Annotated in this window: 49 protein-coding genes and 2 pseudogenes; 31 read left to right on the top strand and 20 right to left on the bottom strand. The window is 71.7% G+C overall.

Going from position 1 to position 51,405, the window contains the following annotated elements; all coding sequences use genetic code 11:
- Nucleotides 1–93: 93 nt before the first annotated feature.
- Both ABD329_RS27675 and ABD329_RS27670 read right to left on the bottom strand, forming a co-directional pair.
- Entirely contained in the window at nucleotides 94–726 is a 633-nt protein-coding gene (locus ABD329_RS27675; RefSeq protein ID WP_198278700.1) for an NAD(P)-dependent oxidoreductase, read from the bottom strand.
- Nucleotides 723–1,742 (bottom strand): EamA family transporter, encoded by a 1,020-nt coding sequence (locus tag ABD329_RS27670; RefSeq protein ID WP_198278701.1) that lies wholly within the window; start codon nucleotides 1,740–1,742, stop codon nucleotides 723–725. The genes ABD329_RS27675 and ABD329_RS27670 overlap by 4 nt, the downstream gene beginning before the upstream one ends.
- An 80-nt stretch (nucleotides 1,743–1,822) precedes the next feature.
- Here ABD329_RS27670 and ABD329_RS27665 point away from each other — a divergent pair, with 80 nt between their 5' ends.
- Both ABD329_RS27665 and ABD329_RS27660 read left to right on the top strand, forming a co-directional pair.
- Nucleotides 1,823–2,704, top strand: a complete 882-nt coding sequence (locus tag ABD329_RS27665) for a LysR family transcriptional regulator (protein WP_198278702.1) — start codon at nucleotides 1,823–1,825, stop codon at nucleotides 2,702–2,704.
- Between the two features lie 248 nt (nucleotides 2,705–2,952).
- On the top strand, nucleotides 2,953–3,513 hold the full coding sequence (locus ABD329_RS27660; protein WP_198278703.1) for an NADPH-dependent FMN reductase: 561 nt from the start codon (nucleotides 2,953–2,955) through the stop codon (nucleotides 3,511–3,513).
- Nucleotides 3,514–3,647: 134 nt separating this feature from the next.
- On the opposite strand, the gene ABD329_RS27655 is transcribed toward ABD329_RS27660, so the two are convergent.
- Nucleotides 3,648–5,120: a sensor histidine kinase gene (locus tag ABD329_RS27655; protein WP_198278704.1), complete on the bottom strand. Its 1,473-nt coding sequence runs from the start codon at nucleotides 5,118–5,120 to the stop codon at nucleotides 3,648–3,650.
- 176 nt (nucleotides 5,121–5,296) lie between these two features.
- Nucleotides 5,297–6,157 (bottom strand): SDR family oxidoreductase, encoded by an 861-nt coding sequence (locus tag ABD329_RS27650; protein ID WP_198278705.1) that lies wholly within the window; start codon nucleotides 6,155–6,157, stop codon nucleotides 5,297–5,299.
- Between the two features lie 196 nt (nucleotides 6,158–6,353).
- Between ABD329_RS27650 and ABD329_RS27645 the strand changes: the two genes are divergently transcribed.
- Entirely contained in the window at nucleotides 6,354–6,749 is a 396-nt protein-coding gene (locus tag ABD329_RS27645; protein WP_198278706.1) for a winged helix-turn-helix transcriptional regulator, read from the top strand.
- Between the two features lie 18 nt (nucleotides 6,750–6,767).
- On the opposite strand, the gene ABD329_RS27640 is transcribed toward ABD329_RS27645, so the two are convergent.
- A complete protein-coding gene (locus tag ABD329_RS27640) occupies nucleotides 6,768–7,442 on the bottom strand; it encodes an HAD family hydrolase (protein ID WP_198278707.1) in 675 nt (224 codons plus the stop codon).
- A 138-nt stretch (nucleotides 7,443–7,580) separates the two neighbouring features.
- On the opposite strand from ABD329_RS27640, the gene ABD329_RS27635 reads away from it, so the two are divergent.
- Genes ABD329_RS27635 through zwf form a run of 4 tightly spaced genes read left to right on the top strand, consistent with a single transcriptional unit; the run spans nucleotide 7,581 to nucleotide 13,590 of the window.
- Nucleotides 7,581–8,978, top strand: coding sequence for an FAD-dependent oxidoreductase (locus ABD329_RS27635; protein WP_198278708.1), 1,398 nt, complete (start codon nucleotides 7,581–7,583; stop codon nucleotides 8,976–8,978).
- Between the two features lie 46 nt (nucleotides 8,979–9,024).
- A complete protein-coding gene (gene tkt, locus ABD329_RS27630) occupies nucleotides 9,025–11,073 on the top strand; it encodes a transketolase (protein ID WP_198278709.1) in 2,049 nt (682 codons plus the stop codon).
- Between the two features lie 25 nt (nucleotides 11,074–11,098).
- Nucleotides 11,099–12,133 (top strand): phosphogluconate dehydrogenase (NAD(+)-dependent, decarboxylating), encoded by a 1,035-nt coding sequence (gnd, locus tag ABD329_RS27625; RefSeq protein WP_246618667.1) that lies wholly within the window; start codon nucleotides 11,099–11,101, stop codon nucleotides 12,131–12,133.
- Nucleotides 12,130–13,590, top strand: coding sequence for a glucose-6-phosphate dehydrogenase (gene zwf, locus ABD329_RS27620; RefSeq protein ID WP_344317066.1), 1,461 nt, complete (start codon nucleotides 12,130–12,132; stop codon nucleotides 13,588–13,590). Before gnd ends, zwf begins: the two co-directional genes overlap by 4 nt.
- A gap of 129 nt (nucleotides 13,591–13,719) precedes the next feature.
- Here the strand turns inward: zwf and ABD329_RS27615 are convergent, their stop codons facing one another.
- Nucleotides 13,720–14,322 (bottom strand): TetR/AcrR family transcriptional regulator, encoded by a 603-nt coding sequence (locus tag ABD329_RS27615; protein ID WP_198278372.1) that lies wholly within the window; start codon nucleotides 14,320–14,322, stop codon nucleotides 13,720–13,722.
- 53 nt (nucleotides 14,323–14,375) lie between these two features.
- Between ABD329_RS27615 and ABD329_RS48300 the strand changes: the two are divergent.
- From ABD329_RS48300 to ABD329_RS27600, 3 genes and pseudogenes are all read left to right on the top strand, one after another.
- Nucleotides 14,376–14,747 (top strand): annotated as a pseudogene (locus tag ABD329_RS48300) (thiamine pyrophosphate-binding protein); the annotation flags it as partial.
- A 167-nt stretch (nucleotides 14,748–14,914) separates the two neighbouring features.
- The gene (locus ABD329_RS27605; protein ID WP_344317062.1) at nucleotides 14,915–15,079 is read left to right on the top strand and encodes a hypothetical protein; all 165 of its coding nucleotides are present in this window, start codon (nucleotides 14,915–14,917) and stop codon (nucleotides 15,077–15,079) included.
- A 40-nt stretch (nucleotides 15,080–15,119) separates the two neighbouring features.
- Nucleotides 15,120–16,079: a hypothetical protein gene (locus tag ABD329_RS27600; protein WP_198278370.1), complete on the top strand. Its 960-nt coding sequence runs from the start codon at nucleotides 15,120–15,122 to the stop codon at nucleotides 16,077–16,079.
- A gap of 71 nt (nucleotides 16,080–16,150) precedes the next feature.
- Here the strand turns inward: ABD329_RS27600 and ABD329_RS27595 are convergent, their stop codons facing one another.
- On the bottom strand, nucleotides 16,151–17,068 hold the full coding sequence (locus ABD329_RS27595) for a LysR family transcriptional regulator (protein WP_198278369.1): 918 nt from the start codon (nucleotides 17,066–17,068) through the stop codon (nucleotides 16,151–16,153).
- Between the two features lie 128 nt (nucleotides 17,069–17,196).
- Here ABD329_RS27595 and ABD329_RS27590 point away from each other — a divergent pair, with 128 nt between their 5' ends.
- From ABD329_RS27590 to ABD329_RS27550, 9 genes are all read left to right on the top strand, one after another.
- Nucleotides 17,197–17,604: a tautomerase family protein gene (locus tag ABD329_RS27590; protein ID WP_198278368.1), complete on the top strand. Its 408-nt coding sequence runs from the start codon at nucleotides 17,197–17,199 to the stop codon at nucleotides 17,602–17,604.
- Between the two features lie 82 nt (nucleotides 17,605–17,686).
- Nucleotides 17,687–18,010 (top strand): gas vesicle protein GvpO, encoded by a 324-nt coding sequence (locus tag ABD329_RS27585; RefSeq protein WP_198278367.1) that lies wholly within the window; start codon nucleotides 17,687–17,689, stop codon nucleotides 18,008–18,010.
- A gap of 206 nt (nucleotides 18,011–18,216) precedes the next feature.
- Nucleotides 18,217–18,597, top strand: a complete 381-nt coding sequence (gvpJ, locus tag ABD329_RS27580; RefSeq protein ID WP_164432880.1) for a gas vesicle protein GvpJ — start codon at nucleotides 18,217–18,219, stop codon at nucleotides 18,595–18,597.
- A 2-nt stretch (nucleotides 18,598–18,599) separates the two neighbouring features.
- Nucleotides 18,600–19,337, top strand: a complete 738-nt coding sequence (locus ABD329_RS27575) for a GvpL/GvpF family gas vesicle protein (RefSeq protein WP_198278366.1) — start codon at nucleotides 18,600–18,602, stop codon at nucleotides 19,335–19,337.
- A gap of 13 nt (nucleotides 19,338–19,350) precedes the next feature.
- A complete protein-coding gene (locus ABD329_RS27570; RefSeq protein ID WP_198278365.1) occupies nucleotides 19,351–19,614 on the top strand; it encodes a gas vesicle protein GvpG in 264 nt (87 codons plus the stop codon).
- 14 nt (nucleotides 19,615–19,628) lie between these two features.
- On the top strand, nucleotides 19,629–20,003 hold the full coding sequence (locus ABD329_RS27565; protein ID WP_198278373.1) for a gas vesicle protein: 375 nt from the start codon (nucleotides 19,629–19,631) through the stop codon (nucleotides 20,001–20,003).
- The gene (locus tag ABD329_RS27560) at nucleotides 20,000–20,899 is read left to right on the top strand and encodes a GvpL/GvpF family gas vesicle protein (protein WP_246618619.1); all 900 of its coding nucleotides are present in this window, start codon (nucleotides 20,000–20,002) and stop codon (nucleotides 20,897–20,899) included. Before ABD329_RS27565 ends, ABD329_RS27560 begins: the two co-directional genes overlap by 4 nt.
- Before the next feature lie 292 nt (nucleotides 20,900–21,191).
- On the top strand, nucleotides 21,192–21,401 hold the full coding sequence (locus tag ABD329_RS27555) for a gas vesicle protein (RefSeq protein ID WP_037955600.1): 210 nt from the start codon (nucleotides 21,192–21,194) through the stop codon (nucleotides 21,399–21,401).
- Between the two features lie 17 nt (nucleotides 21,402–21,418).
- On the top strand, nucleotides 21,419–21,778 hold the full coding sequence (locus ABD329_RS27550) for a gas vesicle protein K (protein ID WP_198278364.1): 360 nt from the start codon (nucleotides 21,419–21,421) through the stop codon (nucleotides 21,776–21,778).
- Between the two features lie 34 nt (nucleotides 21,779–21,812).
- Here the strand turns inward: ABD329_RS27550 and ABD329_RS27545 are convergent, their stop codons facing one another.
- Nucleotides 21,813–22,715: a MurR/RpiR family transcriptional regulator gene (locus ABD329_RS27545; RefSeq protein ID WP_198278363.1), complete on the bottom strand. Its 903-nt coding sequence runs from the start codon at nucleotides 22,713–22,715 to the stop codon at nucleotides 21,813–21,815.
- Between the two features lie 122 nt (nucleotides 22,716–22,837).
- On the opposite strand from ABD329_RS27545, the gene ABD329_RS27540 reads away from it, so the two are divergent.
- From ABD329_RS27540 to ABD329_RS27510, 7 genes are all read left to right on the top strand, one after another.
- On the top strand, nucleotides 22,838–24,010 hold the full coding sequence (locus tag ABD329_RS27540; protein WP_198278362.1) for a C45 family autoproteolytic acyltransferase/hydrolase: 1,173 nt from the start codon (nucleotides 22,838–22,840) through the stop codon (nucleotides 24,008–24,010).
- Nucleotides 24,011–24,067: 57 nt separating this feature from the next.
- Nucleotides 24,068–25,717 carry an ABC transporter substrate-binding protein gene (locus ABD329_RS27535; RefSeq protein ID WP_198278361.1) on the top strand — a complete coding sequence of 550 codons (1,650 nt, stop codon included), beginning with the start codon at nucleotides 24,068–24,070 and terminating at the stop codon, nucleotides 25,715–25,717.
- Between the two features lie 4 nt (nucleotides 25,718–25,721).
- Complete coding sequence (locus tag ABD329_RS27530; RefSeq protein WP_198278360.1) at nucleotides 25,722–26,699, top strand: ABC transporter permease; 978 nt, start codon at nucleotides 25,722–25,724, stop codon at nucleotides 26,697–26,699.
- A complete protein-coding gene (locus ABD329_RS27525; RefSeq protein WP_198278359.1) occupies nucleotides 26,696–27,547 on the top strand; it encodes an ABC transporter permease in 852 nt (283 codons plus the stop codon). Before ABD329_RS27530 ends, ABD329_RS27525 begins: the two co-directional genes overlap by 4 nt.
- Nucleotides 27,548–27,553: 6 nt before the next feature.
- Entirely contained in the window at nucleotides 27,554–28,555 is a 1,002-nt protein-coding gene (locus tag ABD329_RS27520; RefSeq protein WP_344317061.1) for an ABC transporter ATP-binding protein, read from the top strand.
- Nucleotides 28,552–29,409: an ABC transporter ATP-binding protein gene (locus ABD329_RS27515; RefSeq protein WP_198277045.1), complete on the top strand. Its 858-nt coding sequence runs from the start codon at nucleotides 28,552–28,554 to the stop codon at nucleotides 29,407–29,409. Before ABD329_RS27520 ends, ABD329_RS27515 begins: the two co-directional genes overlap by 4 nt.
- A gap of 189 nt (nucleotides 29,410–29,598) precedes the next feature.
- Nucleotides 29,599–31,923 (top strand): glycosyl hydrolase family 95 catalytic domain-containing protein, encoded by a 2,325-nt coding sequence (locus tag ABD329_RS27510; protein WP_344317060.1) that lies wholly within the window; start codon nucleotides 29,599–29,601, stop codon nucleotides 31,921–31,923.
- Between the two features lie 75 nt (nucleotides 31,924–31,998).
- Here the strand turns inward: ABD329_RS27510 and ABD329_RS27505 are convergent, their stop codons facing one another.
- Nucleotides 31,999–32,439, bottom strand: a complete 441-nt coding sequence (locus ABD329_RS27505) for an ATP-binding protein (RefSeq protein ID WP_198277047.1) — start codon at nucleotides 32,437–32,439, stop codon at nucleotides 31,999–32,001.
- Nucleotides 32,440–32,601: 162 nt separating this feature from the next.
- Between ABD329_RS27505 and ABD329_RS27500 the strand changes: the two genes are divergently transcribed.
- Nucleotides 32,602–33,459, top strand: a complete 858-nt coding sequence (locus ABD329_RS27500) for a helix-turn-helix domain-containing protein (protein ID WP_198277048.1) — start codon at nucleotides 32,602–32,604, stop codon at nucleotides 33,457–33,459.
- Entirely contained in the window at nucleotides 33,456–33,641 is a 186-nt protein-coding gene (locus tag ABD329_RS27495; RefSeq protein ID WP_198277049.1) for a DUF397 domain-containing protein, read from the top strand. Before ABD329_RS27500 ends, ABD329_RS27495 begins: the two co-directional genes overlap by 4 nt.
- Nucleotides 33,642–33,698: 57 nt before the next feature.
- On the opposite strand, the gene ABD329_RS27490 is transcribed toward ABD329_RS27495, so the two are convergent.
- From ABD329_RS27490 to ABD329_RS48295, 6 genes are all read right to left on the bottom strand, one after another.
- Entirely contained in the window at nucleotides 33,699–34,859 is a 1,161-nt protein-coding gene (locus tag ABD329_RS27490) for an LLM class flavin-dependent oxidoreductase (protein WP_198277050.1), read from the bottom strand.
- Nucleotides 34,860–34,894: 35 nt separating this feature from the next.
- Nucleotides 34,895–36,094 (bottom strand): SfnB family sulfur acquisition oxidoreductase, encoded by a 1,200-nt coding sequence (locus ABD329_RS27485; RefSeq protein WP_198277051.1) that lies wholly within the window; start codon nucleotides 36,092–36,094, stop codon nucleotides 34,895–34,897.
- 2 nt (nucleotides 36,095–36,096) lie between these two features.
- Nucleotides 36,097–36,651, bottom strand: a complete 555-nt coding sequence (gene ssuE, locus ABD329_RS27480) for an NADPH-dependent FMN reductase (RefSeq protein WP_198277052.1) — start codon at nucleotides 36,649–36,651, stop codon at nucleotides 36,097–36,099.
- Nucleotides 36,652–36,693: 42 nt separating this feature from the next.
- Complete coding sequence (locus ABD329_RS27475; RefSeq protein WP_198277053.1) at nucleotides 36,694–37,911, bottom strand: acyl-CoA dehydrogenase family protein; 1,218 nt, start codon at nucleotides 37,909–37,911, stop codon at nucleotides 36,694–36,696.
- Between the two features lie 104 nt (nucleotides 37,912–38,015).
- Nucleotides 38,016–39,125 carry a dimethylsulfone monooxygenase SfnG gene (sfnG, locus tag ABD329_RS27470; RefSeq protein WP_198277054.1) on the bottom strand — a complete coding sequence of 370 codons (1,110 nt, stop codon included), beginning with the start codon at nucleotides 39,123–39,125 and terminating at the stop codon, nucleotides 38,016–38,018.
- A 232-nt stretch (nucleotides 39,126–39,357) separates the two neighbouring features.
- Nucleotides 39,358–39,438, bottom strand: coding sequence for a putative leader peptide (locus ABD329_RS48295; protein ID WP_350338121.1), 81 nt, complete (start codon nucleotides 39,436–39,438; stop codon nucleotides 39,358–39,360).
- Nucleotides 39,439–39,645: 207 nt separating this feature from the next.
- Between ABD329_RS48295 and ABD329_RS27465 the strand changes: the two genes are divergently transcribed.
- Nucleotides 39,646–40,575 (top strand): LysR family transcriptional regulator, encoded by a 930-nt coding sequence (locus ABD329_RS27465; RefSeq protein ID WP_198277055.1) that lies wholly within the window; start codon nucleotides 39,646–39,648, stop codon nucleotides 40,573–40,575.
- Here ABD329_RS27465 and ABD329_RS27460 read toward each other — a convergent pair.
- Complete coding sequence (locus ABD329_RS27460; RefSeq protein WP_198277056.1) at nucleotides 40,562–41,527, bottom strand: LLM class F420-dependent oxidoreductase; 966 nt, start codon at nucleotides 41,525–41,527, stop codon at nucleotides 40,562–40,564. The two genes, ABD329_RS27465 and ABD329_RS27460, sit on opposite strands and share 14 nt — an antisense overlap.
- 49 nt (nucleotides 41,528–41,576) lie before the next feature.
- Nucleotides 41,577–43,586, bottom strand: coding sequence for a GDSL-type esterase/lipase family protein (locus ABD329_RS27455; protein WP_246618436.1), 2,010 nt, complete (start codon nucleotides 43,584–43,586; stop codon nucleotides 41,577–41,579).
- A gap of 177 nt (nucleotides 43,587–43,763) precedes the next feature.
- Between ABD329_RS27455 and ABD329_RS27450 the strand changes: the two genes are divergently transcribed.
- A complete protein-coding gene (locus tag ABD329_RS27450; RefSeq protein WP_198277058.1) occupies nucleotides 43,764–44,558 on the top strand; it encodes an IclR family transcriptional regulator in 795 nt (264 codons plus the stop codon).
- 236 nt (nucleotides 44,559–44,794) lie between these two features.
- Here the strand turns inward: ABD329_RS27450 and ABD329_RS27445 are convergent, their stop codons facing one another.
- The 3 genes from ABD329_RS27445 to ABD329_RS27435 are packed head-to-tail and all read right to left on the bottom strand — an operon-like array spanning nucleotide 44,795 to nucleotide 49,410.
- Nucleotides 44,795–46,351 (bottom strand): GMC family oxidoreductase, encoded by a 1,557-nt coding sequence (locus ABD329_RS27445; RefSeq protein ID WP_198277059.1) that lies wholly within the window; start codon nucleotides 46,349–46,351, stop codon nucleotides 44,795–44,797.
- 45 nt (nucleotides 46,352–46,396) lie between these two features.
- Entirely contained in the window at nucleotides 46,397–47,944 is a 1,548-nt protein-coding gene (locus tag ABD329_RS27440; RefSeq protein ID WP_198277060.1) for an APC family permease, read from the bottom strand.
- Nucleotides 47,941–49,410 carry an aldehyde dehydrogenase family protein gene (locus tag ABD329_RS27435; RefSeq protein ID WP_198277061.1) on the bottom strand — a complete coding sequence of 490 codons (1,470 nt, stop codon included), beginning with the start codon at nucleotides 49,408–49,410 and terminating at the stop codon, nucleotides 47,941–47,943. The genes ABD329_RS27440 and ABD329_RS27435 overlap by 4 nt, the downstream gene beginning before the upstream one ends.
- Nucleotides 49,411–49,875: 465 nt before the next feature.
- Between ABD329_RS27435 and ABD329_RS27430 the strand changes: the two are divergent.
- Nucleotides 49,876–51,405 (top strand): annotated as a pseudogene (locus ABD329_RS27430) (hypothetical protein); the annotation flags it as partial.

Here is a 51,405-nt window from a genome sequence, read left to right as displayed (position 1 = left end):
ATGTTCAGACGAAGGCCGCTTCGATGTATGCCGGATACCGAACCGAGTGATCAAGTTCGACGCACCATTCGACGCCAGACGTTAAAGATCAAGCTAGTAGCCGACGGTGAAGTGTGTGTCCTCGCTCGGGTTCTCCAGTTCGTCGAGGACCGCCACGGCGAGGTCCTCGGCCGAGACCCGGGACGCGCCGTCGGCCGTGGTGATGAGGGTCGTGGTGCCGCGCCGGTACTTTCCGGTGCGATCCCCGGGTTCGAGGAGGGCGGGTGGGCTGAGATAGATCCAGTCCGCCGAGTGGGTCCGGCAGACGTCCAGTTGCGCGGCGCTGGCGGCGGCGATGGCGCGGAAGGGCTCCGGGACGTACTCCGGGCTGTCCAGGACGAGCCGGTCGGAGTGGCCCGGGTTCCGCAGGGGCGCGGCGCCGCCCACGACGAGGATGCGTGTCCCGACCGTCTCGGCCGCGGTGAGCAGCGCCTTCGTGGTCCTGACGGCGGTGTCCTCGTGCCCGGGGGCGGGGCGGGTCGCGGCCACGATCGCGTCGGTGCCGGCGAACAGCCGGCTCATGTGGTCGGAGTCGTTCGCGTCGCCCCGCACGGCGATCACCCCGGGTCGCGGGGCGACCGCCGGCTCCTTGCGGAACACCGCGACGAGGTCATGGCCCCGGCTCACGGCTTCGTCGACGACACGTGAGCCGACCATGCCGGCGGCTCCGACAACGGCGATCTTCATCTGGGTGTCCCTTCCGGGGTGGGGGTGGAGACGGAGTCGTCCGCGGGTATCTGGGTGCTGGTGCTGGTGCTGGTGCTGGTGCCGGTGCCGGTGCCGGTCCGGGTCCGGGGCCGGGTACGCGGCGGGAGCTGTCCCGCGACGATCGCGGCGAGCGAGAGCGCGAATCCCACGAGCTGGATCGGGCCGAGCGTCTGGTCGAGCACGATGGCGCCGAGAACGGCGGCCACCAGCGGGGAGAGCAGGGCGAGAACCGCGACCGAGGCCACGGGCAGGCTGGTGATGCCCTGGAACCACAGGGCGTAGGTGAGCAGACCGCCGACGAGCCCCAGCCAGAGGTACCCGAGGACGGCGGGCAGGTCGATCGCGGGAGGCGCCCCCTCGACGAGGAAGGTGAGGGGCAGCAGGAAGAGCCCGCCCGCGGTGAGTTGCCACCCGGCGAAGGCGGTGGCCCCGACCCCGGCGGGGCGCCCCCAGCGCTTGGTGAGCGTCACACCGAGCGCCATCGTGACCGCGCCCGCGAGGCCCGCCACGACCCCGACGGTGTCGAGCGCCGCGTTCGGCCCGATCACCACAAGGCCGACGCCGACGACGCCCGTCACACCCCACAGGAGGCGCCACGGCGAAAGGCGCTCATGGAGCACGGTGACGGCCAGGACGGCCACGACCAGCGGCTGGGCCGCCGCCAGGGTGGCGGCCACGCCACCCGGCAGGCGTTCCGCCGCGATGAACAGCAGCGGCAGGAACAGCCCGATGTTCAGCACGCCGAGCGCCGCGGCCTTCCCCCACCAGGCGCCGCGCGGCAGCGTCCGGGTGAGGGCCAGCGCGATCAGCCCGGCGGGCAACGCGCGCAGGAACCCCGCGAAGAGCGGATGTCCCTCGGGGAGAAGTTCGGTGGTGACGACATATGTCGTGCCCCACACCGAGGGAGCGAGCGCCGTCAGGGCGGTGCGTGGCAGGTTTCCGTGGCGGACACCGCCGGCCCCGCCGGAAGCCACGTGTGTGGTGTGCCGTGTCATGGCTCGAAGTCTCACCTCGGGGCCATTGATGAGTCCAACACATGTTTGTCACCTCATCGATCTGGATCCACGATGGATCCATGGAGCTTCAGCAGATGCGGTACGTCGTCGCCGTCGCCGAGACGAACAGCTTCACCCGCGCCGCGGAACGGTGTCTGGTCGTCCAGTCCGCCCTCAGCCACCAAATAGCCCGGCTGGAGAAGGAGTTGGGTGCGAGACTCTTCGAGCGCACCAGCCGCCGGGTGCGGCTGACACCGGCCGGTGCGGCCTTCCTCCCGGCCGCCCGCCAGTGCCTGGACGCCGCCGAGCGCGCGGCCGTCGAGGTCGCGGCGGCCGTCGGGGAGGTACGCGGACGGCTCGCCGTGGGCCTGATCCCCACCGTCACCGCGGTCGACATCCCGGGCGCGCTGCGCGACTTCCGCGAGCGGTATCCGCGTGTGCGCATCAGCTTGCGGGTGGGCGCCAGCGACGAGCTCGTCGAGCAGGTCAGGGAAGGCGCCCTCGACGTGGCGTTCCTCGGCCTGCCGACCACCGCCCGCCCGCGGGGTGTCGCCGCCCATGAACTGGCGCGGGACCGGCTCGTCGCCGTGGTCGCACCGGACCATCCCCTCGCCGAGGAGTCACAGGTCGATCTGCGCAGGCTCTCCTCCGAGGTGTTCGTGGACCTCCCGGCCGGGACCGCCGGACGCGCCCAGTCCGACCTGGCCTTCGAGGCCGCCGGGCTTACCCGTGACGTGGCTTTCGAAGTGACCAGCGCGGACTTCATCGCCCGGCTCGTCGGCCCGGGCCTCGGCGTGGCGATGCTTCCCACCGCCTACGCGCCTCATCTCGCGGGCGTCGTCACCATCGAGGTCGCCGACGCACCGGCCCGCGTCGAGTACGTCATCTGGAGCCGCTTCAGCCGCACACCGGCGGCGACCGCCTTCCTCACGGCGCTGGACATCACGCCCGCCGAAGACTGACGGACCCGGGCCACCCCGCCCTCATGACGCCTGCCGCCGCGATCGCCGCATCGAGGACGGCCGAACCACCAGACGAGTCCCGATCACCACGGGCGGCGGGGTGTGCGGCGGGCGGGAGAATACGCTCCCGCCCCCGCGTCGCCCGCCGATGTGGATGCGTGGGGGCGGGCGATGCGGGACAGCGGTCCGTCCGGACGAGTTACGGGCCCGACTCTGGGAACGCGCCACGGAACGGAAAGGACTACGCAATGCTCAAGATCGCCATCATTCTCGGCAGCACCCGCCCCGGCCGCAACGGCGCGGCCGTCGCCCAGTGGGTCTTCGACATCGCCCGGCGGCGCACCGACGCGGAGTACGAACTCGTCGACATCGACGACTACCGGCTCCCCCTCCTGGACGAGGCGGTCCCGCCGTCGCTGGGCCAGTACTCACAGCCGCACACCAGGGCCTGGGCGGAGAAGATCGCCTCCTTCGACGGCTATGTGTTCATCACCCCCGAGTACAACCACTCCACCTCCGGCGCCCTGAAGAACGCCATCGACTTCCTGTACGCCGAGTGGAACAACAAGGCCGCCGGCTTCGTCGGCTACGGCAGCGCGGGTGGCACCCGCGCGGTCGAGCATCTGCGCCTGGTCATGGCCGAGCTCCAGGTGGCCGATGTGCGCGCACAGGTCGCGCTGTCCCTGTTCACCGACTTCGAGAACTTCAGCACGTTCACTCCCGCCGAACACCAGGCCGAGGCCGTGAACACCCTGCTCGACCAGGTCGTCAGCTGGAGCACCGCCATGGCCACCGTCCGCGCCGCCTGAGCGCTCCGCGGGAAGCGCCGCGAGGTGCGGTCGTTCGGCCGCGGCTGCGCCGTGGCCGGTCGCGCCCGCGCGGCGGAGCCGCACATCGACACGGCCCCGCGCCCCTTCGGGGCGCACCCGAACCGCACTGGACGTCAGCGGGGCAGCGCGTGGCGGCCGGTGAGCCAGTCCCGGCGCATCAGCGGCAGGGTGCTCTCCACGTCCCGTACGCCGGTGACCGGCAGCCGCACCTCGAAGCGGGTGCCGGGGCGCCCGTCGGGCCGGTCCAGTACGGTGATCCGGCCCCGGTGCAGGGTGATCTGCTGGGCGACCAGGGTCAGGCCGAGACCGGAGCCGGGGCTGTCCGGGCCGCGCCGGAAGCGCTGGAAGACCTCCTCGCGGCGCTCGGGTGGAATGCCGGGGCCGTGGTCGTCCACGGTGAGTACCGCGAGCGGCTGCCGTGGGTCACCGGAGTGGCGCAGGGTCACCTCGACATGGGCCGTGCCGTCGGTGGCGCGGCCATGGGTCCAGGCGTTGGTCAGCAGGTTGTCCACCGCCGAGCGCAGCCCCTCCTCCCAGCCGTGCACCAGCAGCCCCGGGGTGGTGCGCACCGACACCTCGGCGTCCGGATGGGTGCGCCGCAGGTCGGAGACGGACGCGTCCAGCACCTCAGTGAGGTCCAGCGACGTGAACGCGTCCGCCTCGACCAGGTCGCCCTGCGCGAGCGCCCTGAGCATCACCAGCAGCCCCAGCAGCCGGGTGTGTTCGCGGCCCAGGTCGTCGAGCACTTCCGCGCGGTCCACGGGGTCCAGGTCGGGGTGGTCGGCGAGGATGTCGATGTTGGTGCGCATGCTCATCAGCGGGGTGCGCAGCTCGTGGGACGCGGTCGCGGCGAACGCACGGGCGGTGGCCAGCGCCTCCCCGGTGCGTTGGACCTGCTCGTCGTAGCGGTCGAGCACGGTTTGCAGCGTGTACGCCAGGTCGTCGACCTCACCGATCCGGGTCGGTGTGTGCTCCAGGCGCACGGTGCTGGTCCGGGGGTCCAGGCCGCTGGTGCGCCGCTGCAACCGCCGCAGCGGCCGGACCGCCCGGGCCGCGATGGCCCAGGTGGTGGCCCCGGACAGGGGCGCGGCCACCAGCGCCCCGAACACGACCCGCTGGCGCACCAGCGCCAGCTCCTCCTCGGCGGTGTCCGGCGAGAACAGCCACAGATTCGGTGAGCTGCCCTCCTTCGCGGCACCGACGCGCAGCGACAGGACCAGCCAGTCCGTGCCATCGGAGGTCACGGTGACCGGCTTCGGGGCGTTGCGGGGCAGCGCGGGGAGCGGATCGGGCTGCGGTCCGGCGGAGATCGTGTCCCCGGGCGCGGTCAGCCGGATGCCCACGTCCCGCGCGGAGTTGACCAGCCGCCGCTTCCGGGTCTGCTCCATGACCGGGCGGTCGGCCCCGGCGACATCGAGGAACGCCTTGGCGTTCTTGGCGACGACCGTGGCGCGAGCGCGCAACTGGGAGTTCTGGTGTGTGCGCAGGTCGTCGCCGACCAGGTGCAGCAGCAGCCAGCCGGAGGCCAGTACCAGCAGCGGCACGCTCACGCCGACCGCGAGCGCGATGCGGGTGGACAGCCTCATGACGCCTCCCCGGACGGTGTTCCCCCGGACAGTCCGTCGTTGCCTGCCATGCGCACCTCTGTTCCGCGGCGGTCGAACGCGTCCGTTCGAGGAACAGATCAAAGCATCGACACGGCCCGTGTCTCCACACCGAACCGACAGCGGCACCGGCGACCGCCGCCGCTGCGGCCCCGCCGTCAGGAGCCGAGAGCCCCGGTGAGCGCGTCGGTGAGGGTGGTCGTGGGCCGGCCGATCAGACGGCTCAGATCCGAGGAGTCGGTGAAGAGCTCACCGCGCTCGAGCCCGAGGTCCGCGTCGGCGAGCACCTCGGCCAGTTCGGCGGGCAGCCCGGCGTCGAGCAGCGCACCGCGGAACCGCTCGGCGGGGAGATCGCCGTAGACCACCTGCTGGCCGGTGGCGGCGGACAGCGCGGTGGCCAGCTCCGCGAGGGAGAAGGCGGTGTCCCCGCCCAGCTCGTACACGGAGCCCGCATGCCCCTCGGTGGTGAGGACGGCGGCCGCGGCCTCCGCGTAGTCGCGTCGCGCCGCCGCGCTGACCCGCCCGGCACCGGCACTGCCGGGCACGACTCCGGATCGCAGATAGAGCGGGATCTGGGAGGTGTAGTTCTCCAGGTACCAGCCGTTGCGCAGGACGACCCCGGGCACCCCGCTGTCGCGCAGATACCGCTCGGTCCTCGCATGGGCGTCGGCGAGGATCATGCTCGCGGTGTGCGCGTTGAGCGTGCTGGTGTAGGCGATCAGCTCGGCACCGGCCCGCGCGGCCGCGTCGATGGCGCGGGTGTGGTTGTCGAACCGCTCGCCGACGGTGGTCGTCGACACGAGCAGGACCTTCCGCGCCCCCTTGAACGCCTCGGTGAGGCCGGTGGCGTCGCTGAAGTCGGCCTGCCGCACCTGGACGCCGCGCTCGGCCAGATCGGCCAGCCGGTCGGTGCTCCGCCCGGTGGCGATGATGCCGGGTGCCGCCACTCCGCGGCGCAGCAGGTCCTCCACGACGAGGCGGCCGAGCTGGCCGGTGGCTCCGGTAACGGCGATGGACATGTCTGTACTCCTGCTTCTGGTACGTGGTTCATATGGTTCGCAGGGGGCTCGAACGCCCCGTCAGAAGTACACCGGAGTGGCTCCCCATTGGGAAGTGACCACTTTCCGGTTGGGTTGCTCTCCAATGGAGAGTTTCCAGCGCTTCGGTATGCTGACGGGTCCGGGGAAGGCGGACGAGGCGGAGGAGAACACGGTCATGGCGAGAGCACCGCGCACCGACTGGGACCCGTACGCCGACGGCTGTCCGTCCCGTGAGGTCCTGGACCGCATCGGCGACAAGTGGACCGTGCTCGTCCTCGGTGAACTGGCCGAATCCGGTACCAGGCGCTACACGGCGCTGCGCCGGAAGCTGGACGGGGTGAGCGAGAAGATGCTCACGCAGACGCTGCGCGCGCTGGAGCGGGACGGGCTGGTCCGGCGTACCGTTCATCCGGAGGTCCCGCCCCGGGTCGAGTACGAGATCACCGAGTTGGGCGCCACGCTGCGCGAGCCGTTGGTGGCGCTGAAGAACTGGTCGATGCGTCACATGGACGAGGTGCTGGAGGCGCGGGCCGCCTACGACCGGGAGCGGGACACCGCCGCACAGGGCTGACTCGGCCCCCGGCCGTTCTCACGTGTGCGGGAACGGCTCGGTCAGCGACGCAAGCACATGGTCGGCCTCGGCGGCGCGCAGCTCCTCCGCGGAGTAGTGGCCACTCGCGACCCCCACCGCGGTCGCGTTCGCCGCGCGCGCGGCCTCGATGTCGCGAGGGGTGTCCCCGACCACGTAGACATCGTGGCGGCCCAGATCGTGCCCGTGCAGCCGGGCGGCCTTCGCCATCGCCAGGCGGGTGATCTCCGCCCGGTCCGGGGAGTCCGAGCCGTAGGCGCCGAACACGAAATAGCGGCCCAGCCTGCCCGGTTCCATCTTGATCCGGGCCGCGCCCTCCATCGCGCCGGAGATGAGCCCGAGGATGATCCCCGCGTCCGTGATCCGCCGCAGGGTGTCTTCGACGCCGTCCATGACGCGGTACCCCTCCGAGGTCCGGATGTCCTCCGAGAGATGCCACAGATACGCCGCGTACAGGCGGGCCATCTCATCGTGACTGGGCTCGCGGCCGAGCACGGCCCGGAACGTCTCCCGGCCGACCTGCGGATCGGTCTCCCCGGCCGAGGTGTGTTCTCCGATGTCGGCGGCCACGCCGTGCAACCGGTCGAAGGCCCAGGCCCAACTCCGGGCCCCGGAGCCACCGGTGTGGATCAGGGTTTCGTCGATGTCGAAGAGCGCCGCTATCGGTCCGGCCATCACACGTTCTCCTCCGCTTCGGCCTGCTTCCAGGGTGCGCGGTGGTACCGGGGGCGGCCAGTTGCGGGGCCGCGGTGTTGGTGGTGCCGTTGAAATGACGGAGGCAGCACCCCCGGAGGGCCGAGAAGGGGAGCGACCATGGGCACCACCCACCGCGGTCTGCGAGCCGACCTGCTCGTGATCGGTTTCGGCAAGGGCGGCAAGACGGTGGCCGCCACGATGGGCGGGCTCGGCAAGCGCGTGGTGCTGGTCGAGCGGTCGGCGCGGATGTACGGCGGCACCTGCCCGAACGTCGGCTGTGTGCCGACCAAGGCACTGGTCCACCACTCCCGCAAGCGCCGGCCGGAGGATGTGCCCCAGGAGTGGTACGAGCGCTCCGTGGGCGAGGTGCAGGCGCTGACGAAGCAGTTCCGCGGTGACAACTACGACGGGCTGAACGGCATGGACACCGTCTCGGTGATCACCGGGACCGCCGCGTTCACCGATCCGCACACCGTGCGCGTCGAGACCGCCGACGGCCCCCTGACGATCACCGCGGAGACGATCCTCATCAACACCGGATCGGAGCCGATCGTCCTCGACATCCCCGGCCTGCGCACCAGCCAGTACACCGTCACCAGCACCGAACTGATCGACTCCACCATTCTCCCGGAACGGCTGGTGATCATCGGCGGCGGCTACCTCGGCCTTGAATTCGCCTCCATCTACGGGCAGTTCGGCTCCGAGGTCACCGTGCTCGAGGCGGCCCCGAAGGTGTTCGGCCTGGTGGACGACGACGTTGCCGCCGTCGCCGAGAGCATCCTGGTGGAGGAGGGAATCGGGATCGTCACGGGGGCCGCCGTCACGGAGATCCGTGACGGCGAGACCTCCGCGACCGTCGTCTACGAGACGGACGGCCGGCGGCACACCCTGGAGGCCGACGCCGTCCTCGCCGCCACCGGCCGCGCCCCGGCCACCCGCGATCTGGCGCTGGATGCCGCCGGTGTGCGCACCAACGAGCGCGGCGCGGTCGAGGTCGATGAGCATCTGCGCACCAGCCGACCGCACATCTTCGCCCTCGGAGACGTCAACGGCGGGCCGCAGTTCACCTATATCTCGCTCGACGACAGCCGTATCGTCCTCGACCAGCTGCTCGGCGAGGGCAAGCGCTCCACCGACGACCGGGTCGCCATCCCGCACACCGTCTTCATCACCCCGCCGCTGGCCACCGTCGGGCTCACCGAGAGGCAGGCCCGGGCGGCCGGACACCGGGTGCGGATCGCCAGTCAGCCGGTGGCCGAGATCGTCGCCATGCCGCGCGCGTACATCGTCGAGGACACCCGCGGGGTGATGAAGTTCGTGCTCGACGCAGAGACCGACGAGATCCTGGGCGCCGCCCTGCTCAGCGTGGACGCGCAGGAAATCGTCAACACCGTCGCGCTCGCCATGCGCCACGGCATCCGGGCGGCCGAGCTCCGCAACGCCGTCTACACCCACCCCACCTCCACCGAGGCCTTCAACGACGTCCTCGCGACGATCGTCCGGTCCGACACCTAGCGAGGCTCCACAGACAACCATCGAGCGCACGGAGGGCGGCGTCGCCATGACCGACCTGGACACGCTGTCGGTGAACACGATCCGCGGACTGTGCATGGACGCGGTCCAGAAGGCGAATTCGGGGCACCCCGGGACGCCCATGGGGATGGCGCCCGTCGCGTACACACTGTGGCAGCGGTTTCTGCGCTTCGACCCCGCCGATCCCATCTGGCCGAACCGCGACCGCTTCGTGCTCTCCGAGGGCCATGCCTCCGCCCTGCTCTGGTCGCTGCTGCATCTGACCGGTGTGCGCACGGTCGACCCCGAGTACGAGGTGCTGGGGCGTCCGGCGGTGACCCTCGACGATCTGAAGTCCTTCCGGCAGCTCGACTCGCGCTGCCCCGGCCACCCCGAGTACCGCTGGACGAGCGGCGTCGAGACGACCACCGGCCCGCTCGGCCAGGGCGTCGCCACCTCCGTCGGCATGGCGATCGCCGGTCAGTGGCTGGCGGCCAGGTACAACCGCGACGACTTCACGCTCTTCGACTTCGATGTGTACGCGCTCGCCGGGGACGGCTGCATGATGGAGGGCGTCTCCTCCGAGGCGGCCTCGCTCGCCGGACATCTGCGGCTGTCCAACCTGTGCTGGATCTACGACTCCAACCGGGTCACCATCGAGGGCCATACCGACATCACCTTCACCGAGGACGTGGCCGCGCGTTTCCTGGCCTACGGCTGGAACGTGACCACCGTGGCCGACGCAGGCGACCTCGGCCGGATCGGCCGCGCCTTCCACTCCTTCCGGGCCGAGGCCACGCGTCCGACCCTGATCCTCGTCCACAGCCACATCGGGTACGGCTCGCCGGTCGAGGACTCGCCGAAAGCACACGGGGCGCCGTTCGGACCGGAGGGGGTCAGGGCCACCAAGCGCGCCCTCGGCCTGCCACCCGACGCCGACTTCCACATCCCCGACGGTGTGCCCGACTGGTTCGCGCGGGGCATCGGGGCGCGCGGCGGCCAGTTGCGCAGCCACTGGGAGAAGACGTTCGACGCCTACCGCGGCGCGTACCCCGAGCTCGCCGACGAGCTGGAGCGGATCCAGCGCCGTGAGCTGCCGGACGGCTGGGAGACCGCGCTGCCCACCTTCCCGGCCGATCCGAGGGGCCTGGCGGGCCGCGACTCCTCGGGCCAGGTGCTGAACGCGGTGGCCAAGGCGGTGCCCTGGGTGCTCGGCGGATCCGCCGACCTGGCGCCGTCCACCAAGACCCGCCTCACCTTCGGCGGCGCGGGCGACTTCCAGCCGTATGACCGCGCCGGGCGCAATCTGCACTTCGGCGTACGGGAGCACGCGGCCGCCGCGGTGGCCAATGGGATGGCGCTGACGAAGCTCCGTCCGTTCTGGTCCGGGTTCCTGATCTTCTCCGACTACGCCAAGGCGGCCATTCGCCTCTCCGCGCTGATGGAGATCCCCACCGTGCACATCTTCACCCACGACTCCATCGGGGTCGGCGAGGACGGACCCACCCACCAGCCCGTCGAGCAGCTCGCGGGGCTGCGCGCCACGCCCGGGCTGCTGGTGTTCCGCCCCGCCGACGCGAACGAGGTCGCCGAGACCTGGCGGGTGGTCGCCGGTCTCCGCCGGGCGCCGGCCGCGCTGGTCCTCTCCCGCCAGCCCCTGCCCACCCTCGACCGCACTCGGCTCGGCGCGGCCACCGGTGTCGCGTGGGGCGCCTACGTCCTGGCGGACGCGGACCGGGGCGAGCCCGAGGTGATCCTGCTCGCCACCGGTTCCGAGGTGGCGCTGGCCCTGGCCGCGCACGAGGAGCTCACCGCCGAGGGCATCGCGTCCCGGGTGGTGAGCATGCCGTGCTGGGAGCTGTTCGACCGTCAGCCGCGCGAGTACCGCGACCAGGTGCTGCCGCCCGCGGTCACGCGCAGGGTCGCGGTGGAGGAGGGCTCCACGCTCGGCTGGGACCGCTATGTCGGCGCGGACGGGGCCGTCGTCGGCATGCACACCTTCGGCGCCTCCGCACCCCTCAAACAGCTGCTCACGAAGTTCGGATTCACCCCCGAGCGCGTCGCGCGGGTGGCGCGCGACCTGGTGGCCCCGGGCTGAGCGCGATGACGCGACAGGAGAGCACATGGCTACCGACACCCCCATGCAGCTCGGCATGGTCGGGCTCGGCCGGATGGGCGCGAACCTCGTGCGCCGGCTGATGCGCGACGGCCACCGTTGTGTGGTCTACGACGTCAACGAAAGCGCCGTACAGGAAATGGCGGGCGAGGGCGCCGTCGCCGCCCGCTCGCTCGGCGACCTGGTGGCGAAGCTGGAGCCGCCACGGGCCGTCTGGCTCATGCTGCCCGCCGCCGTCGTACAGCCCACCCTCGACCAGCTCACCGAGCTCCTCGACCCGGACGACGCCGTCATCGACGGTGGCAACTCCTACTACCGCGACGACATCACCCGCGCGGCACAGCTCGCCCCGCACCGCATCCACTACCTGGACTGCGGAACCTCCGGCGGAGTCTGGGGACTTGAGCGCGGCTACTGCCTGATGATCGGCGGTGAGGACGGGCCCGTCGCCCGGCTCGACCCCATCTTCCGCACCATCGCGCCCGGTAGCGGCTCCGCCGAGCCCACACCGAGCAGACACACCGACGGAACGGCTCCGGAGGGCTATCTCCACTGCGGCCCCAGCGGAGCCGGCCACTTCGTGAAGATGGTCCACAACGGGGTCGAGTACGGCATGATGGCCGCGATCGCCGAGGGGCTCAGCATCATCGACCACGCGGACGCCGGGCTGCGCAAGCGCGCCGCCGACGCGGAGACCACCCCGCTGCGCGAGCCGGAGGCGTACCAGTACGAGATCGACGTCGGCGAGGTGGCCGAGGTGTGGCGCCGCGGCTCGGTCGTGGGCTCCTGGCTCGTCGACCTCACCGCCGACGCGCTCGCCCGGTCGCCGAAGCTGGACGAGTTCACCGGACGTGTCTCGGACTCCGGCGAAGGGCGCTGGACGGTACGGGCCGCGATCGACGAAGGCGTACCCGCCGCCGTGATCAGCACGGCGCTCACCGACCGCTTCCAGTCCCGGGGCCTGGGCGAGTTCGCCGACCGGGTGCTGTCCGCCATGCGCAGCGAGTTCGGCGGACACGCCGAGAAGAGGAGCGGGCGATGACGGCGCCGGACGACCATGTGATCGTGCTCTTCGGCGCCACCGGCGACCTCGCCAAGCGCAAGCTCCTGCCCGGGCTGTTCCATCTCGCCGCCGCGGGCCTCCTCCCCGACGGCTACCGCGTCGTGGGCTCGGCCCCGACCCGCTCCGCGATGAGCGACGACGCGTTCCGCACCCATGCCCATGACGCGGTCGCCGCCTTCGGACGGTCCAAGCCGACCGGGCCGGTGTGGAAGTCCTTCGAGGAGTCGCTGTCCTTCGGCGCGGCCGACCCCCAGGACCCCGACGCGCTGCTCGCGGCCGTACGGGCGGCGGAGGACTCCCTCGGCGGGTCGGCCCGCAGACTGTTCCACCTGGCCATTCCGCCCTCGGCGTTCGCGTCCACCATCGGCATGCTCGGCGACACGGGCCTGGCCGAGAACGCGAAGGTGATCGTAGAGAAACCCTTCGGCACCGACCTGGCGTCGGCGCGGGCGCTCAACGAGACGATCAACGCCGTCTTCGACGAGTCCCGGGTCTTCCGCATCGACCACTTCCTCGGCAAGGAGTCGGTGGACAACATCCTCGCCCTCCGCTTCGCCAACGGCATGTTCGAGCCCAACTGGAACCGGGACCACATCAGATATGTGCAGATCGACGTTCCCGAGACGCTCGGCCTCGAGGGCCGTGCCCACTTCTACGAGGGCACCGGAGCCTTCCGGGACATGATCGTCACCCATCTGATCCAGGTGCTCGGCATCGTGGCGATGGAACCACCGGTCTCGCTCGCCGCCGAGCCGTTGCGCGACGAGAAGGACAAGGTCTTCGAGGCACTGCGCCCCATCGAGCCCGGGGATGTCGTGCGCGGCCAGTACGAGGGCTACCGAGACGAGCCGGGCGTGGCCCCCGATTCGACGACCGAGACGTTCGCCGCGCTGCGGCTGGAGGTGGACAACTGGCGGTGGGCCGGGGTCCCGTTCCATCTGCGCTCCGGCAAGGGCCTCGCACAGGGCCGCCAGGTGATCACCCTCGGACTGCGCGAGCCGCCCCTGCGGATGTTCCCCACCGACCTCCCCGGTCAGGAGAAGAACCGGGGCAACGAGATCGTGATCGACTTCGGGGACCCCGGGTGGATCGCGGCCCACTTCCTCGCCAAGGAGCCCGGCCCCGCGATGCGGCTCGAACCGGCCACGATGGCCTTCGGCTACGCCGGGTCGTTCTGCGAGGAGAACGGGCTCGAGGGCTATGAACGCCTGATCCTGGACGCCATGCTGGGCGATCAGTCGCTGTTCACCCGGGCAGGCGGCATCGAACACATCTGGGCCGCGTCGACCCTCCTCCTGGAGAACCCACCCCCGGTCCAGCCCTACGCCCCCGGCTCCTGGGGCCCCGAACCGGCCATCAGCGAACTGATCGCGCCCTACTCATGGCATCTGCCGGACGCCGCCGAGGTCCGGCCCGGCACGTTCGGCACCGGCTGAAGATCGCGGTGGCCGCCGCCGGGGGCGCCGCGAACCGCCAGGGCTCCGCACGGGTTGCGGGTGGCCTGCCCCTTCGCCGTCAGCTCCTTGCGCATGGCGCGCGCCATCGACTGGACTGGCTGGTCCAGTTTATTGCGCCTCGGGTGCCGGCCAGAGCGCCCTGGCGGCGTCGGGCAGGCCGTCGACCGCGTCCGGGCCGAGCGTGGCGAGCTGGAGGATGTAGCCGGGCACCGTGGAGGTGATCAGTTGGGCGAGTGAGTCCGCCGCGGCGTCCGCGGGCAGCTGGCGGACCTCCTGATGCTCCCGCACGATGGCGGCGAGGTCGGCCGTCGCCTCGGTGAGCGCGGTCTTGAGCCGGTCGGCGAGCGTCGGGTTGCGCAGGGATTCGGACCAGGTCAGCAGCGCGATGGCGGCGAAGCCGCTCTCCGTGTGCTTCGCCCTGATGACCTCGAAGAGATCGGCGATCGCCTCGCCGACCCCGGCGGCGGGCCTGCGCTCGGCCTGGCGGCGGGCCTGTCGCACCACCTCGGCCAGGTTCTCCTCGGCGATCGCGATGATCATGTCCTGCTTGCTGGAGAAATACCGGTAGAGCGCCCCCGAGGACACCCCGGCCTCGGCGAGCAGATCCTGCATCGACGTCTCATGGAAGCCGTCCCGGACGAAGCAGCGCCGCGCCGCGGTCAGGATCTCCGCTCTGCGGGCGTCGAGGTACTCCTGGCTCACCTTGGGCATGGCGCCAGACTACATCAAAAGCGATCGATCGTTCGCCTTCTCCTTGACAGCGAATGGTGAGCGAGGCAGTGTGGCAAATAAGAGAACGGTCATTCATTTTTTTAGACAGGAGAACGCTTGTGGCGACAGCCAGTGGAGTCGTGCCCCGGGTCGCGCATGACGTCGCTCGCGCGCTGAAGGACAGCGGCGTCGACCGGGTCTTCCTGATCACCGGCGGCGATCTGTGGCTCTGGCGCGCCCTGCGCGATCACGGCATCGAGATGTGCCTGGCCCGCAGCGGGGCCGCGTCCGTGGTGATGGCCGACGCCTACGCCCGGGTCACCGGCAGGCCCGCCGTCGTATACGGGCAGTGGGGGCCGGGAGCGGCGAACGTCGCCGCCGCGCTCGCGGACGCCCGGTGGGCCCACAGCCCGCTCGTGGCGCTCACCAGCACCGTCTCGACGCGGGTCGAGTACAAATACGAGTACCAGGAGCTCGACCAGCCGCCCATGTTCCAGTCGGTGACGAAATGGCAGGCACGGGTCACGCGGGCGGACCGTGCCGGGGAACTCGTCGCCCAGGCGTTGCGCGTCGCGGGCTCGCGTCATCGCTGGTGGGGCGGCGTGTCATTCCCGTCGGGCTGTACCGCCGGGCCAAGGAGACGATCGGCGACCCGGGCATCGTCGACGTCACCGTGCTGATGGGCTGGTTCACCGGTGTGTCGCTGACCCTCGCCGCCTTCGACGTGCCGTCGAACGCGGTCGGCCTGGACCAGTGAGAACCGGAGGAAGGATCAACCCACGGAGAAAGGTAGGACCATGGAATCCGCAACCCTGCGCACCGTCGCCGAGTTCCCCGAGCACTCCTTCCTGGAGAACCTCGCGGTGCGAAGCGACAACTCGATCGTCGTGACGTCGCTCAACCACAAGCAGCTGTGGCTGATCCCGGCCTCCGGTACGGCGGACACCCCGGTCGAGCCGATCCTCCTGCACACCTACGACCACCTCGTCTCGGCGGTCGTGGAGACCGAGCCGGATGTGTTCCACGTGGCCCTCAGCGACGGGTACACCACACACGCGTCGTATCTGAGCCGGGTCGATCTGCGTGGCCGGGCACCCGGCGCCGCCCCCGCGATCGAGACGGTCCTCACCTTCGACTCCCGGGTGCGGGCCCTGAACGGGGGCTGCCGGATCGCCCCGGGCGTCCTGCTGCTGGCCGACTGCTTCGGCGGCTTCGTCTGGCGGGTCGATCTCTCCGCCACCGGTGGCCCGGCGACCTCCGACGTCTGGCTCGCCCACCCGAGCATGGAGCACGACCCGCGCAGCACCATGAGGCCGCCGCAGCCGGGCGTCAACGGGGTGCGCTACGCGGAGCGGACCCATCACCTGTACTACACCTCCACGGCGCAGCGGTTGTTCATGCGGGTGCCGGTCGACCCCGACACCCTCGATCCGGCCGGGGCGCCGGAGCAAGTCGGCGGTGGCACGATGGCCGACGACTTCTGCCTCGACGAGGACGCGGGCGTCGCCTACGTCACGACACACCGTCAGAACACCCTCGACCGCGTGCGGCTGGACGGGCCGCCGGACCAGCCCCGGGACATCGTCCTCGGCGACCCCCTGGACCTGCGGCTCCTGGGGCCGTCGAGCATCGCCTGGGGCCGCGGCCCGGGTGAGTACGGACGCGTGGCCTACCTCATCACCGACGGCGGGACCACCGCCCCTCCGGACGGCGGTGCGCGCCGCTCGAAGGTCCTGCGCATGGAGCTCGCGCGGTAAAGGCCGTCGTAAGGTTGAGCCGCCGTAAGCCTGGGCCGCGGTAAGCCTGGGCTGCCGTAAGCCGTGCGCCGTCAGCCGGGGTCGTCGGCCAGTTCGGCGGCCTCCTGCCGCAGAACGTGCGCCACCGCGTTCGCCGACGCCGTGGCGGGGTTCGGCGCGTGCACGAGGCTGACGCGTCGCCACTCCTCCGCCACGCCCTCGACGGCGACCAGACGCACACCGGGCGGGACGGCGGGAAGCAGCGCCGGTGGGGCCGTGGTGATGCCCGCCCCGGCCGCCACCAGGTGAAGCTTCGTCAGCCAGTCGCGGACGGTGTGGCGCACCCGGGGCCGCCCCGGCAGCCCTGGCCAGACGCCGAGCAGTGGCTCCTCCGCGGCGGCCGGGCTGGCGATCCACGGCTCGCCCGCGAGCTCCTCGGCCGTGACGCTGTCGCGTCCGGCGAACCGGCCGCCCGCCGCCACCGCCACGGTCAGCCGGGTCTCGAACAGCGGCTCCGCACGCAGCGGCGGGGCGTCGGTGTCGGGGGAGCGGTGGGGTGGTCTGGAGGACACCAGGGCGATGTCGAGCGTGCCGGTCCGCAGCGCCCGTACCAGCGACGGGGTGGTGCCCTCGCGTGTGCTCACCCGGATCCGGGGGTGCTCCCGCCGCAGGGTCGCCAGGGCGCGGGCCACGATCACCGCTCCGGCGGTGGGGAAGAAGCCGAGCCGGACCGGGCCGTCCGCCGCGTCACCCCCGCGCAACTCCCGGTCGGCCGCGTCGAGCGCGTCCAGCGCGACCACGGCGTGCCGCAGCAGGGCGCGCCCCTCGGTGGTCAGCCGCACACCGCCGGGGTGGCGGTCGAAGAGCCGGGCACCGGCGGCCTGTTCCAGCGCGGCCACCTGCCGGGAGACGGCGGACTGGGTGTATCCGAGCGTCTCCGCCGCGGCGGTGATCGTGCCCCGCTCCGCCACCTCGCGCAGCACCCGCAATCCGACCAGGGTCATGTCCATGAGCGCACGTCCATGCGCGTGTCTTCCATGCGTGCACAGCATACCGGCCATGCCAGACATTCGTTGGCGGAATGTCATCGGGTTTCCTGGCGTGGTGCGCACACCACAGCAGAACGGAACGACACACCATGCCTCTGGTCAACATCTATCTGCGCGAGGGCACCACTCCGGAGTACCGCCGGAATGTCTCGCTGGGCATCCACCGGTCGATGGTGGACGTCCTGAAGGTGCCGCAGGACGACCAGTTCCACCTCATCCACGAGCTCAAGCCCGAGAACGTCCAGACGCAGCCGGTGTTCTTCGGCATCCGCCGCGGCGACCACACGATGTTCATCCAGCTCTTCTTCAACAACCGCGACCCCCAGCAGAAGGAGGAGCTGTTCGCGGCCATCCGCGGGAACCTCCGGCTGTACGCGGACGTCCCCGAGGAGGACATCCTCCTGTGCGTGGTCGAGACGAACAGCGAGAACTGGTGGGCGGCCGGGCGGACCGTCAACCCCCGGACGGGCTTCGACGAACGCATGAGCATCGATTGACTATGAATTCAGCCCGTCCGGCGAGGGCGCCGCTTTGGGGATCCGCGCACCACGCACCCACAGGACTTGGCACCGTAGGACCATGACGAGCATTGACCCGGACACACCATCCACGGACACCTCCGAGACCACCGAGCAGCCGCGCCGCGTACCCGTGGCGCAGGCCATGCGGGGCGCCGCCCGGCAGTTGGGGGAGTTGTTGGGCACCGCGCCGGAGGCGGTTTCCGCGATGCAGCCCACGCCGGACGGCTGGGTGGCCGATGTGGAGGTCGTGGAGCTGGAGCGGGTGCCCGAGACCATGACCATCATGGCCACCTACCGTGTGACCCTCGACTCACAGGGGCAGCTCCTCGGCTATGAGCGGCAACACCGCTACGCCCGCGGTCAGCTCGACCGCGGACGTTAGACACCGGAGCCGGACCAGGCACGGCCGTTTTTTTGCCGGGTTTCCTCCCACGGCCCCGCGCCATGGCTATCGCCGGCGCGGGGCCGTTCCACGTCCGCGCGCCATCTGTTGCCCGCGCCCACATCGGTGAACGCCCCCGCCACCGCGCCCGTATCAGACGCGGACAGGCGACCGAGCGCGACCGAGAGGAAGCACACGTGACCGTGATGACGCAGACCGGCGGGCTGCCTGCCACCGCATCGACCGGTTCGGGGACCGGAAGCCTCTTCGACATCCTCGAACTCATCCTGGACCGTGGCCTCGTCATCGACGTGTTCATCCGGGTCTCCCTCGTCGGCATCGAGATCTTGAAGATAGACATCCGGATCGTGATCGCCAGCGTGGACACATATCTGCGCTTCGCCGAGGCGTGCAACCGCCTCGACCTGGAATCTGGCCGCAAGGCCCCGGACAAGCTGAGCGACATCGTCGGCAACATCGTCGAGGGCGGCGCCCGGGGCAAGACCGAGGGGGCGATCAGCGGCGCCCTCGGGGCCATCGGCGATGTCTTCGACCGCGATCGCGACCGCGACGACGAGGACAGGTGATCATGTCGAACACGTCCCCGTCCCCGTCCCTCTACATCTACGCGATCACCGGGTCCGATCATCCACTGCGACTGGCGGGGCTCCGGGCCGTGGGCGGCGTGTCCGGCGCCCTGCGCGCGGTCACCGGCGGGCCGTTGGCCTGCGTGGTGAGCGCGGCGCCGCCGGACCTGCGCCCCAAGCGCCGTGATCTCGCCGCCCACCAGGAGGTCCAGGAGCGGCTGATGGCGGACGGCGCGGTGCTTCCGATGCGGTTCGGCATGCTCGCGCCCGACGACGCCGCGGTGACGGCGGCGCTGGACGGCAAGCGCGCCGAATACGTCCGCAGGCTCGAGGAGTTGCACGCCACCGCCGAGTTCAACCTGAAGGCGGCCCGCTCGCAGGACGATCTGCTGCGGGAGGTGCTCACCGAGTCCGACGACGCCCGGCGCCTCAACGAACGCACCCGCGACGGCGGCGGCACCTACGCGGACCGGGTGGCCCTCGGCGAGCTGGTGGCACATCAACTGAACGCGCGACAGCGGCTGTTGGCCGAGCAGGTCGTCGGGCGGCTGTCCGAGATGGCCCGCGGCAACGTGGTGGCGTCCCCGGCCGGGGAGGACTTCCTCAACGCCTCGTTCCTGGTGGAGCGGGGGCGCGCCGAGGAGTTCTCCCGGGCCGCGCGACAGCTCGCGCAGGGCTACGGAGAGGGCTACGACTTCCGGCTGCGCGGCCCCCTGCCGCCGTACAGCTTCGTGGCCTGAGGACGGGAGCGCCATGGGACTGCTGACCGGGCTGCTCACCTTTCCGCTGGCGCCGGTGCGCGCCACCGTCTGGGCCGCCGAGCAGATCGCCGCGGTCGCCGAGCGCGAGTACTACGACCCGGCGCCGGTCCGGCGCGCCCTCGCCGAACTGGAACAGGACCTGCTGGCCGGGCGGATCGACGAGGACACCTACGACCGCCGCGAGGACGAGTTGCTCGACCGGCTGGCACAGCTGGAACGCAGGGAACGGCCGGACGAGCGGAGACGAGCCCCGTGACGACGACAGAACCGATGGCGGGCAGGCTGGGCCCGCCACGCCTGCCCGCCACCCCGTACGGCCAGGGCGCCGAGGCCGCCCCGTCGCTCGCCGACATCCTGGAGCGGGTGCTGGACAAGGGCGTGGTGATCGCGGGTGACATCCGCATCAACCTGCTGGACATCGAGCTGCTCACCATCAAGCTCCGGCTGCTCGTCGCCTCCGTCGACAAGGCGAAGGAGATGGGCATCGACTGGTGGGAGCACGATCCGTCGCTGTCCTCCCGCGCCCGCACCCGGGCCGTACAGGACGACGACGTGGAGCGGTCCCTCACCGAGGAGAACGCCCGGCTGCGCGCCGAGATCGCGGCGCTGCGGGCACGGGCCGAGGACAGGAGCGTGGACGGTTGACCGAGAGCGCACGGCGACAGCACATGGTGTACGCCTACGCGGTGCTGCGCCCCACCCCGGAGGCCGCGCGGGCGGTGGCCACGCTGCGCGGGGTGGCGGACGAGCAGGTGGGGCTCGTGGAGACGGGGGACCTGGCCGCGGCCGTGGGCCCGGTCCCGGCCGAGGAGTTCGAGGAGCGCGCGCTGCGGGCGGGCCTGGAGGAGCTGCCCCGGCTGGAGGCGCTGGCCCGCGGCCACCACGGGGTGGTGGCGGGGCTGGCCCCGCTGGGCGCCGTACTGCCGCTGCGGCTGGCCACCGTCTACCGGGACGAGGACCGGGTGCGGCGGGTCCTCCAGGAGCGCCGCGACCAGTTCCTGCCGCTGCTGGAACGGCTCGCCGGACATGTCGAATGGGGCGTCAAGGTCTACACCGACCCCACGGACTCCCTGGCGGGGGACGCGGCGGTGGCCGCCGACGCCATGGGCGGTGACGCCATGGGCGGGGTGGCCACGGGCAGGGAGGAGTCCCTCAGCCCGGGACGGGCCTATCTCGCCGCCCGCCGTCGGCGCCGACGCGGCGCCGAGGAAGTCTGGCAGACAGCGGCGCGTACGGCCGCGCGCATCGCCGAGGAGGCCGGGGGCCTGGCGGTGGGCAGGGTCGCCCATCGGCCGCAGCGCGGCGAACTCGCCCAGGTGGCCGGAGGCGAGACGGCCGGTGGCGGGAAGCCCGGTGGCGAGAACATCGCCAACGACGCGTATCTGGTGGCCGCCGACCGCGCCGAGGAGTTCCGCGCCCGCGTCCTGGCCGCCGCCGAGGGGCGGCCCGGGGTGCGCGTCGAGGTGACCGGGCCCTGGGCGCCGTACTCCTTCGCCCTTCCACCCGAGCCCGAGCCGGTCGCCCGGCCGGAGCCGGTATGAGCGGGTGCTGGGCGAGGCCGGTGTGAGTGGCGCACTGGGCGAGGCCCGTATGAGTGGCGCACCGGGTGAGGCGCGTATGAGTGGCGCACCGGGCGAGGCCGGTGTGAGCGATGCACCGGGCGAGGCGCGTATGAGTGGCGCACCGGGCGAGGCGCGTATGAGTGGCGCACCGGGCGAGATCCGTATGAGTGGCGCACCGGGTGAGGCCCGTATGAGCGGCGCACCGGGCGAGGCCCGTATGAGCGGCGCACCGGGCGAGATCCGTATGAGTGGCGCACCGGGTGAGGCCCGTATGAGTGGCGCGTTGGACGAGGAGGACGCACGGGCGCTCGCGGGCCGCGAGGTCGCCCTGATCGACCTGCTGGACCGGCTGCTCCAGGGCGGGGTCGTGCTCGCCGGGGACCTCGTCCTGTCCATCGCCGACGTCGATCTCGTACGGATCGACCTGCGCGCGGTCATCGCTCCGGTCGATGCCGAACACCCCGCCCCCCTGCTGCCCTGACGAGAGGAGACCCGCGCATGTCAGCCCCCTCCGGTGCCGCCGCCCAACGGCTGCGCACCGACCCGGACACCGTCGAGCGCGATCTGGCCAAGCTGGTGCTGACCGTGGTCGAGCTGCTGCGCCAGCTGATGGAGCGCCAGGCGCTCCACCGCGTCGACAAGGGCGATCTGACGGAGGAGCAGGAGGAGCGCGTCGGCATGACGCTGATGATCCTCCAGCGGCGCATGGAGGAGATGTGCGACCGTCACGGCCTGCGGATGGCGGACCTCAACCTCGACCTCGGCCCGCTCGGCACCCTGCTCTCCCCGGCGAGCGCCCCGGCGGGCTCCCCGGCGGGCTCCCCGGCGGGCTCCCCGGCGGGTCCACCCTCCCGGTGAGCAGCCCCATGCGCCGTCGCGGTCGCACCCCCGCTCAGCTCTTGCGCGACCGCGGCTCCGGCCGGTCGAGCAACTGCCCCCGCAACACGGTGAGTTGGTGAGACGCCTCGACCGCCCGGGCCTCGTCCAGGGAGGCGAGCGCCAGCACGAGGGTGTCCATGACGACGATCCCCGCCAGGGATTCCGCGGTGATGCCGGTGGGCGTGTGGGGGGCGCTGATCACCACATCGGCATGGGTGGCCAACGGCCCCGTGGGGACGTCGGTGACCAGCACCACGCCCGCGCCGACCGCCCGCGCCCGATCCGTGAGCACGGTGAACTCCCGCAGCCGTCGGCCGGGATGGAGGATCACCACCGCGTCCCCCCGGCCGAGGCTCAGCAGTTCGTCGGCCATGGTGAAGCCCGTGGCGCCGACGAACCGCGCCCGGCGACCGGCCCGGCGCAGCTTCAGCACCAGATGCCGGGCGGCGAGCTCCGATGCGCCGACGCCGTAGGCGACCACCTCACGCGCGTCCGCCAGCGTTTGCACCGCTTGCTTCAGCACATCCGTCTCCAGTAGCCGGCGGCACTGGTCGAGGCGCTCGGCGGCCTCGTCGAAGACCCGGTCCTTGATCTCGTCCAGATCGTGGCCGACGCGGGCGATGCGCTGCTTGAGCCGCTCCTCGGGGGCGGTCTCGGAGGTGAAGCCGGCGGCCAGCTCCCTCTTGAGCGCGGGCAGCCCGGCGTAGCCGAGGCGCTGGAGGGCGCGGACGACGGTGGCGTTGCTCGTGCCACTGGCCGCGCCCAGCTCCTGTGCGCTCGCGAAGAGAAGATTCTCCGGCGGGGTGCTCACCAGATACTGGGCCACCACTCGCTCGGAAGCGGACAGCTCACCCCACATGTCCCGGACCGCGGCGGCCAGCCGTGTCGTCCCGGTAACGCTCTTCGGTTCGCTCATTACAGCTATTGACTTCCCTGTGGTGGACATTACTATCTGGGCTCATCGTTCCAGGAACGCTGATTTCTGAAACAAACATTACAGCCCCTCGTGGGCTCCGGGCCTCAGGACACAGGAGTGCCATGTCAGCCGCCACCATCCCCACCGTCGAGATCTCGGGCCCGCCGGCCGAGCGCGGCCGCCAGTACGGCGAGGCGGCGCGCGATCGAATCGGCAAGGCGCTCGCCTACTACGAGGAGGCGTTCGGCGAATCCTCGGGGCTCACCTGGGACCAGGTCACCGCGCGCGCCGAGCGCTGGCTGGAGCCGGTGCGCGCCTACGCCCCCGAGCTCGTCGAGGAGATGGACGGGATCGCCGCGGGAGCGGGTGTCGGACTCCTGGACGTGCTCGCGCTCAACGCCCGCGGCGAGATCATCTACGACCAGACCTTCGCCCGGATGCGGGCCCGGGCGGACGCCGCCGCGGACGTCACGGGCGACCGGGAGGTGACCGACGGCTGTACGTCCTTCGCCGTACTGGGTGAGGCGAGCGGGGACGGCCACGTCTACTGCGGCCAGAACTGGGACTGGCGGGCGGGCGTCGCGGACACCGTCCTGATGCTCCGGATCGTCCAGCCCCCGCACCCCACCGTGATCATGCAGGTGGAGGCCGGGCAGATCGGCCGCCAGGGCGCCAACTCCGCGGGCATCGCCCTCAACGCCAACGGCCTCGGCGGCCGGTTCGACGACGCCGTGGGGCTGCCCCAGACCGTGATCCGCCGCCGGGTCCTGGACAGCCAGTCGATCAGCGACGCGGTCGACGTCCTGTGCCGCACCCGCGGCCACATCGCCAGCAACGCCCTGCTGACCTGCCGCGAGGGCTTCGCGCTCGACCTGGAGACCACTCCGGGGGCGCACGGCTGGATGTATCCGACGCGGGGGCTGCTCGTCCACGGCAACCACTACCAGACCACCGTCCCCGTCCAGCTCGCGGCCCGCTACCGCCCCGAGTCCTCCGACTCCCTGATCCGGGTGCCCCGGGCCGAGGCCGGGCTGAGCCTGGTGCGCGAGGCCGGTGCGCCGGACGAGTCCCGCAAGCTGATCCGCCAGGCCATGTCCGACCACCTCGGCCACCCCGAGGGCCTGTGCACCCACCCCGACCCCCGGCAGCCCGAGGTCAAGTGGTGGACGACGCTGCTGTCCTCCTGCGTGGACCTGACCACCGGTGACTACCACGTGACCCCCGGAACCCCCTGCGACCACGAGTACCAGCACCTGCCCTGGAACCTCTACGACGGTCCGCACGCCCCCAACTGACGCTCACGTCCGCACGAACCGACGCTCACGTCCGCACGAACGACCAGAGAGCCTGCCATGAGAACCAAGCTCTGTACCACCGCAGTCGGCCTCGCGAGTGCCCTGCTGTTCACCGCAGGGTGCTCCGGGGCGACCTCCGGGTCCGGCGGCGCGTCCGTCGACCCCGCGAAGCTCAAGCTCACCGACACCACCCCCAAGGCATCCGGCGCGGCCACCACGGTGAACTGGCTCGTGGAGCAGGAGCCCGCCACCCTGGACATGGACGCCCAGGGCGGCAGCAGCACCCGCACCGTGATGGCCAACGTGTGCGAGCGGCTGCTCCTGCTCAGGCCCGATATGACCACCGCGCCGCGGCTGGCCGAGAAGGCCGAGTACGTCGGCGACAAGAAGCTCGTCCTCACCCTCCGCGACGACGTCACCTTCCACGACGGCGCCCGGATGACCGCCGACGACGTGGTGTGGAGCCTCAAGCGGCACGCCCGGCCGGAGGCGAACGAGTCGGACGAGTACGAGGACGTCGACACGATCGCCAAGACCGGCGCGAACGAGGTCACCGTCACCTTCGAGAAGCCGAGCGCCCTGTTCACCAAGGCCCTCGCCGGTGACGCCGGGATCATCATGGAGCGCAAGGCGGTGGAGAAGCAGGGCGACGACTTCGGCACCCCCGGCCACCCCGACGCCTGCACCGGACCGTACCGGCTGAAGAGCTGGAACTCCGGCTCCTCCCTCACCATCGAGCGCGCCGCGGACTACTGGGACAAGGGCCTCCGCCCGCTGACCAAGGAGGTCGTCTTCCGCTGGGCGTCCGGCAGCGCCCTGGTCAACTCCATCTCCACGGGCGCCGCGGACGGCGCCTATCTGACCGCCACCGGCCCCGCCGCCGTGCTGTCCAAGAAGAAGGGCGTGCACGCCTACTACGGACAGTCCACCACCGCCTGGTCGCTCAGCCCCACCAAGGGCGGTGCGCTGGGGGACGCCCGGCTGCGCAAGGCGCTGTCCCTGGCCATGGACCGCGAGGGCATCGCCAAGTCCGGCTTCAACGGCCTCGCCGAGCCGTGGGCGACGCCGGTGGGCCCCGGGGCCTGGGGCTATGAGAAGGCCGCGTTCCAGAAGGCGCAGAAGGACCTCGAGCACTCCACCGCCTACACCGTCTCGCCCTCGGCGGACGACATCGACCGGGCGAAGAAGCTGGTCGAGCGGGCCGGGGCGCCCTCGAAGCCGATCGTCGTCTCCAGCGACGGCAGCGAGAGCCAGACGGTCATCACCAACGCGGTGCGCGGCGCGGCCCAGAAGATCGGGCTGAAGGTCACCGTCAAGACCATCGCGTCGAGCCGTTACGACGAGTTCTTCTCCGACCCGGGGTCCCGGAACGGCTTCGACCTGATCCCGGTCGACTGGTACATCTCCAAGGCCGACCCGGCGGGCTTCTACGACAACGGCATATCCGGCAACGCCAACAACTGGCTCGGCTACTCGGACAAGGGCTACGACGCCCTCGTCGGCAAGGCCCAGCAGACCATCGACGACCGCGAGCGCGCGAAGCTCGTCATCGACGCGCAGACCAAGTTCGCGGACGACGCGGTGTGGATCCCGCTGGTGCAGGTGCCGTCGGTGATGGTGCTCGGCGACAAGTACACCGGCGCGCCGGCGTCCATGGTGTCGATGTACTACCCGTGGGCCGCCGACCTCGGCACGAAGAAGGGCTGACACCATGATCCGCGCACTGCCGCGGCGGATCGCCGGCCTGTTCGCCACGCTGCTCGCCGCCTCGTTCATCATCTTCGCCGCCGTCTACGCGGCCCCCGGGGACCCCGCCGTCCTCCTCTCCGGCAGCCGACAGGAGCTCACCCCGGAGAAGCTCGCGGCGGTCCGCGCGGAGCACCACCTGGACGAGCCGCTCGTCGTCCAGTACGGCCGGTGGCTGTGGGACGGCCTCCAGGGCGACCTGGGCCGGTCGTTCCAGTACCGCGACCATGTGGCCGACCTGATCGGGGCGCGGCTGCCCACCACCCTGGAGCTCGTCGCCTACGCCACGGTGTTCTTCGTGGTGCTGGGCGTCGGCTCCGGAGTGCTGGCGGCGCTGCGCCGCGGCTGGGTGGACTCGGCGGTGGTCGGCGGCACCACGCTCGCCGCCTCGGTGCCCGCCTTCGTGGCGGCCATCGCGCTGGTCTCCCTGTTCGGGGTGCGTCTCGGCTGGTTCCCGGTGACGGGCCAGGGCGAGGGGCTCACCGGGCGGCTGCACCACCTCACGCTCCCCGCGTTCGCCCTCGCCCTCAGCGCCCTCGCCGTGATCAGCCGGGTCACCCGGCAGGCCATGGCCGAGGCGTACGCCTCCGACCATGTGGAGGCGGCCCGCGCCTCCGGACAGTCGGAGCGCCAGATCGTCGTCCAGCACGTACTGCGCAACGCGCTCGGCCCGATCGTCACCATGTGCGGGCTCGTCATGGCGGGCATGCTCGCCGGAACGGTGGTGGTCGAGACCGCCTTCGGGCTCAGCGGGATCGGCTCACTGCTGGTGACCGCGATCACCACGCATGACTTCCCGGTCACCCAGGCGGTGCTGCTGCTGATGGTCATCGGCTACGTCGTGGTGACGACGCTGGTCGACCTGGTCCACCCGCTGATCGACCCCCGGGTCTCGCCCGGCGGGCAGCCGAGGGGAAGCAAGCCGGAAGGAAAGACCGCATGACGACGGTGACGGCCGGGGCGCTGATCCCGGTGCGGGTACGGGCCCGGCGCCCGATACCGGTGATGATCGCGGGCGGCTTCCTCGTCCTGGTCGTGGTGGCGGCGGTGTGCGCACCCCTGATCGCCCCGCACGCGCCCGACGCGGTCGACCTGTCCGCCTCGCTCGCGGGGACCACCTCCCAGCATCCGCTGGGCACCGACGCCTCGGGGCAGGACCTGCTCTCCCGGGTGCTGTACGGCACCCGGTCGAGCCTGCTGGCACCCCTGGTGCTGCTCGCGCTGGCCGCGCTGCTCGGCGTCACGATGGGCACGGTCGCGGCGTGGCGCGGCGGCTGGGTGGACACCCTGCTCTCCCGGGTGACCGATGTGATGTACGCCTTCCCCGGCCTGCTGTTCGTGGTCCTGGTGATCGCGGTCTTCGGCGACGGCCTCACCACGTCGATCATCGCGCTGGGGCTCGCGTACGCGCCCACCATCGCGCGGTACACCCGCAGCCTCGCCCTCGCCGAGCGCTCCAAGCCGTATATCGACGCTTATCGGGTGCAGGGCATGAGCGGGACCCGGATCTGCGTGCGCCATCTGGTGCCCAATCTGGCCGGGGCGATCGTCGGCTATCTCGTGGTGCTCTTCGGCGAGGGGCTGATGAGCCTGGCCACCCTCAGCTATCTGGGCTTCGGCGCCGGATCGCCCTCGATCGACTGGGGGCTGATGGTGCAGGAGGGGCAGGACGCCGTGGTGCAGGGCGCGCTGCTGCCGGCCCTCGTACCGGGCACGGCCATCGCCGCCGTCGTGGTGGCCTTCAACATCGTCGGGGTCTGGGTCTCGGACCGGCTGGGCAAGGGGAGGTAGGCGGCGATGCTGCTGGACATCGAGGATCTCACCATCGAGCTGCCGGCCGGTGCCGCCGCCCGGCCGATGCTCGCCGAGGTGTCGCTGAGGGTCGGCCGGGGCGAAGTGGTCGGCCTGGTGGGCGAGTCCGGCTCGGGCAAGTCCACGACGGCCCGGGCGGTGCTGCGGTTGCTCCCCGAGGGGGCGCGGGCCTCCGGCTCGGTACGGGTGGACGGCGAGGACGTGCTCGCCATGGACCCGGCCCGGCTGCGCCGGCACCGGTCCCGCACCGTCTCCATGATCTTCCAGGATCCGCGCTCCGCGATGAACCCGGTCCGCCGGATCGGCGACTTCCTCACCGATCCGCTCACCCGGGTGCTGGGCCTGTCCCGGCGCGACGCGGTGGTGAAGGCGACCGAGCTGCTGGCCTCGGTGGGGCTTTCCGAACCGGAGCGCCGGATGCGGCAGCGTCCGCACGAGCTGTCCGGCGGCATGCTCCAGCGGGTCGTGATCGCCGCCGCCCTGTCCACCGACCCCGACCTGCTCCTCGCCGACGAGGCGACGAGCGCGCTGGACGCCACCACCCAGGCGGAGGTGCTGGCCCTGCTGCGGTCCGTCCAGGAGGAGCGGCGGCGGGCCGGCAGCGGCATCGGGACGCTCTTCATCACCCACGATCTGCCGCTCGCGGCCGCCTACTGCGACCGCGTGTATGTGATGTACGCGGGCCGGGTGGTGGAGCAGCAGCCCGCCCGGGGGCTGTTCGCCGCCCCCCAACACCCCTACACCCGCGGTCTGCTGGAATGCTCGCCCAGCCTGGCGGACGACCACGAGCCGCGGCCCATCCCCGGCCGCCCGCCCTCCCTGTCCGACGCCCTCACCGGCTGCCCCTTCCTCCCGCGCTGCGCACGGGCCGAGGCGGAGTGCGAGACCTGGGCGCCGGTGGCGGTTCCGTTCGGCGGCGGTGGACTGGAGGACGGCGGCTCCGCGGCCTGCCGCCGACTGGAACTCGTATCGAGGAGCAGCGCATGACCGAGCCCGCACTCGTCGTACAGGGGCTGCGCAAGACCTACGCGCTCCCGGGCGGCGGCCGGACCACGGCCGTGGACGACGTCTCGTTCTCCGTCCCGGCGGGCGGCTCGCTGGGCATCGTCGGGGAGTCCGGCTCCGGCAAGACCACGGTGGCCCGGATCCTGGTGGACCTGGTGCGCCCGGACGCCGGGACCATCACGGTCAACGGGCGGGAGCGCACACCGGGGCGGCGGGGTGGCGGACGGCTGCTCGGCCCCGGCGCGCGCCGGGCCGCACGGCTGGGCCGCGCCCGCGAGATCCAGATCGTCTTCCAGGACCCGTACGTATCGCTCGACCCGCGCCTGACCGCGCGTCAGTGCCTGCACACCGCCCTGCGGCTGCACGGCCGGTACGAGGGGCAGGCCGCCGTCGGCCGGATCGAGGAACTGCTGGACCAGGTGGGCCTGGGCAGGCGGGAGGGCGACGCCCGCCCGCGCGGTCTGTCGGGCGGGCAGCGCCAGCGGCTGGCCATCGCCCGTGCGCTCGCCGTGGAACCCGAGGTGCTGGTGCTGGACGAGGCGGTGGCGGCGCTGGACGTGTCCATCCAGGCGCAGATCCTCCGGCTGCTCGCCGACATCCGCCGGGAGACCGGGGTGGCCCTGGTCTTCGTCAGCCATGACCTGGCCGTCGTACGCCACATCACGGACGACACGCTGGTGATGCGGCGCGGCCGCGCGGTCGAGACGGGCCCGACGGCCCGGGTGCTGGACACCCCGGAGGACCCGTACACCCGGCTGCTGCTGTCGTCGGTGCCGCACGACGGCTGGGACCCGGCGGAGACGGTACGGCTGCGCGCGGAACTCGCCGAGCTATGAGGGTGACCGTGACCGCCGAGGGCGAGACATCGGCTCACTCCGGCCCTCGGCGGCTCAATGTGAGGAGCTGAGCCCACCTCATCTGCGAATACGTGGCCAGCTGAATTTCTATACGTCGGAGGTATTCCCAGGTGCCCATGTGCCCTGCACCATGCCGGTAGTTCATCACCGGATATGGGAGGCACATACGTGACCGCGCCAACAGGGAACGGGATCTCTCGAAGAGGTGTGCTCGGCACCGCGGCCGCGGTCGGCGCCGGGGGCTGGCTGGCCGGATCCGGCACCGCCTGGGCCGCGCCTCCGGCATCCGGCGGGGCGGCGGCCCTGCCCGAGCGGATGGCCAGGGCCGCCGCCCCGCGGTGGCGGCGGATGCCCGGCGACTGGAAGGACGGCCCCTTCCTGGCCAACGGCCTGCTCGGCGCGGTGGTGTACCGGGGCGCCACGCCCAACTCCGTGAAGGTCATGCTCAGCCACACCCAGGTGCAGGACCAGCGGCCCCAGTGGCGCGCCCCGTACGGCTACTCCCGCCTGCCCATCGGCCACTTCGACCTCACCCTGGCCGGAGAGGTGACCGGTGTCGACTGGACGCTGGACATCTGGGACGCCGAGCTGCGCGGCACCATCACCACCACCCGGGGCAGCGTCCGCTTCACGATGCTGGTGCACAACGCCCGTAGCGCGCTGCTGATCTCCACCCGGCCCAGCGCCGGTGAGGAGGCCGCGGCCTGGTCGTTCACCTGGATGCCCGCGGCCTCGCCCCGGACCAAGGACAAGCCCGCCGACTACACCGGCAACCCCGACCCCCGCACGGGCTCCGCGGGCGACACCCACTACGTGGAGCAGCCGCTGATCGCGGGCGGCGGCTGGACCACCGCCTGGCGGGAACGGCGGGTGGGCACCGGCAGACTGCTGGCCGCCCACATCGTCTACCGCCACCCCGAGGACCTGTCGCACACCACCCGACTGGCCGTCGCCGAGGTGGCCCGCACCCTCGCCGCCGACCCCGACGACCTGGTGCGCGCACACCGCGCCTGGTGGCACCGCTACTACCAGCGCAGCCTGCTCTCCGTACCCGACAAGCGCCTTCAGCACTTCTACTGGATCCAGCTCTACAAGGCCGCCTGCGCCACCCGCGCCGACGGGCCCTCGATGTCCGAATGGGGGCCGTGGTACCCGGAGACCGGCGGCAGCTGGACCGCGGTGTGGTGGAACCTCAACGTGCAGATCGCCACCTGGCTGGTCCAGGGCTCCAACCACCTCGAACTCGACTCCGTGACCTCCACCTTCCGCGACTTCGAGAAGAACCTGCCGCTGTCCGTCCCCCCGGAGTACCGGGACGGGAACACCTACGCCCTCGCCCACCCCTCCGACTGGCTGCTGCGCCCCGGGGACAAGACCGTCGGCATCCCCGGCACCTCCACCAAGACCGACAACAACGGCAATCTCATCTGGGCCATGCACAACATCTGGCTCAGCTACCGCCACACCATGGACATTCGCATCGTGCGCGACGTCCTCTACCCGATCCTCGCCAAGGCGGTGAACTTCTACGACCACTTCCTGTACGAGGGCGGCGACGGGAAGCTGCATCTGCCGCTGACCCGCTCACCGGAGTGGGCGGACGCCGAGGACTGCACCTACGACCTCTCCCTGCTCCGCTGGGGCTGCGCCACCCTCCTGGACTGTCTGCGCGTCCTGCGCACCGACCACCCCCGCGCCCGGCGCTGGCGCGAGATCCTCGACCGCCTGGTGGCCTACCCCCGCGATGCCACCGGCATCATGATCGGCGCCGACAAGCCGCTCACCGAGTCCCACCGCCACTTCTCCCATATGCTCTGGCTCTACCCGCTGCACGAGCTGGACTGGGACCGTCCGGCCGACCGGGACATCATGCGGACCACCTTCGACCACTGGGTCAAGGACCGCAGCCTGTGGGCCGGTTACAGCTACGCCGTCGCCTCCTCCATGGCCTCGCGCATGGAACGGCCCGAGGAGGCCCTGGACTTCCTCACCTTCCTCACGGACGGCAACCTGATCAAGAACGCCTGGATCACCCCGAACACCATGTACGTCGAGGGCGGCAACCTCGCCACCGAGAGCCCGCTGACGGCGGCCCAGTCGATCCTCGAGATGGCCGTCCAGAGCCACAACGGCGTCCTGCGGGTGTTCCCCTCCGTCTCCCGCCGCTGGCCCGATCTCTCGGTCCAGTCCCTGCGCACCCAGGGCGCCTTCCTCGTGGACGCCGACCGCTCGGCCGGGCGCACCCGCTGGATCCGCGTCCACAGCGAGGCCGGTGCCCCGCTCGTCCTGCACCACGGCATCCCCGGCCCGATCGACGTCCGCGACCACCGGGGCCGCTCCCTCCGCTACCGCACCACCGGCCCCGGCCGCATCGAGATCCCCCTCGCCCGGGACGAGACGGCCCTCATCACGCCCCGGGGCCACCGCCCGGACCCGGCCCCGCGCGACGTCCCGGCCGTCGGCGAGTCCAAGCCGTGGGGCCTGCCGGACTGAACGCGGCCGCCGCCCGAACGAAAGGCTGAGCGCACCCCTGCCCGGCAGGGGTGCGCCGTGCCACGCGACCGCCGGTCAGCCGGTGCGGGCATCCAGCTCCGCCCACACCGTCTTGCCCACCGGATGGCGCGGCTCGGTGCCCCAGCGGTCGGCGAGCGCGTCGACCAACAGCAGGCCGCGCCCGGTTTCACGGTCCGGGGGAGGCGCGGTCGGCTGGAGGGTGGGCTGCCGCTCGCCGCGCGTGTCGGTGACCTCGATGCGGAGGGTTTCCGTGGCGCCGTCGAGGACGAGGCCGACCCGGAAGTCGCGGCCCGGCACGCGCCCGTGCAGCGCCGCGTTGGCGCTCAGCTCGGCGGTGATCGCCACGGCGCGATCGGCGACGGCGGGTGACACGGGCCAGGCGCGGAGCTGCTCCACGGCCAGCAGCCGGGCCAGCCGGGCCCCGCGCCGCGTGGAGGACAGGCGTTGGGTAAAGGTCCAGCTCGTGGCGGGAAGTTGGGGCGTGCTTGCGTTCATGGGGCCACGGTGGCGGGTGTCCGGTGGCTTGCGCGAGTGGCACGCCGCGTACGCAGCGTCAGCGTACATGCGCGTTCGGTGGACGGTACACCCGTTGATCCGTCACCCTGGGTGAGTCGAGCGCGGGGGCCCTCGCACGTACGCATCTGGAGGTGTCCGCGTATGACGACCGACAACACCTGTGTGGCCGGGGACGGTGACGGGGAACGGGAGCCCGACCCCTCCGACAGTCTGCGGACCTTCGGGGCCGTGGTCCAGGCCCTCCGCGAACACGCGGGCCTCACCCGGGCCCAGTTCGGGGAACTGGTCCGGTTCTCGAAGCACACCGTGGCGTCCGTGGAGCTGGGGCGGCGCATGCCGGACGAGTCGTTCGTGGAGCGGGCGGAGGAGGTCCTGGGCAACACGGGCGCGCTGCGGAAGGCGGCCCGGTTCCTCGCGCGGGGTGAGCCGGGGCTGGCGGCGTGGTTCCGGCGGTGGGCGCGGCTGGAACGGGTGGCGGTGAGCCTGTGCACGTATGAGTGTCGGCTGGTGCCGGGGTTGTTGCAGTCGGAGGACTACGCGCGGGCGGTGTTCGAGGGCACCATCCCCCTGCTGACGGATGAGCAGTTGGAGGCCCAGCTTGTCGCGCGGACCGAACGGCAGAAGATGCTGCACGAGCGGCCGCACGTCCCGTTCAGCTTCATTGTGGAGGAGGCCGTGTTCCGGCGGGGGTTCGGCGACAGGGAGCAGAGGCGGGCCTTGTTCGACCACGTGCTGGAGCGCAGCGCGCTGCGTAACGTGAAGCTGCAAGTCGTCCCCATCGAAGCCGAGTTGCACGCGTGCCTGGACGGACCTGTTCGGCTGCTGGAAACTCCGGAAGGGCGGCGCTACGCCTACTCGGAGGGTCAGCAGAACGGACGGCTGATCGCCGACTCGAAAGAGGTACGCCTCCTCCACCAGCGCTATGACACACTGCGCTCGCAGGCCCTGACACCCCAAGACTCCCGTGGCCTGCTGGAGCGACTGCGAGGAGACCTATGAGTAGGGCGGAACTCACCTGGTTCAAGTCCAGCTACAGCGGCAGTCAAGGAGACGACTGCGTGGAGGTCGCCGTCACCGAAGGCGCCGTCCACGTACGGGACTCCAAGGACACGGCGCGCCCCGGTCTTGCCGTCAGCCGTGACGGCTGGGCGCGGTTCGTCCGGTTCGCCACACACCGCTGAGCCGGAGGCGCGCCCGCGGACTCAACCGCGGGCACGCCACCCGGCGTCACCGGGACGTCAGGAGCTCCCGGCGGCCGCGAACGGGACCTGGGCGGTGGGCTGTTCGAGGGCGGCGGGCTGGAACGGGTGGGACCACAGATCCTGCTTGCGCAGCAGGGGCAGAACGCCCTCGCCGAACCAGTACGCCTCCTCCAGATGCGGATAGCCGGACAGGATGAACTCGTCGATGCCGAGGCGGTGGTACTCGGCGATCCGCTCGGCCACCTCGGCGTGGCTGCCCACCAGCGCCGTGCCCGCGCCGCCGCGCACCAGGCCGACACCGGCCCAGAGGTTGGGGTAGATCTCGAGGTTGTCCAGGCTGCCGCCGTGCAGGGCGAGCATGCGCTGCTGGCCCTCGGACTCGCTGCGGCCGAGGCCGTTCTGGATGGAGCGCACGGTCTCCGGGTCGAAGCCGTCGAGCAGCCGGCGCGCCTCGGCCCATGCCTGTTCGGCGGTGTCGCGGGTGATGACGTGCAGCCGGATGCCGAAGCGGATCGTACGGCCCTGCTCGGCGGCGAGGGAACGAATCCAGGCGATCTTCTTCGCCACCTGGGCGGGCGGCTCGCCCCAGGTGAGGTAGACATCGGAGTGGCGGGCGGCGACCCGACCGGCGGCGGGGGAGGAGCCGCCGAAGTAGACCTGGGGGATCGGGTCGGGGAACCGGGCCAGCTTGGCTCCCTCGACATGGAGGTGTTCGCCGGTGTGGTCGACGGTCTTGCCGTCCCACAGGTCGCGGACGATGCCCAGGAACTCGCCGGTGCGGGCGTAGCGGGCGTCCTTGTCGAGGAAGTCGCCGTAGCCGCGCTGCTCCTGGCTCTCGCCGCCGGTCACCACGTTGAGCATCAGCCGTCCGCCGGTCTGCCGCTGGTAGGTGGAGGCCATCTGGGCGGCGAAGGTGGGCGAGAGGAAGCCGGGGCGGAACGCCACCAGGAACTTCAGCCGCTCGGTGTGCTGGCTGACCATGGCGGTGGTCAGCCAGGCGTCCTCGCACCAGGCGCCGGTCGGGGTGAGCGCACCGGCGAAGCCGAGGTGTTCGGCGGCGCGGGCGATCTGGGAGAGATAGCCGACGGACGGCGGGCGGTCCCCTCCGGCCGAGGTGACGGGGGTGCCATGGCCACCGCCGACGACATGGCGGCTGTCGCCGTTGGTGGGCAGGAACCAGTGAAAGGTGAGGGACATGGTGCGACTCCGTTCGGGTGGTGCGGTGGCGGGGGCTACAGGAGGCCGTGGCGGGGTGGCCTCGTTCCGTTCAGCACGTAGCGGCCGATGTGCTGGACCTTCCAGCGGGCCGGGTCGTGCAGGGTGTGGGTACGGGCGTCCCGCCAGTGGCGGTGCAGGCCCAGGGCGTCCAGGGCCGAGCGGGTGCCGGAGACCTCGAACAGCGAACTGCCCGTCTCCACCGCCGCGTCGGCCGCCGCCACCTTCGCGGCGGCCACGGCGATGGACGCCTCTGCCGCGGTGTCGTCGGTGAGATCCGCGCGGGCGGCGTCCACCGCCCGCGCGGCGGCGGACAGCAGCGCCTCGGCCGCCCGCACCTGGATCGCCAGTTCGCCGAAGCGCTGGATGAGCAGCGGATCCTCGGCGGCGGTCTCGAAGCCGCTCTCGAACCACGGACGGCTCTTGGTGCGGACGAACGCCACCGCCTCAGCGAGCGCGCCCGAGGCGATCCCCGCGTCGATGGCGGAGTGCAGCAACTGGGCGACCGCGCCGTGCAGTTGGGGGCCGTGGAAGGTGAGGTGATGCGGCACCACGCGGTCGGTGGGCACGTCCACGCCCTCCAGCCGTACGGTGCCGCTGGCGGTCGTACGCTGCCCCATGCCGTCCCAGTCGTCCACGACGCTCACCCCGGGTGCCTCCCGTGGCACATACGCCACGTACAGCTCCTCGTCGGCGCCGCGCGCCAGCACCGGGATCCAGTCGGCGAACAGGGCGCCGGTGGAGTAGTGCTTGACGCCCGTCAGCTTGTACGAGCCGTCGGGTCGTGGCTCCAGGCGGGTGCGGATGTCCTGGATGTGCTTCGTCCCCGCCTCCGACTGGGCGTTGCCGAACCGCCGGCCCGCCAGCACCTCGCCGAAGAAGAACGCCTGCTGCTCCGGCGTGCCCTGACGGCGCAGCACGTTGATGTACACGAAGTGGCTCTGCGGAATCTGGGCGAGGCTGGCGTCGGCGGACGCGAGCAGCCGGAACACCTCGGCGAGGGTCACGGCCGACACATCCGCGCCGCCGTACCCGGCCGGGACGGTGACGGCGAGGAGCCCGGAAGCCGACAGCCGGTCCAGTTCGGCCCGCGGCAGCCTGCGCCGTGCGTCGCGCTCGGCGGCGCCGGTACGGAACTCCTCGGCCAGGGCCGCGGCCACCTTCAGCGCCTCGGTGTCATCGGCGATGACATGGGCGGGCTCGGGCAAGGACGACACGGTCAGCTCGCCGCGGCCAGGACGGTGGTGTGGCCGAGCGCCGCCGAGAACTGGTCGACGACCTGCTCCAGCGCTTCGGCGGCCCCCGCCGCCACGCTCACCCCGCCGTCCGGTTCCACCGTGATGTCCTTGTCCAGGGTGAACCAGCCCTGGACGATATGGGCCGCGCCCATGGAGGACAGCACCGGCCGCAGCGCGTAGTCGATGGCCAGGACATGGGCGGTGGTGCCACCGGTGGCCAGCGGCAGCACGGTCTTGCCCGCGAGCGCGTACTGCGGCAACAGGTCCAGCAGGGACTTCAGCAGCCCGGAGTAGGCGGCCTTGTAGACGGGGGTGCCGACGACGAGCCCGTCCGCCTGCTCGACCAGCGCCTTGGCCCGGACGATGGCCGGGTGCGAGAAGTCCGCGCCGAGCAGCGCGGCGGCGGGCAGGGTGCGGACGTCGAGCGGGATCACATGATGGCCCTGGGCGGTCAGCCGGGCGTCCAGATGGCGCAGCAGCCGGGCGGTGCGGGAGGTGGCGGAGGGGGAGCCGGAGAGGGACAGGATGGTGGCCATGGTGATCCCTTTCGATCAAGTGGCGGGCGGCGTGGCGGGCGGTCAGGAGTACCAGGTGGGCTCCGGGAGTTCGGCGGTCAGCACATGGCGGCCCACCTCGCGGCGCTTGTAGGCCACCGGGTCGTGCAGGGTGTGGGTGCGGACGTTGCGCCAGAAGCGGTCCAGGCCCTCGGCGGAGGCGGTGGAGCGGGCCCCGGTGACCTCGAAGATGCGGCTGGTCACCTCCAGGGCGACATCGGTGGCCCGCGCCTTCACCGCGGCCACCCTGACCTCGAACTCGCCGCGGGCCTGCTCGGTGACCGCGTCCGGGTCCTCGTGCAGCCGCTGACCCTCGGCCGCCACGGTGTCCGCGAGCGCCTCGGCGGCCCACAGCTTGGCGGTGAGGTCGCCGTAGGTGTCGATGACGTGCGGTTCGTCGACCGCCGCGTCGAACCCGCCGTGCAGCCAGGACCGGGACTTGGCGCGGGTGTACACGGCCGCCGTCTCCAGCGCACCGGCCGCGATGCCCAGGTAGAAGGCGACGAAGACCAGCTGGATCGTCGGCACGTTGAGGGTGTTGTAGACGCGGGGCTGGAACTCCTTGTCCACGTATCCGGCTGCCGCCGCCCAGGGGACCCGTACGCCGTCGAGCGTGACGCTGCCGCTCTCGGTGAGCCGCTGGCCGATGTTGTCCCAGTCGTCGTGGAAGGTCAGCCCCTCGCTGTCGGACGGGACGATGGCGAACACATGGCGGTCGGTTCCCTCGAAGACCCCCTCCAGGACGGTGACGTCGGAGACCTTGCTGCCGGTGGAGAAGGACTTGTGGCCGGTGAAGGTGATGCTGTCGCCCTCGTCCCGGACGACCACATCGTTGTCGCGCGGGTTGACGGCGCCACCGAAGAACCACTGGTTCCGGGCCGCGTCGGCCTCGACCTGCTCCCATTGCTCGCGGGTGCCGACCAGCCGGGCGGCCCAGTTCCACAGATAGTGGTAGCCGAGCAGCTGGCCGATGGAGCCATCGGCCTTGGCGATCTCCCGGACCACGCGGTACGCGGTCGGCCAGTCCTGGCCGCCGCCCCCGTGTGCGGCGGGGCCGAGGAGGGTGACCAGGCCCGAGTCCTTCAGCAGCTGGACCTCGGCGTACGGGGTGGCGCCGGCCTTGTCGCGGGCGGCCGCGTCGGTGGCCAGGACACCGGCGACCTCGGCGGCGCGCCCGATCCAGCCGGCCGGGTCGGTGGGGCGGGTGCGGGTCTGCCAGTCGGTGCGGGTGGCGGTGCTCATGGGTGTTCCCTTCGAGGCGTGGGTACGAGTGGCGTGAGTACGAGGGGCATGCGTACGAGTGGCATGCGTACGAGTGGCGTGCGTACGGATCGTGCGTACGGGTGTCAGGCGAGGGCGGGCGCGGTGTCCGGCTGCTGGGCCTCCAGCTCGCGCACCAGCGGCAGCACGCGTTTGCCGAAGTACTCGACCTCCTCGTGGTAGTGCAGGAAGCCGAGCAGAAAGAGGTCCACGCCGAGCCGCTTGTACGCCACGATGCGCTCGGCGATCTGCTCGGGGGTGCCGATCAGCCCCGTACGGAAGCCGTCGTTGTACTGCACCAGGTCCTCGAACGACGAGTCCTGCCACATGCCTTTGCCGTCGGCGGTGGACTGCCCCGCCTGCCGCACCGCGTCGCGGAAGCCGTGCACGGCGTCGCTGTTGGCCTTGGCGACGATCTCGCGCAGCGTGTCGCGGGCCTCCGCCTCGGTGTCGCGGGCGATGAGGAACGCGTTGAGGGCGAAGCGGGGAGCGGGGCGGCCCGCGGTGGCGGCGGAGGCGCGGACGTCCCCGATCTGCTCGGTGACGCCGTCGAAGTCCTTGCCGTTGCTGAAGTACCAGTCGGAGACCCGGCCCGCCATGGCGCGGGCGGCGGTGGAGTTGCCGCCCTGGAAGATCTCCGGATGCGGGCGTTCGGGGGTGTTCAGCGGCTTGGGTTTGAGGGAGAAGTCACGGATCCGGTAGAAGTCCCCGGCCAGTTCGGCGTGGTCTTCCGTCCAGATGGCGCGCAGCGCACGGATGAACTCCTCGGAGCGGCGGTAGCGCTCGTCGTGCTCCAGCCAGGGCTCGCCCAGCGCGCTGAACTCGCCCTTGAACCAGCCGCTGACGACGTTCACCGCGAACCGCCCGTCGGACAGGTGATCGGCGGTGGCGCCCAGCTTGGCCAGGACGCCGGGGTGCCACAGCCCGGGGTGGACGGCGGCGATGACCTTCAGCCGCTGGGTGGCCAGCAGCAGCGCGAGGCTGAAACTGGTGGACTCGTGCTGGTACTCGGCGCCGTAGCTGGCCATGTAGCGGACCTGGCTGAGGGCGTAGTCGAAGCCGTTGTTCTCGGCGAGCACGGCCAGGTCGCGGTTGTAGTCATAGCCCCAGTCGGTGCGCTGCTCGATGGTGCTGGTGACCAGGCCGCCGCTGACATTGGGTACCCAATAGGCGAAACGGAGGGGTTCTGCGGGCATGGGGAACTCCCGGTGGAGCAATTGCGGGCATGGGGAATCAGCGCCCGGGCGGCGAGCGGAATTCACCGTGGCGGGGGCGCGGAAAGACCGGGAGCGCGAAGGGGCGCCAAAGGCGGAGCGGCGCGGCCGAATTCCTCGACGGCGGCGGCTAAAAGCCTTTCCCGATCATGGGAGTCGACGGGGAGCGAAGCGGAGGCGATTCCTCAGGGCTCGCTCGGACCCGTACGGCGGGTCAGACCGGACAGCAACAGAACGCGCTGGAGACACGCGCGAGGTCGACGTGGCGTCGCCGCGTGAGGTCCTGTCGCTTCATGTCACCGATCCAACCAGGGGGAAGTCCTGCCGGTCAAGAAGGCCCGGGTGCCATTCCATATCCCGGACGCGCGGGCCGGGCCGCGGAATTCCGCGGCGCCCGCTTCGAGATTACCCGGGACCCGGGCCGGGGCGTGAGTCGGTATTCATGAGACCGTGACAGGGATTCCCTTGAAGCGGGCGGGCCCGCACGGGCATGGTGCGACGTGTGCGAATTGAGCAGCTGGAATACATCGCCGCCGTCACCCGCCTCGGATCGCTCCGCCGCGCGGCCGAGGAACTGCATCTGTCCCAGCCCGCGCTCAGCGAGACGGTGCGCAATCTCGAACGCGAACTCGGCGTGGATCTGCTGGAGCGCAAGCGCTCCGGCGCGACGATCAGCGCGGAGGGACGGGAGCTGCTGCCGCATATCGCCGGCGTCATCGAGGCCGTCGACCGGCTGCGCGGCGCCGCCGGTGACCAGCACCGGGTCAGCCGGATGATCCGGCTGGGCACGGTCAACACCGCGACCGTCCCGCTGCTGATCCCGGCCGTCCGGGAGTTCCGCGCCACTCACCCGGTGACCCAGGTCGAGGTGGTCGGCGCGCAGCAGGCCGAGATCCACCGGGCGCTGCTGGAGGGAAGTTTCGACCTGGGGCTGGTCAACTGCCTCCAGGGCGATGACGTTCCGCCCACCCTGGAGACCACCGTGCTGCTGCGCGGCCGCCCGGTGGTCTGTCTGCGCCCCGACAGCCCGCTGGCCGCCCGGCCCACGGTGAGCGCGGTGGACCTGCTGGACGGGCGGGAGCCGCTGATCGTGATGCGCTCCGGCTATCTGATGCACCGCTTCATCCACCGGCTGCTGGCCGGGCGCACCCCGTCCTTCTCGTACTCCACCGACGGGGCCGAGATGGGCAAGCTGATGGTGGCCGAGGGGCTCGGCGTCACCGTGCTCCCCGACTTCAGCGTCGTCGGCGACCCCCTGGAGCGCGGGGGCGCGATCACCCACCGGCCGCTCGCGGACGGTGAGGCCACCGAGGTGCTGCTGATGATCCAGCGCCGCCGCGCGGGCTCGGTGCCGCGCGCCGTACGCGATCTGCACGAGCTCTTCGTACGGCGCGCGGACACTCCTGGGACTCCCCGGGCTACAGCTCCCTGAGCGCGGGCAGCAGCCGCTTCTCGGCCCAGTCCAGGAACGGCCGCTGATGGTCGCCGCCGATCTGGACGAGGGCGACATCCGTGAAGCCCGCGTCGGCGAAGGGCCGGATCAGCTCCGTGAACTCCCCGACGTCATCACCGCACGGAATGGACGCGGCCACGTCCTCGGGCCGGACGAACTGGGTGGCACCCGTGAAGGACGCGGGCCCCGGCAGCTCCGAGTTGACCTTCCAGCCGCTCCCGAACCAGCGGAATTGGTCATGGGCGCGGGCGATCGCCGTGTCCCGGTCGGGGTCGTAGCAGATCGGAATCTGGCCGATCCGTGGCTTCCCGCCGCCGCCGTTCGCCTCGAAGTCCGCCAGCAGTTCGGGCTTGGGCTCCGTCGCGATAAGGATGTCGGCCAGCCGCCCGGCCAGCCGGCAGGACTGCGGTCCGGAGACGGCCACGCCGATGGGCGGCGGCTGGTCCGGCAGATCCCACAGCTTCGCCGAGTCGACGTCGTAGTGGGTGCCGTGGTGGTTGACGTAGCCGCCGCCGAACAGCGCCCGGATGATCTCGATCGCCTCTTCCAGCATCTCGTGCCGCACATCCGCCGACGGCCAGCCCTGCCCGACCACGTGCTCGTTCAGGTTCTCGCCGGACCCGAGCCCCAGCCGGAACCGCCCCTCGGACAGCAGCTGGAGCGTCGCCGCCTTCTGCGCCACCACCGCCGGGTGGTAGCGCACGGTGGGGCAGGTGACATACGTGGTCAGCGGGATCGAGGAGGTGGCCTGCGCGGCGGCGCCCAGCACGCTCCAGGCGTACGGGGCGTGCCCCTGGGAGTCCAGCCACGGGAAGTAGTGGTCGGAGGTCACCGAGAAGTCGAACCCGACCTGCTCGGCCCGGACCACGTCGTCGACGAGCTGACGTGGACCGGCCTGCTCGGTCATCATCGTGTATCCCCATCGAACCATGGCTCCCGAGTACCGTTCCCCGCGCCGTCCAAACGGGACGAACGGCTGGTCACCGTGGGTCGTGGCGGCTCACCCGCGGTAGGCCCGCAAGGTGCTGGGAGATGATCGGGGCCAGGCGGTCGGCGATGGTGCGGTGGCCCTTGTCATTGGGGTGGACGGAGTCCGAGAGGTCGTCGGCGGCGAGCCAGCCGGTGGTATCCACGTAGGAGGCCCTGGTGTCGCCGGAGGCGGCCACGGCGGCCTTGGTCTCGGTGCCGAACCGGCCGCTGAAGGTGCGCAAGCCGAAGATCCAGGCGTTCGGGTAGGCGGTGCGGACCTTGCGCAGCAGACTCGCGTAGGACGCCTGGAACCGCGCCGGGGTCACCCCGCGGCCCACATCGTTGGTGCCGAGGTTGATGACCACCGCGCTCGCCTGGTAGCGGGAGAAGTCCCAGTCGGGCGTGGCGGCGTTCGGGTTCAGCTTGGTGAACTGCTGCTCCAGGCTCATCCGGTCGTCCGCCGTGTCGACCAGGGCCGCGCCGCCCTGGGCGATCTGGGTGTGGTCGGCGCCGAGCCGTTCGCCGATGAGCCATCCGTAGGCGGTGCGGGCGTTCTGCGAGGTGGTGGTGCCTACGGTGATCGAGTCGCCGACGAATTCGATCAGGTTCTTGGGGGCGGGCGGCGCGAAGGTGGTGGCGCCGCTGTCGAGCGTCAGGCCCTGGAAGACCGCGTCACCGTGGTAGGAGCCCGCGACCACCTGGTAGTTGACCTGGAGGGTGTGGTTTCCGGCGGCGAGCGGGGACGGGGTGAGGTTCACCGTGCCCTTGGCCTCGTCGTAGAAGGTGGCGGGGCCGCCGTCGATGCTGGCCCACAGGTCGATCGCGTTGCGCTGCTTGAGTTTGACGGTGCGGCCGGTGAACCCGGTGCGGAAGTACGCGCCCGCCCAGTAGGGGGTGTAGGCGGTGGCCGAGCTCTTGGTGTCCCAGCGGCCGGTGAACCGGATGTTCGGGTCGCCCGGCTGGCCGGGGGCGGCGTTCATGAGGGGCGTCTTGAGGGGCGCGGCGGCTTTGAGGGGCGCGGTGGCCTTGTGGGTCGCGGTGCCGAGCTTCGCGGCGATGATCGGCGCCAGCCGGTCGGCGAACTTGGTGTGCCCCGCCTCGTTGGGGTGGCCGTTGCCGTCCTCGTAGTCCGTGCCGTCCGTGAGCCAGCCGGTGGTGTCGACATAGCTCACCTCGGCGTCACCGGCCGCGTTGCGCGCGCTCACGGCCGCCCTGGTCTCCGTCACATAGCGCTTCTTGAGGGTCTGGACGGCGAAGAGCGCCGCGTTCGGGTACTTGGCGCGGATGTCGCGGAGCAGGCCGGTGTACGCGGACTGGAACTCAGGCCCCGTGACGCCGTGCCCGATGTCATTGGTGCCCAGGTTGATGACCACCGCACTGGCCTGGTAGCGGGAGAAGTCCCAGTTCTGGTCGCCGGTGGAGGCCGTCTTGAAGAACTGCGTGGCCAGCCCCGCACAGCCGTCCTTGCCGACCAGGCAGTAGCCCGAGCGGGCGATCTGGGTGTGCCGCATGCCCAGCCGCTCGGCGGTCTTCCAGCCGTACGAGTCCAGCGCGAGCCGGTCGGTGAGGGCGCCCGCGGTGATGGAGTCGCCCACGAACTCGAGGAGCCCGGACGGGACGCGCGGAGCGACCGTGCCCGCGCCCGCGTCCAGGACCAGGCCCTGGAAGACGGTGTCGCCGGAGCGGTAGGAGACGCGGAGGGTGTGGGTGCCCCGGGGGAGCGGCTGGGGGGTGAGGGTGACGGTGCCCTTGACGCCCGCGTAGAAGACATCGGGACCGTCGTCGACGCTCGCGTAGAAGTTCACCGCCTCGCGGGCCTTGACCGCCACGGTGGTGCCGGTGAACGCCGTCTGGAGGTAGCCGCCGGTCCAGTTGGGGACGGCGGCGGTGGCGGAGCCGAGGTCCCAGCGGCCGGTGTAGACGATGTTGGGGTCGGTCACCGAGCCGTTCCCCGGGGCCGCCGCCCGTGCGGCGGAGGCGACGCCGAGGCTCAGCCCCAGCGCACAGAGCGACGCGGTCATGACAAGAATGAAGAGTCTGCGTAAGGAGTGCGGGATCGATCGCATGGCGTCCTCTCGGGGGAGGGGCGGCTGGTGGCTGCCCGGGGTCTGGGAGCGCTCCCAGGCGTGGTGGCTCCATGATGGAAGCCTTGAATCGGTTCAACGTCAAGGTGTGCGGCGACGGTTACGATGTGAGCCATGGCGGAAACCGGTGGGGTGCGCGAAGTGAAGTCCGCGGGCCGCACCGTGGAACTGCTGGAGCTGCTCGCCGCGCGCGGCGACCAACCGGCCCGGCTGCGCGAGCTCGCCGAGGAGCTCGGCGTTCCGCGCAGCAGCATGTACGCGCTCCTCAAGACCCTGATCGACCGCGGCTGGGTGCGCACCGACGTCACCGGCTCGCTGTACGGCATCGGCATCCGCGCGCTGCTCACCGGCACCAGCTATCTGGACAGCGATCCACGGGTGCGGGCGGCGCGGCCGTATCTGGACGAGGCGTCCGACGCGCTGGGCGAGACCATTCACTTCGCCCGGCTGGACGGCGGTGACGTCGTCTACCTCGCCACGCGGGAGTCGCATGAGTACCTGCGCCCCTTCAGCCGTGTCGGACGGCGGCTCCCGGCCCATGTGGGGGCTCTGGGAAAGGCGCTGCTCGCTGAGCGGATCGACGGTGAACTCCCCGTGGTGGGCGAGGAGTTGGAGCAGGCGACGCCCAACACCCACCGCACCCGCGCCTCGCTCCTGGCCGATCTGAGGCGGGTGCGGGAGCGCGGCCACGCCATCGACCGGGAGGAGGGGGTCCTGGGCATCGTGGGCTTCGGGTTCGCCCTGCGGTACGACGTACCGGCGCTGGACGCGATCAGCTGCTCGGTGCCGACGGCCCGGCTGACGGAGGGGCGGGAGGAGCGGATCGTCGCGGTGATGCGGGAGGTCCGGGCGAAGATCGAGGCGGTTGCGCCGAGGGGGAGCGGCACGGGCCCGCAGTGGCGCCCGTAGCCAGGGAGGTTCCCGTAGCCGGGGGTTCCTGTAGCCGGGGGTTCCTGTAGCACGGCTGAGCTCCCGCGCCACCGCCGGAACTTGTGCGCGAGCTCGTGCCCTGGCCGGGCTTGCCGAGCGTGGCCTGGCCGCGGGACCGGTGCGGACCGGCGGTGTGCGCACCCGGATCGCGGCCTTGGAGGACCCCGACGGAAACCGGGTCACCCTGCTGGAGAACCCGGTGCCTAACCCTCATGTCATGGGCCGGAAGGCCGCCGCTTGATCATGTCCGCGCACTTCTCGCCGATCATCATCGTCGTGATGCACGGATTGACGGCGATGAGATACGGCATCGCCGAGCCGTCCGCCACCCGCAGCCCCGTCACCCCCTTGACCCTCAGTTCCGGATCCAGCGGGGCGTCCGGGTCGTCGGGCGCGCCCATCCGCACCGTGCACGCGGGGTGGTAGACGGTGTTGTGGGTCGCGCGGATGTAGTCGGCCAGCTCGTCGCCGCTGTTCACATCGGGCCCGGGGGCCAGTTCGGCGCCCGCCCACATGGCCAGCGCGGGCCGGGCGGCGATCTTGCGCGCCAGCAGCAGACCGCGGGTCATGATGTCCATGTCGTAGGAGTCGGTGAAGTAGCGGGGATCGACGCGTGCCTTGTCGCGGAAGTCGCGGGTGGCCAGCCGCACCGTGCCGCGGGAGCGGGCCCGGGTGACGTTCGGGGTGAGGCAGAAGGCGTTCTCCGAGGTGGGATAGCCACGGCGGTAGGTGTTCAGGTCGAAGGGCATCGCGCCGTAGTGGAACATCAGGTCCGGGCGGTCCAGATCGGGTTCGGTGGCGGTGAAGATGCCGATCTCCCACCACTGGGTGGAGCTCTTGATCATGGGTTGCTCGGCGTTCCACATGATGACGCCCTCGGGGTGGTCCTGGAGGTTGCCACCGACCCCGGGGGAGTCCACGGCCACCTCCACCCCCGTCTCCCGCAGATGTGCGGCCGGGCCGATCCCGGAGAGCATCAGCAGCTTCGGGGTGTCGATGGCGCCGCAGGAGACGATGACCTCGCGCCGGGCGTGCACCCTCAGGGTGCGGATGAGATCGGGGGAGAGGTAGTCGACACCGGTACAGCGCAGGTTCTCGTCCAGGACCAGCCGTTTGGCCTGGAGTTCGGTGCGCACCTCCAGATTGGGCCGGGAGTCCATGACGGGGTGGAGGTAGGCGACCGAGGCGGAGCAGCGGGTGCCGTCCTCGCGGGCGTTGATCTGGAACCAGTGGGCTCCGCGCACCACCGTCGTGCCCGTGTTGAACGGCGTGATCGGGATGCCCGCCTCCTCACAGGCCGCCAGCACCGCCCTGCCGCACGGGTCCTCGGGCGGCACGGTGCGGATCCGGACCGGGCCGCCTCGGCCGTGGTGGTCGCCGGGGGCGTCGTTGTCCTCCAGGCGCTGGAAGAGCGGGAAGCAGTCGGCGGCCGACCAGCCGTCCAGGCCATTGGCGGCCCATTCGTCGAGGTCCTCGGCGGGGGCCCAGAAGGCGATGCAGGAGTTGTGCGAGGAGCAGCCGCCGAGCACCTTGGCGCGGGCGTGGCGCAGAAAGCTGTTGCCCCTCTCCTGCGGTTCGACCGGGTAGTCCCAGTCGTAGCCGGACTCCAGCAGCCACATCCAGCGGTTCAGTCGCAGCACGTTGTCGTCGCCGACGTCCGACGGGCCCGCCTCCAGCAGGCAGACGCTCACCGAGGGGTCCTCGGACAGCCGGGAGGCGACCACCGATCCGGCCGTACCGCCGCCGACCACCACGTAGTCGAACTGGTCCACGGGCCTCTCCTCCTCTCCCCCTCACGTCCTCACGTCCTCACGTCCTCACGGGGTGGTGGCGGCCGCGTGTTCGGCGAGCACACCCGTATGGGCCCGCTGGACGAACCAGTAGTAGGTGAAGCCGCCCAGCGCGACCGCGCCGACGAACAGGACCGCGCCCCAGCGCAGATACCAGTGCTGCGGTCCGGTGGCGTTGTAGACCTGGGCGCGGGGCCAGGCGAGGTTGACGGTCATCGCGGTGCCCCACAGCACGGCCAGCGCGTTGACCGGCAGCCCCAGCCGCCCCAGCGAGAAGCGGCCCTCGGCCGGGCGCCACTGGCCCCTCAGCCGCCGTACCAGCATGGGCAGGGTGACCATCAGATACGCGAAGTAGATCATGATGATCGCGATGCTGGTGACCACGGAGAAGATCTGCGGCTGGTTGATGTTGAGCACCAGGATCGCGACCGCCACCACCCCGATCAGGATGGCCGGCAGCAGCGGTGTCTGGAACCGCGGATGGACCCGGGCCAGCCGGGAGCCGCCGGGCAGGTTGTTGTCCCGGGCCATGGCGAACATCAGCCGGATGCCCGCGGTGTGCACGGCCAGCGCGCACACGGTGATCGCGATGACCACGCACCACAGCACCATCAGGCCCACCCCGTGGCCGAGCGAGGAGAGCACCACGAACTGAAGGCCGTCCACCGCCAGTCGGCTGTCGTGGAGGTCGGGCACCGCCATGAGCGCGAAGAGCAGGATGAGCCCGCCGAGGGCGAACGACGCCACCAGCGCCCGCAGAATGGCGCGCGGCGCGTTACGGCCCGGGTCCAGGGACTCCTCGCCCAGCGAGGACGCCGTGTCGAACCCGTACATCACATACGCCGAAGCGAGCGAGGCGGTGAGGAACGCGCCGAGATAGCCCAGCGATTCCCCCTGGCCACGGCCGAAGGTGTCCAGCGCCACCGACGGGCCGCGGGTGATGTGCGCGGCCAGCAGCAGGATCAGCACGACGGTGGCGATCAGCTCGATGGCCACGCCCGCGGAGTTGATACGGGCCATCAGCTTCACCCCGAAGCCGTTGACCAGCGTGGTGAACAGGACCAGCACACTGCCGAGCAGCACCGCGTTGGCCGCGCGCTCGGTCCCGGTGGAGCCGTCGCCGACGATCTGGAACCACGCCGAGATCTGCGGCAGCGTCACCTGGTAGGCGAGCGCCACGGCCGCCAGCGACACCATCGACGCCGTCATCATCATCCAGCCGCCCAGCCAGCCCACATGCGGACCGCCCAGCAGCTTGGACCAGTTGTAGACCGAACCGGCCACCGGATAGCGGCCGGCCAGCTCGGCGAAGCACAGCGCCACCATCAGCTGCCCGGTGAACACCATCGGCCATGACCACCAGTACGCCGGGCCGCCGTGCGCCACGCCGAAGTAGAAGAGCTGGAAGGTGCCGGTCAGGATGGAGATGTAGCTGATCCCGGCGGCGAAGGTGTGGAAGTTGCCCAGGGTGCGCTTGAGCTCGGGACGGTAGCCGAGTTCGGTGAGCGAGTCGTCGTCGTGCGGACCCTCCGGCCGTGGCTCCGGCGGCGGTCCGTCCGGCTCGGTCGCCGTCATTCGAACCACCGCTGCGGGCGCGGCGCGGTGTTGCGCCAGATGTGCTTGGACTCCTGGTACTCGTGCAGCCCCGACGGGCCTAGCTCCCGGCCGACACCGGACTGTTTCATCCCTCCCCACTCGGCCTGCGGGACGTACGGATGGAAGTCGTTGATCCATACGGTCCCGGCCCGCAGCCGGGACGCCACCCGCTGCGCCTTCTCGGCGTCCTGCGTCCACACCCCGCCCGCCAGGCCGTACACCGTGTCGTTGGCGAGCGCCACCGCCTCGTCCTCGTCCCGGAACCGCTCCACGGTGAGCACCGGGCCGAAGGACTCGTCCTGCACCACCGACATGTCCGGGGTGCAGTCGTCCAGGACGGTCGGCAGGTAGTAGTAGCCCTTCTCCAGGTCCGGGTCGTCGGGCGGGGTCCCGCCGCAGCGCAGCACCGCGCCCTCGTCGACCCCCGCCGCCACATAGTCGGCGATCTTCTGGCGGTGCTCGGCGGAGATCAGCGGCCCGGTGCGGGCGTTCTCGTCGAACGGCCCGCCCAGCCGGATGTTCCGGGCCCGATGGACGATCTCGTCGACGAACGCGTCGTGCAGCTGCTCCTGGACCAACAGCCGGGCACCGGCCGAGCACACCTGCCCGGAGTGCAGGAACACCGCCGTGAGCGCGTAGTCCACCGCGGTGTCGAAATCGCAGTCGGTGAAGACGATGTTGGGGTTCTTGCCGCCCAGCTCCAGGGCGAGCTTCTTCACCGTGGGTGCGACGGCCGACATGATCCAGCGTCCGGTGACCACTCCGCCGGTGAAGGACACCATGTCCACGCGTCCGTCCGTGACCAGCGGCGCGCCCGCGGTGACCCCCGAGCCGAGGATCAGATTGGCGGCCCCGCCCGGCAGCCCGGCCTCGGTCAGCAGCCGCATCAGATGGATCGCGGTGTGCGGGGTCAGCTCGCTGGGCTTGAGGACGAAGGTGTTCCCGGCCGCCAGCGCGGGCGCCACCTTCCAGGCCGTCTGGAGCAGCGGGTAGTTCCACGGCGTGATCAGCACACACACCCCGACCGGTTCGTGCACCACCCTGCTGTCGATCTCCGGACTGCCCACCTCCACCACGCGGCCACCGCTCCCGGAGGAGGCGAGGGTGCCGAAGTAGCGGAAGCAGTTCGCGATGTCGTCGAGGTCGTACTCGCTCTCGACCAGCCGTTTCCCGGTGTCCAGGGACTCGGCGCGGGCGAGCGTCGGCTTCTCGCGCTCCAGCAGCTCGGCCACCCGCAGCAGCAGCCCGCCCCGGTCACCGGCCGGGGTGCCGGGCCACGATCCGCGATCGAAGGCGTCCCGGGCGGCCGCCACCGCGGCGGCGGCGTCCTTCGGCCCCGCCTCGTCGACCACGGCGACCAGCGAGCCGTCCGCCGGGCAGCGGATCTCGCGGCTGTGTCCGTCGAGGGCGGTCGTCCAGTGGCCGCCGATGAACAGCTCCGGCATGGGTTCCTCCGGGCTCGGACGACAGGGCCGGTCCCGAGTGGATCCATCGACGCACCCGTCCGGCCCACACACCGAGCGTAAGTGGCACGGGTCCCCCTCGCACGGCGTGGGGAGGGCGCGGGGGGCGGGCGCGGGGGCGGAGGCGGCGGGGGCGGAGGCGGCGGGTGCGGGAGCGGTGGGGTGTGAGCGGGGCCCGAGGGCCCCGGGGGCCCCGACGGCCCCGGGGGCCCCGGCGGCCCCGGCGAGATCGGCCGGGTGCGCGTCTGGGGCGTCTGGGGCCGCCTGGGGCCGTCGCCGGGGTGCGGCTCGGCGGGCGGTGGGTCACCGGGGCCGTGCGGTTCGCGGCCCGGAGTGTGGCATGCGCGGGCGGGCGCGGCCTCGCGCGACGGGCCGACTACGGGTGCTCCGGGAAACCATCTCCGGGCGGTACGTGTGACCGGACGTGTGAGCGGCACAATCCCTGGCATGGTCAACGCGTCCGAAGCCCACCGCGGCCCCGAGCCTCCCCGCGCTCCCCAAGCCCACGGCGCTCCCGGAGCTGACGGCGGCTCCGAAGCCCATGGCGTCCCCGGAGCCGACGGCGGCGCCCGAGCCCATGGCGCTCCCGGAGCCCTCGGCGGCTCCCACGCCCATGGCGTCCCCGGAGCCGATGGCGGCTCCGAAGCCCTCGGCGCTCCCGGAGTCGATGGCGGCTCCCAAGTCCTCGGCGTCCCCGCAGCCCACGGCGGCTTCGAAGCCATCGGCGCCTCCGATTCCCGGCGCGCCCTCGCCGACGAGTTGCTCGCCGTCCTCGATCCGCTGCCCTTTCCGCGCCGGATGCGGGAGCTGGCCGGGCGGGCGCGGGCGGCCAGTGCCGAGGGGCGGCTGGGGACGCTGATCGAGGAGTTGGAGCGGCGCGGGACGTACGAGCGGCGGCTGGCGGCCGTGGCCGCGGCCGCCGGCGGGCGCACCGGCCATCTCGCGGGGCGGCTCGCCGACCCGGACCCCGTGGTGCGGCACCTCGCCCTGGACGCCGCCCGCCGCGGCGGCCCCGGCGCGGTCCCGGACGCCGCGCTGGAGGCGGCTTTCGAGGACGCGCCCGCCACCGTACGGCGCGAACTGGCCCGCACTGTCGTGGCCGGGCGGCGCACCGCGCTCGCGGACCGGCTGATCGAGCCGTTCCGGGAGCGCTGGGGCGACGGCGAGGCCGCCCGGCTGCTCCCCGGATGCGGCGCCGAGACCGTGGCGCGGCTGCTGCCCGGGCTGTTCCACGCCGTCCGCGGCTGGCGGCCCCTCGTCTCCCGGCACCCGGTGGCCGTCCTGGACGAGGCGGCGCGTCAGCTCGCCGCGCTGCCCGCGCCGCTGCGCGCCGACTGGTGGACCCGCTACGCGCCCTGTGTCGCGCTTGCCGCGCCCGTCGAGCCCGAGCGGGTGCTGGAGCTGCTGGAGGACTACGTCCGGGGCCCGCTGCCGACTCCCGTACGGGCCCGGCTGTCCGCGCTGGTGTCCGCCGATCCGAGCGGTACGCTGCGGCTGCTGCTCGCCCCCGAGCACAGCGGCACCCGGCGGCGGCTGGACCGGGCCGTGCTGCGCCGGATCGTCCGCGCCGACCCGCCGGAGCTCGCCGAGCTCGGCCGGGCCCTCCGGCACGACGCGGACCCCGAGGCCCTCGCCCGGCTGCTGGCCGCGCTCCCGCCCGCCCGCCGCTCGGCGTTCTACGACCAGGCCACGGACCGGGCCACGTACGGCCAGGCCGTCTCCGACCACGCGACCTACGACCGGGCCGAGTACGGCCAGACTGCCTACGACCGGGCCACGTACGACCGGGCCGTCTCCAACTACGCTGCCTCCGACCAGGCCATCTCCGGCCGGGCCGTCTCCGGTCACGCGAGCTCTGACTGGGCCGAGTACGGTCAGGCTGCCTCCGACCAGGCCATCTCCGGCCGGGCCGTCTCCGGTCACGCGAGCTCTGACTGGGCCGAGTACGGTCAGGCTGCCTCCGACCAGGCCATCTCC

The organism is Streptomyces javensis, from assembly GCF_039525925.1.
GTDB lineage: Bacteria > Actinomycetota > Actinomycetes > Streptomycetales > Streptomycetaceae > Streptomyces > Streptomyces asiaticus.
The sequence above is the reverse complement of the archived record's forward strand: the minus strand, read 5'-3'. Positions and strand labels throughout refer to the sequence as shown.

Coding starts and splice junctions, on each gene's coding strand:
- ABD329_RS27675 (WP_198278700.1), bottom strand. CDS start 726: ATGAAGATCGCCGTTGTCGGAGCCGCCGGCATGGTCGGCTCACGTGTC.
- ABD329_RS27670 (WP_198278701.1), bottom strand. CDS start 1,742: ATGACACGGCACACCACACACGTGGCTTCCGGCGGGGCCGGCGGTGTC.
- ABD329_RS27665 (WP_198278702.1), top strand. CDS start 1,823: ATGGAGCTTCAGCAGATGCGGTACGTCGTCGCCGTCGCCGAGACGAAC.
- ABD329_RS27660 (WP_198278703.1), top strand. CDS start 2,953: ATGCTCAAGATCGCCATCATTCTCGGCAGCACCCGCCCCGGCCGCAAC.
- ABD329_RS27655 (WP_198278704.1), bottom strand. CDS start 5,120: ATGAGGCTGTCCACCCGCATCGCGCTCGCGGTCGGCGTGAGCGTGCCG.
- ABD329_RS27650 (WP_198278705.1), bottom strand. CDS start 6,157: ATGTCCATCGCCGTTACCGGAGCCACCGGCCAGCTCGGCCGCCTCGTC.
- ABD329_RS27645 (WP_198278706.1), top strand. CDS start 6,354: ATGGCGAGAGCACCGCGCACCGACTGGGACCCGTACGCCGACGGCTGT.
- ABD329_RS27640 (WP_198278707.1), bottom strand. CDS start 7,442: ATGGCCGGACCGATAGCGGCGCTCTTCGACATCGACGAAACCCTGATC.
- ABD329_RS27635 (WP_198278708.1), top strand. CDS start 7,581: ATGGGCACCACCCACCGCGGTCTGCGAGCCGACCTGCTCGTGATCGGT.
- tkt (WP_198278709.1), top strand. CDS start 9,025: ATGACCGACCTGGACACGCTGTCGGTGAACACGATCCGCGGACTGTGC.
- gnd (WP_246618667.1), top strand. CDS start 11,099: ATGGCTACCGACACCCCCATGCAGCTCGGCATGGTCGGGCTCGGCCGG.
- zwf (WP_344317066.1), top strand. CDS start 12,130: ATGACGGCGCCGGACGACCATGTGATCGTGCTCTTCGGCGCCACCGGC.
- ABD329_RS27615 (WP_198278372.1), bottom strand. CDS start 14,322: ATGCCCAAGGTGAGCCAGGAGTACCTCGACGCCCGCAGAGCGGAGATC.
- ABD329_RS27600 (WP_198278370.1), top strand. CDS start 15,120: ATGGAATCCGCAACCCTGCGCACCGTCGCCGAGTTCCCCGAGCACTCC.
- ABD329_RS27595 (WP_198278369.1), bottom strand. CDS start 17,068: ATGGACATGACCCTGGTCGGATTGCGGGTGCTGCGCGAGGTGGCGGAG.
- ABD329_RS27590 (WP_198278368.1), top strand. CDS start 17,197: ATGCCTCTGGTCAACATCTATCTGCGCGAGGGCACCACTCCGGAGTAC.
- ABD329_RS27585 (WP_198278367.1), top strand. CDS start 17,687: ATGACGAGCATTGACCCGGACACACCATCCACGGACACCTCCGAGACC.
- gvpJ (WP_164432880.1), top strand. CDS start 18,217: ATGACGCAGACCGGCGGGCTGCCTGCCACCGCATCGACCGGTTCGGGG.
- ABD329_RS27575 (WP_198278366.1), top strand. CDS start 18,600: ATGTCGAACACGTCCCCGTCCCCGTCCCTCTACATCTACGCGATCACC.
- ABD329_RS27570 (WP_198278365.1), top strand. CDS start 19,351: ATGGGACTGCTGACCGGGCTGCTCACCTTTCCGCTGGCGCCGGTGCGC.
- ABD329_RS27565 (WP_198278373.1), top strand. CDS start 19,629: ATGGCGGGCAGGCTGGGCCCGCCACGCCTGCCCGCCACCCCGTACGGC.
- ABD329_RS27555 (WP_037955600.1), top strand. CDS start 21,192: ATGAGTGGCGCGTTGGACGAGGAGGACGCACGGGCGCTCGCGGGCCGC.
- ABD329_RS27550 (WP_198278364.1), top strand. CDS start 21,419: ATGTCAGCCCCCTCCGGTGCCGCCGCCCAACGGCTGCGCACCGACCCG.
- ABD329_RS27545 (WP_198278363.1), bottom strand. CDS start 22,715: ATGAGCGAACCGAAGAGCGTTACCGGGACGACACGGCTGGCCGCCGCG.
- ABD329_RS27540 (WP_198278362.1), top strand. CDS start 22,838: ATGTCAGCCGCCACCATCCCCACCGTCGAGATCTCGGGCCCGCCGGCC.
- ABD329_RS27535 (WP_198278361.1), top strand. CDS start 24,068: ATGAGAACCAAGCTCTGTACCACCGCAGTCGGCCTCGCGAGTGCCCTG.
- ABD329_RS27530 (WP_198278360.1), top strand. CDS start 25,722: ATGATCCGCGCACTGCCGCGGCGGATCGCCGGCCTGTTCGCCACGCTG.
- ABD329_RS27525 (WP_198278359.1), top strand. CDS start 26,696: ATGACGACGGTGACGGCCGGGGCGCTGATCCCGGTGCGGGTACGGGCC.
- ABD329_RS27520 (WP_344317061.1), top strand. CDS start 27,554: ATGCTGCTGGACATCGAGGATCTCACCATCGAGCTGCCGGCCGGTGCC.
- ABD329_RS27515 (WP_198277045.1), top strand. CDS start 28,552: ATGACCGAGCCCGCACTCGTCGTACAGGGGCTGCGCAAGACCTACGCG.
- ABD329_RS27505 (WP_198277047.1), bottom strand. CDS start 32,439: ATGAACGCAAGCACGCCCCAACTTCCCGCCACGAGCTGGACCTTTACC.
- ABD329_RS27500 (WP_198277048.1), top strand. CDS start 32,602: ATGACGACCGACAACACCTGTGTGGCCGGGGACGGTGACGGGGAACGG.
- ABD329_RS27495 (WP_198277049.1), top strand. CDS start 33,456: ATGAGTAGGGCGGAACTCACCTGGTTCAAGTCCAGCTACAGCGGCAGT.
- ABD329_RS27490 (WP_198277050.1), bottom strand. CDS start 34,859: ATGTCCCTCACCTTTCACTGGTTCCTGCCCACCAACGGCGACAGCCGC.
- ssuE (WP_198277052.1), bottom strand. CDS start 36,651: ATGGCCACCATCCTGTCCCTCTCCGGCTCCCCCTCCGCCACCTCCCGC.
- ABD329_RS27475 (WP_198277053.1), bottom strand. CDS start 37,911: ATGAGCACCGCCACCCGCACCGACTGGCAGACCCGCACCCGCCCCACC.
- sfnG (WP_198277054.1), bottom strand. CDS start 39,125: ATGCCCGCAGAACCCCTCCGTTTCGCCTATTGGGTACCCAATGTCAGC.
- ABD329_RS48295 (WP_350338121.1), bottom strand. CDS start 39,438: ATGAAGCGACAGGACCTCACGCGGCGACGCCACGTCGACCTCGCGCGT.
- ABD329_RS27460 (WP_198277056.1), bottom strand. CDS start 41,527: ATGGTTCGATGGGGATACACGATGATGACCGAGCAGGCCGGTCCACGT.
- ABD329_RS27455 (WP_246618436.1), bottom strand. CDS start 43,586: ATGACCGCGTCGCTCTGTGCGCTGGGGCTGAGCCTCGGCGTCGCCTCC.
- ABD329_RS27450 (WP_198277058.1), top strand. CDS start 43,764: ATGGCGGAAACCGGTGGGGTGCGCGAAGTGAAGTCCGCGGGCCGCACC.
- ABD329_RS27440 (WP_198277060.1), bottom strand. CDS start 47,944: ATGACGGCGACCGAGCCGGACGGACCGCCGCCGGAGCCACGGCCGGAG.
- ABD329_RS27435 (WP_198277061.1), bottom strand. CDS start 49,410: ATGCCGGAGCTGTTCATCGGCGGCCACTGGACGACCGCCCTCGACGGA.